General features: G+C 62.3%; 56 protein-coding genes and 1 other RNA gene (2 of these 57 running past the window's edge). 28 read left to right on the top strand and 29 right to left on the bottom strand.

Annotation, left to right across the window (positions count from 1 at the left end; genetic code table 11):
* The 4 genes in view from AAG793_RS00805 to xth are tightly spaced (each overlapping or abutting the next) and all read left to right on the top strand, a layout consistent with a single transcriptional unit that may run on beyond the window.
* Positions 1 to 716: the 3' portion of a thymidylate synthase gene (locus AAG793_RS00805; RefSeq protein WP_341902733.1), read on the top strand. The gene continues 127 nt to the left of window position 1, outside the view; the window shows 716 of its 843 coding nt (coding positions 128–843); its start codon lies off the left edge, out of view; the stop codon is at positions 714 to 716.
* Positions 685 to 1029: a TfoX/Sxy family protein gene (locus AAG793_RS00800; RefSeq protein WP_341902730.1), complete on the top strand. Its 345-nt coding sequence runs from the start codon at positions 685 to 687 to the stop codon at positions 1027 to 1029. The genes AAG793_RS00805 and AAG793_RS00800 overlap by 32 nt, the downstream gene beginning before the upstream one ends.
* Positions 1026 to 1532: a dihydrofolate reductase gene (locus tag AAG793_RS00795; protein ID WP_341902728.1), complete on the top strand. Its 507-nt coding sequence runs from the start codon at positions 1026 to 1028 to the stop codon at positions 1530 to 1532. Before AAG793_RS00800 ends, AAG793_RS00795 begins: the two co-directional genes overlap by 4 nt.
* Positions 1529 to 2305, top strand: coding sequence for an exodeoxyribonuclease III (gene xth / locus AAG793_RS00790; protein ID WP_341902724.1), 777 nt, complete (start codon positions 1529 to 1531; stop codon positions 2303 to 2305). The genes AAG793_RS00795 and xth overlap by 4 nt, the downstream gene beginning before the upstream one ends.
* A 265-nt stretch (positions 2306 to 2570) precedes the next feature.
* Here the strand turns inward: xth and ntrC are convergent, their stop codons facing one another.
* The 9 genes from ntrC to AAG793_RS00745 all read right to left on the bottom strand — a co-directional run bounded on the left by ntrC (position 2571) and on the right by AAG793_RS00745 (position 12448).
* Positions 2571 to 4097, bottom strand: coding sequence for a nitrogen regulation protein NR(I) (gene ntrC / locus AAG793_RS00785; protein WP_341902721.1), 1527 nt, complete (start codon positions 4095 to 4097; stop codon positions 2571 to 2573).
* A gap of 76 nt (positions 4098 to 4173) precedes the next feature.
* Entirely contained in the window at positions 4174 to 5229 is a 1056-nt protein-coding gene (gene glnL / locus AAG793_RS00780; protein WP_341902718.1) for a nitrogen regulation protein NR(II), read from the bottom strand.
* Positions 5230 to 5309: 80 nt separating this feature from the next.
* Positions 5310 to 5822 carry a hypothetical protein gene (locus AAG793_RS00775; RefSeq protein WP_341902716.1) on the bottom strand — a complete coding sequence of 171 codons (513 nt, stop codon included), beginning with the start codon at positions 5820 to 5822 and terminating at the stop codon, positions 5310 to 5312.
* A gap of 174 nt (positions 5823 to 5996) precedes the next feature.
* Positions 5997 to 7412, bottom strand: coding sequence for a type I glutamate--ammonia ligase (gene glnA, locus AAG793_RS00770; protein WP_341902714.1), 1416 nt, complete (start codon positions 7410 to 7412; stop codon positions 5997 to 5999).
* Positions 7413 to 7635: 223 nt separating this feature from the next.
* Positions 7636 to 8484: a molybdopterin-binding protein gene (locus AAG793_RS00765; protein ID WP_341902712.1), complete on the bottom strand. Its 849-nt coding sequence runs from the start codon at positions 8482 to 8484 to the stop codon at positions 7636 to 7638.
* A gap of 51 nt (positions 8485 to 8535) precedes the next feature.
* Entirely contained in the window at positions 8536 to 9438 is a 903-nt protein-coding gene (locus AAG793_RS00760; RefSeq protein WP_341902710.1) for an EI24 domain-containing protein, read from the bottom strand.
* Between the two features lie 49 nt (positions 9439 to 9487).
* Positions 9488 to 10444 carry a sterol desaturase family protein gene (locus AAG793_RS00755; protein WP_341902708.1) on the bottom strand — a complete coding sequence of 319 codons (957 nt, stop codon included), beginning with the start codon at positions 10442 to 10444 and terminating at the stop codon, positions 9488 to 9490.
* A gap of 5 nt (positions 10445 to 10449) precedes the next feature.
* Positions 10450 to 11235: a polysaccharide deacetylase family protein gene (locus AAG793_RS00750; protein WP_341902707.1), complete on the bottom strand. Its 786-nt coding sequence runs from the start codon at positions 11233 to 11235 to the stop codon at positions 10450 to 10452.
* 166 nt (positions 11236 to 11401) lie between these two features.
* Entirely contained in the window at positions 11402 to 12448 is a 1047-nt protein-coding gene (locus AAG793_RS00745) for a YncE family protein (protein WP_341905320.1), read from the bottom strand.
* Between the two features lie 171 nt (positions 12449 to 12619).
* Here AAG793_RS00745 and AAG793_RS00740 point away from each other — a divergent pair, with 171 nt between their 5' ends.
* Positions 12620 to 13438 carry an alpha/beta hydrolase gene (locus tag AAG793_RS00740; RefSeq protein WP_341902705.1) on the top strand — a complete coding sequence of 273 codons (819 nt, stop codon included), beginning with the start codon at positions 12620 to 12622 and terminating at the stop codon, positions 13436 to 13438.
* Between the two features lie 36 nt (positions 13439 to 13474).
* Here AAG793_RS00740 and AAG793_RS00735 read toward each other — a convergent pair whose 3' ends face one another.
* Positions 13475 to 14068 carry a molybdopterin-dependent oxidoreductase gene (locus tag AAG793_RS00735; RefSeq protein WP_341902703.1) on the bottom strand — a complete coding sequence of 198 codons (594 nt, stop codon included), beginning with the start codon at positions 14066 to 14068 and terminating at the stop codon, positions 13475 to 13477.
* Between the two features lie 158 nt (positions 14069 to 14226).
* On the opposite strand from AAG793_RS00735, the gene AAG793_RS00730 reads away from it, so the two are divergent.
* The gene (locus AAG793_RS00730) at positions 14227 to 14973 is read left to right on the top strand and encodes a hypothetical protein (protein ID WP_341902699.1); all 747 of its coding nucleotides are present in this window, start codon (positions 14227 to 14229) and stop codon (positions 14971 to 14973) included.
* Between the two features lie 24 nt (positions 14974 to 14997).
* On the opposite strand, the gene AAG793_RS00725 is transcribed toward AAG793_RS00730, so the two are convergent.
* Positions 14998 to 15726 carry a 16S rRNA pseudouridine(516) synthase gene (locus tag AAG793_RS00725; RefSeq protein ID WP_341902696.1) on the bottom strand — a complete coding sequence of 243 codons (729 nt, stop codon included), beginning with the start codon at positions 15724 to 15726 and terminating at the stop codon, positions 14998 to 15000.
* Between the two features lie 256 nt (positions 15727 to 15982).
* Between AAG793_RS00725 and AAG793_RS00720 the strand changes: the two genes are divergently transcribed.
* Entirely contained in the window at positions 15983 to 16732 is a 750-nt protein-coding gene (locus AAG793_RS00720; protein ID WP_341902694.1) for a hypothetical protein, read from the top strand.
* Between the two features lie 122 nt (positions 16733 to 16854).
* Here AAG793_RS00720 and ssrA read toward each other — a convergent pair.
* From ssrA to ompA, 4 genes are all read right to left on the bottom strand, one after another.
* Positions 16855 to 17241, bottom strand: a transfer-messenger RNA (tmRNA) gene (gene ssrA / locus AAG793_RS00715).
* A gap of 12 nt (positions 17242 to 17253) precedes the next feature.
* Entirely contained in the window at positions 17254 to 17919 is a 666-nt protein-coding gene (gene gph, locus AAG793_RS00710) for a phosphoglycolate phosphatase (protein WP_341902692.1), read from the bottom strand.
* A 13-nt stretch (positions 17920 to 17932) separates the two neighbouring features.
* Complete coding sequence (gene ubiG, locus AAG793_RS00705) at positions 17933 to 18640, bottom strand: bifunctional 2-polyprenyl-6-hydroxyphenol methylase/3-demethylubiquinol 3-O-methyltransferase UbiG (protein ID WP_341902690.1); 708 nt, start codon at positions 18638 to 18640, stop codon at positions 17933 to 17935.
* A 66-nt stretch (positions 18641 to 18706) separates the two neighbouring features.
* Positions 18707 to 19348, bottom strand: a complete 642-nt coding sequence (gene ompA, locus AAG793_RS00700; RefSeq protein WP_341902687.1) for an outer membrane protein OmpA — start codon at positions 19346 to 19348, stop codon at positions 18707 to 18709.
* Positions 19349 to 19606: 258 nt separating this feature from the next.
* Between ompA and gyrA the strand changes: the two genes are divergently transcribed.
* The 13 genes from gyrA (at position 19607) to AAG793_RS00635 (ending at position 34402) form a co-directional block, all read left to right on the top strand.
* On the top strand, positions 19607 to 22255 hold the full coding sequence (gene gyrA / locus AAG793_RS00695; protein ID WP_341902685.1) for a DNA gyrase subunit A: 2649 nt from the start codon (positions 19607 to 19609) through the stop codon (positions 22253 to 22255).
* On the top strand, positions 22255 to 22836 hold the full coding sequence (locus AAG793_RS00690) for a DUF2059 domain-containing protein (RefSeq protein ID WP_341902681.1): 582 nt from the start codon (positions 22255 to 22257) through the stop codon (positions 22834 to 22836). The genes gyrA and AAG793_RS00690 overlap by 1 nt, the downstream gene beginning before the upstream one ends.
* Positions 22833 to 23951, top strand: coding sequence for a 3-phosphoserine/phosphohydroxythreonine transaminase (gene serC / locus AAG793_RS00685; protein ID WP_341902679.1), 1119 nt, complete (start codon positions 22833 to 22835; stop codon positions 23949 to 23951). The genes AAG793_RS00690 and serC overlap by 4 nt, the downstream gene beginning before the upstream one ends.
* An 83-nt stretch (positions 23952 to 24034) precedes the next feature.
* Complete coding sequence (pheA, locus tag AAG793_RS00680) at positions 24035 to 25117, top strand: prephenate dehydratase (RefSeq protein ID WP_341902676.1); 1083 nt, start codon at positions 24035 to 24037, stop codon at positions 25115 to 25117.
* Positions 25118 to 25162: 45 nt separating this feature from the next.
* The gene (locus AAG793_RS00675; RefSeq protein WP_341902674.1) at positions 25163 to 26041 is read left to right on the top strand and encodes a prephenate dehydrogenase/arogenate dehydrogenase family protein; all 879 of its coding nucleotides are present in this window, start codon (positions 25163 to 25165) and stop codon (positions 26039 to 26041) included.
* A gap of 9 nt (positions 26042 to 26050) precedes the next feature.
* Complete coding sequence (locus tag AAG793_RS00670; protein ID WP_341902670.1) at positions 26051 to 28036, top strand: bifunctional 3-phosphoshikimate 1-carboxyvinyltransferase/cytidylate kinase; 1986 nt, start codon at positions 26051 to 26053, stop codon at positions 28034 to 28036.
* A 165-nt stretch (positions 28037 to 28201) separates the two neighbouring features.
* Positions 28202 to 29887 (top strand): 30S ribosomal protein S1, encoded by a 1686-nt coding sequence (gene rpsA, locus AAG793_RS00665; protein ID WP_341902668.1) that lies wholly within the window; start codon positions 28202 to 28204, stop codon positions 29885 to 29887.
* Positions 29888 to 29950: 63 nt separating this feature from the next.
* A complete protein-coding gene (locus AAG793_RS00660) occupies positions 29951 to 30265 on the top strand; it encodes an integration host factor subunit beta (protein WP_341902665.1) in 315 nt (104 codons plus the stop codon).
* A 72-nt stretch (positions 30266 to 30337) separates the two neighbouring features.
* The gene (locus tag AAG793_RS00655) at positions 30338 to 30619 is read left to right on the top strand and encodes a LapA family protein (RefSeq protein WP_341905316.1); all 282 of its coding nucleotides are present in this window, start codon (positions 30338 to 30340) and stop codon (positions 30617 to 30619) included.
* Positions 30609 to 31754, top strand: a complete 1146-nt coding sequence (gene lapB / locus AAG793_RS00650) for a lipopolysaccharide assembly protein LapB (RefSeq protein ID WP_341902663.1) — start codon at positions 30609 to 30611, stop codon at positions 31752 to 31754. The genes AAG793_RS00655 and lapB overlap by 11 nt, the downstream gene beginning before the upstream one ends.
* A 187-nt stretch (positions 31755 to 31941) precedes the next feature.
* On the top strand, positions 31942 to 32889 hold the full coding sequence (rfaE1, locus tag AAG793_RS00645) for a D-glycero-beta-D-manno-heptose-7-phosphate kinase (protein ID WP_341902661.1): 948 nt from the start codon (positions 31942 to 31944) through the stop codon (positions 32887 to 32889).
* A 27-nt stretch (positions 32890 to 32916) separates the two neighbouring features.
* Complete coding sequence (gene rfaD / locus AAG793_RS00640; protein ID WP_341902658.1) at positions 32917 to 33921, top strand: ADP-glyceromanno-heptose 6-epimerase; 1005 nt, start codon at positions 32917 to 32919, stop codon at positions 33919 to 33921.
* A gap of 139 nt (positions 33922 to 34060) precedes the next feature.
* Positions 34061 to 34402 (top strand): helix-hairpin-helix domain-containing protein, encoded by a 342-nt coding sequence (locus tag AAG793_RS00635; protein WP_341902655.1) that lies wholly within the window; start codon positions 34061 to 34063, stop codon positions 34400 to 34402.
* Between the two features lie 108 nt (positions 34403 to 34510).
* Here AAG793_RS00635 and AAG793_RS00630 read toward each other — a convergent pair whose 3' ends face one another.
* From AAG793_RS00630 to AAG793_RS00595, 8 genes are all read right to left on the bottom strand, one after another.
* Positions 34511 to 34885, bottom strand: a complete 375-nt coding sequence (locus AAG793_RS00630) for a hypothetical protein (RefSeq protein WP_341902652.1) — start codon at positions 34883 to 34885, stop codon at positions 34511 to 34513.
* A 17-nt stretch (positions 34886 to 34902) separates the two neighbouring features.
* Positions 34903 to 38556 (bottom strand): hydantoinase B/oxoprolinase family protein, encoded by a 3654-nt coding sequence (locus AAG793_RS00625; RefSeq protein ID WP_341902649.1) that lies wholly within the window; start codon positions 38554 to 38556, stop codon positions 34903 to 34905.
* A gap of 42 nt (positions 38557 to 38598) precedes the next feature.
* Entirely contained in the window at positions 38599 to 39579 is a 981-nt protein-coding gene (locus AAG793_RS00620; RefSeq protein WP_341902647.1) for a TRAP transporter substrate-binding protein, read from the bottom strand.
* A 42-nt stretch (positions 39580 to 39621) separates the two neighbouring features.
* Positions 39622 to 40920 carry a TRAP transporter large permease subunit gene (locus AAG793_RS00615; protein ID WP_341902644.1) on the bottom strand — a complete coding sequence of 433 codons (1299 nt, stop codon included), beginning with the start codon at positions 40918 to 40920 and terminating at the stop codon, positions 39622 to 39624.
* A gap of 15 nt (positions 40921 to 40935) precedes the next feature.
* Complete coding sequence (locus AAG793_RS00610) at positions 40936 to 41445, bottom strand: TRAP transporter small permease (RefSeq protein ID WP_341902641.1); 510 nt, start codon at positions 41443 to 41445, stop codon at positions 40936 to 40938.
* Between the two features lie 92 nt (positions 41446 to 41537).
* On the bottom strand, positions 41538 to 42506 hold the full coding sequence (locus AAG793_RS00605) for a TRAP transporter substrate-binding protein (protein ID WP_341902639.1): 969 nt from the start codon (positions 42504 to 42506) through the stop codon (positions 41538 to 41540).
* A gap of 28 nt (positions 42507 to 42534) precedes the next feature.
* On the bottom strand, positions 42535 to 43323 hold the full coding sequence (locus AAG793_RS00600; protein ID WP_341905313.1) for a putative hydro-lyase: 789 nt from the start codon (positions 43321 to 43323) through the stop codon (positions 42535 to 42537).
* 129 nt (positions 43324 to 43452) lie between these two features.
* On the bottom strand, positions 43453 to 44403 hold the full coding sequence (locus AAG793_RS00595; RefSeq protein ID WP_341902636.1) for a LysR family transcriptional regulator: 951 nt from the start codon (positions 44401 to 44403) through the stop codon (positions 43453 to 43455).
* A 125-nt stretch (positions 44404 to 44528) separates the two neighbouring features.
* On the opposite strand from AAG793_RS00595, the gene AAG793_RS00590 reads away from it, so the two are divergent.
* The 5 genes from AAG793_RS00590 (at position 44529) to AAG793_RS00570 (ending at position 48997) form a co-directional block, all read left to right on the top strand.
* The gene (locus AAG793_RS00590; protein WP_341902634.1) at positions 44529 to 45494 is read left to right on the top strand and encodes a TRAP transporter substrate-binding protein; all 966 of its coding nucleotides are present in this window, start codon (positions 44529 to 44531) and stop codon (positions 45492 to 45494) included.
* 6 nt (positions 45495 to 45500) lie between these two features.
* Positions 45501 to 46010, top strand: a complete 510-nt coding sequence (locus AAG793_RS00585; RefSeq protein WP_341902628.1) for a TRAP transporter small permease — start codon at positions 45501 to 45503, stop codon at positions 46008 to 46010.
* Complete coding sequence (locus AAG793_RS00580) at positions 46003 to 47304, top strand: TRAP transporter large permease subunit (protein ID WP_341902626.1); 1302 nt, start codon at positions 46003 to 46005, stop codon at positions 47302 to 47304. The genes AAG793_RS00585 and AAG793_RS00580 overlap by 8 nt, the downstream gene beginning before the upstream one ends.
* A 13-nt stretch (positions 47305 to 47317) precedes the next feature.
* Positions 47318 to 47704, top strand: coding sequence for a fluoride efflux transporter CrcB (crcB, locus tag AAG793_RS00575; RefSeq protein ID WP_341902623.1), 387 nt, complete (start codon positions 47318 to 47320; stop codon positions 47702 to 47704).
* Between the two features lie 162 nt (positions 47705 to 47866).
* On the top strand, positions 47867 to 48997 hold the full coding sequence (locus AAG793_RS00570; RefSeq protein WP_341902620.1) for a helix-turn-helix domain-containing protein: 1131 nt from the start codon (positions 47867 to 47869) through the stop codon (positions 48995 to 48997).
* A 44-nt stretch (positions 48998 to 49041) separates the two neighbouring features.
* Here the strand turns inward: AAG793_RS00570 and AAG793_RS00565 are convergent, their stop codons facing one another.
* The 5 genes from AAG793_RS00565 to AAG793_RS00545 form a co-directional block, all read right to left on the bottom strand.
* Positions 49042 to 49527, bottom strand: coding sequence for a copper chaperone PCu(A)C (locus AAG793_RS00565; RefSeq protein WP_341902617.1), 486 nt, complete (start codon positions 49525 to 49527; stop codon positions 49042 to 49044).
* Positions 49528 to 49685: 158 nt separating this feature from the next.
* On the bottom strand, positions 49686 to 50432 hold the full coding sequence (locus tag AAG793_RS00560; protein ID WP_341902614.1) for a substrate-binding domain-containing protein: 747 nt from the start codon (positions 50430 to 50432) through the stop codon (positions 49686 to 49688).
* Complete coding sequence (locus tag AAG793_RS00555; protein WP_341905312.1) at positions 50429 to 51196, bottom strand: extracellular solute-binding protein; 768 nt, start codon at positions 51194 to 51196, stop codon at positions 50429 to 50431. The genes AAG793_RS00560 and AAG793_RS00555 overlap by 4 nt, the downstream gene beginning before the upstream one ends.
* A 74-nt stretch (positions 51197 to 51270) precedes the next feature.
* A complete protein-coding gene (locus AAG793_RS00550) occupies positions 51271 to 51966 on the bottom strand; it encodes a phosphate ABC transporter ATP-binding protein (RefSeq protein ID WP_341902612.1) in 696 nt (231 codons plus the stop codon).
* The gene (locus AAG793_RS00545) at positions 51963 to 52715 is read right to left on the bottom strand and encodes an ABC transporter permease (protein ID WP_341902609.1); all 753 of its coding nucleotides are present in this window, start codon (positions 52713 to 52715) and stop codon (positions 51963 to 51965) included. The genes AAG793_RS00550 and AAG793_RS00545 overlap by 4 nt, the downstream gene beginning before the upstream one ends.
* Positions 52716 to 52936: 221 nt before the next feature.
* Here AAG793_RS00545 and AAG793_RS00540 point away from each other — a divergent pair, with 221 nt between their 5' ends.
* Positions 52937 to 54049: a substrate-binding domain-containing protein gene (locus tag AAG793_RS00540; RefSeq protein ID WP_341902606.1), complete on the top strand. Its 1113-nt coding sequence runs from the start codon at positions 52937 to 52939 to the stop codon at positions 54047 to 54049.
* 26 nt (positions 54050 to 54075) lie between these two features.
* Here AAG793_RS00540 and senA read toward each other — a convergent pair whose 3' ends face one another.
* The gene (senA, locus tag AAG793_RS00535; protein WP_341905309.1) at positions 54076 to 55383 is read right to left on the bottom strand and encodes a selenoneine synthase SenA; all 1308 of its coding nucleotides are present in this window, start codon (positions 55381 to 55383) and stop codon (positions 54076 to 54078) included.
* On the opposite strand from senA, the gene senB reads away from it, so the two are divergent.
* Both senB and selD read left to right on the top strand, forming a co-directional pair.
* Positions 55382 to 56371, top strand: a complete 990-nt coding sequence (gene senB / locus AAG793_RS00530) for a selenoneine biosynthesis selenosugar synthase SenB (RefSeq protein ID WP_341902604.1) — start codon at positions 55382 to 55384, stop codon at positions 56369 to 56371. The two genes, senA and senB, sit on opposite strands and share 2 nt — an antisense overlap.
* Positions 56372 to 56444: 73 nt before the next feature.
* Positions 56445 to 56560: the start of a selenide, water dikinase SelD gene (gene selD, locus AAG793_RS00525; RefSeq protein ID WP_341902601.1), read on the top strand. 946 nt of this gene lie beyond the right edge of the window; only the first 116 of its 1062 coding nucleotides appear in the window; it begins with the start codon at positions 56445 to 56447; its stop codon lies off the right edge, out of view.

Genomic DNA, 56560 nt, shown 5'->3' with positions numbered 1-56560 from the left:
TGCGGTTTGACCTGAACGAGGGTTTTCCGCTGGTCACCACCAAGAAAGTGCACCTGAAGTCCATCGTGCTGGAACTGCTCTGGTTTCTGCAGGGCTCCAGCGACAACAACTGGCTCAAGGAGCGCGGCGTCACGATCTGGGACGAGTGGGCCCGCCCCGACGGCGACCTGGGCCCGGTGTATGGCGTGCAGTGGCGCAGCTGGCCCACACCCGATGGGGGTCACATCGACCAGATCGCCGAAGTCATCAAGACCCTGAAGAACAACCCCGATTCGCGCCGCATCATCGTCAGCGCATGGAACGTGGCCGACCTCTCGAAGATGGCACTGATGCCCTGCCATGCCTTCTTCCAGTTCTATGTGGCACCTGCAGCCGCACCCGGCCAGCCCGGCAAGCTCAGTTGCCAGCTCTACCAACGCAGTGCCGACATTTTTCTCGGTGTGCCCTTCAACATCGCCAGCTATGCGCTGCTCACCCACATGGTGGCGCAGCAGTGCGGGCTGGACGTAGGCGACTTCATCTGGACCGGCGGCGACTGCCACATCTACAGCAACCATGCCGAGCAGGTGGCGCTGCAGTTGAGCCGCGCGCCCTTCCCCTACCCCACGCTCCACATCAAGCGCAAGCCCGACTCCATCTTTGACTACGCATTCGAGGACTTCGAGTTTCTGGACTACCAGCACCATGCGCCGATCAAGGCGCCGGTGGCCGTGTGACGCCGTGCAGACCAGACTCCGGAATCTGGGGCCAGCGTCAATGACCATGTTGGAAAAGGCCGGCATTGACTCCGTCACCCGCCTGCGAGAGCTTGGGGCTGTGCGTGCCTATCGCCAGGTGCAGCTGAGCGGCGCCCGGCCATCGCTGAATCTGCTGTGGGCGCTGGAAGGCGCGTTGACCGATCAGCCCTGGCAACAGATCGCGCAGGCGCATCGCCTGTCGCTGTTGGTTGAGCTGGAGAACGCCTCGCAAAACTCGACGACATCAGGCGTCAATCGTCCCGCTGGCCAACGCAGGGCGGTGAAATCATGAGTCGCATCCACCTGATCTGGGCGCAGGCCCGCAATGGCGTGATCGGCAAAGACGGCGTGATGCCCTGGCATCTGCCGGAAGACCTGGCGCATTTCAAACGCCACACACACGGCTGGCCGGTCATCATGGGCCGCAAGACCTGGGACTCGCTGCCACCCCGCTTTCGTCCCTTGCCCGGGCGCCAGAACATCGTGATCACCAGGCAAGCGCAATGGTCGGCGCCGGGCGCCACCACCGCTGCCAGTCTGGACGCTGCACTCGCCAGCTGCGCTGGTTCCGACGAGGTCTGGGTGATCGGTGGTGCGCAGATTTACCGACAGGCCGAACCGCTGGCAGAGCGCATCGAAATGACGCAGATCGAACAGGACTTTGAAGGCGACGCCCACGCACCCGCACTGGGGGCCGACTGGCAGGAGACGGCCCGCGAAGACCACACCTCGACCGGCGGCATGGCGTTCAGCTTCATCACCTACCGAAGACAGCAACCGAAAAGCAGTCCATGAAAATTGCCACCTGGAACGTCAACTCTCTGACTGCGCGGCTCACGCATGTCCTGGACTGGCTCGCCGCCAATCCCGTCGATGTGCTGTGCCTGCAGGAACTGAAGATGACGGATGACAAATTTCCGATGGAGGCGCTCCGGTCCGCGGGCTATGAAGCGGCTTTCTTCGGCCAGAAAACCTACAACGGCGTCGCCATCCTGTCGCGCACGCCGCTGCGGGATGTGGTGAAAAACATCACCGGGTTTAAGGACGAACATTCGCGGGTGATTGCCGCCACGGTGGACGGACCAGCCGGTCCCATCCGCGTGGTGAACGGCTACTTTGTGAACGGCCAGGAACCGGGCAGCGAAAAGTTCACCTACAAGATGCGATGGCTGGATGGCTTGCAGGCTTATGTGCGCGCCGAACTGTCAGCCCATCCACAGCTGGTGCTGCTGGGTGATTTCAACATCGCACCGGAAGACCGGGATTCGTTTGACCCTGACGGGCTGCGCGACACGATTCACCACACCCGGGAAGAGCGCGAGCATTTCCGTCAGTTGCTGGCGCTCGGCCTGACCGACGCCTTCCGGATGTTTGAACAGCCCCCCAAAAGTTTTTCCTGGTGGGACTACCGGATGCTCGGCTATCAGAAAAACCGGGGGCTGCGAATCGACCATATTCTCGTCAGCGAGCCACTGAAGCCGCAGGTCAAAGGGTGCACGATAGACCGGGTCCCACGCAAATGGGAAAAGCCCAGCGACCACGCACCTGTCACCGTAGAGATCGGCTGACCCCCGTCCAGGCTCACTGCGCGTGGCCTATCTCCCTCTCGAGGGATAGCGCCTGCGGGCTGGCGAAGCGAGTCCCACTACACCCGCTGGTTGCGCCCTCCCGTGGAGCACCCTTCGACAAGCTCAGGGCGAGCGGAATTCAACAAGCTTGAAGCAGACAGGCATTTAGACCAGCGGAGCCGTGGAACCGGCTTCGCCGGGCCACAGGCGGACGGCCCCCTCGGGGGGGCAGCGCAGTACACGCAGTGACAAGCGTGGGGGCCAATCACTCCAGATTGAGCTCCTGAATCTTCCGCGTGATGGTGTTACGGCCAATGCCCAGCTTCTGCGCTGCCTCGATGCGTCGGCCACGGGTGTTGATCAATGCCGTCTGGATGAGTTTGGACTCGAAACGGCGGGTCAGCACGTCCCACACATCGCTGCGTCCGGTGGCGAGCAAGGCCAGCGCTTCTGCTTCGAGACCTGTCTCCCAGCTCATCGCCAGACCGATGGTGCTGGAAGCAGAAGGTGAAGAAGTGGATGGCGACGGTGCCAACGCATCCGACACCACAGCTCGCTCAACCGGCATCGCGTGACTGCTCATCTCGGGCTTGTCGGCAGCAACCACCACCTTTGCCACTTCAGTGGTCGAACCCAGCACCTCAGGCGGCAGATCCTTGGGCTCAATCACCTGAGCCGGCGCCATCACGGTCAGCCAGTGGCAGATGTTTTCCAGCTGACGCACATTGCCGGGAAAGCCGAAGTTACTCAGCTGCTGCAAGGCAGCATCGGAAATGCGCTTGGGCTCCACGCCAAGCTGCTTGGCGCTTTGCTGCAAGAAGTGGCGGGCCAGCATGAACACGTCTTCGCGCCGCTCGCGCAGCGCGGGCAGGCGCAAGCGGATCACGTTGAGGCGGTGGAACAGGTCTTCGCGGAATCCGCCCTCTTTCACCCGCTGCTCCAGATCCTGATGGGTCGCAGCGATCACGCGCACATTAGCCTTGACGGCGTTGTGACCACCCACGCGATAGAAATGCCCGTCGCTCAGCACGCGCAGCAGGCGCGTCTGCAAGTCAAAAGGCATGTCGCCGATTTCATCGAGGAACAGCGTGCCGCCCTCGGCCTGCTCGAAGCGGCCGCGGCGCATGGTCTGCGCGCCGGTGAAGGCGCCGCGTTCATGGCCGAACAGTTCGCTCTCCAGCAGGTCCTTGGGGATGGCCGCCGTGTTAATGGCCACAAATGGACCATTGGCCCGCGGTGAATGCTTGTGCAGTGCGCGCGCCACCAGCTCCTTGCCGGAGCCAGATTCGCCGGTGATCATCACTGTGACCATGCTCTGGCTCAGGCGGCCAATCGCGCGGAATACGTCCTGCATCGCGGGCGCCTGCCCGAGCATTTCGGGTGTGGCGGCCATGCGCTCTTCAGCGACTTCCTCACGCTGACTTTCCTCGACGGCGCGCCGGATCAGTTCGACCGCCTTGGGCAGGTCAAAGGGCTTGGGCAGGTATTCGAAGGCGCCGCCCTGAAAGGCGGAAACCGCACTATCGAGGTCCGAGAACGCCGTCATGATGATCACCGGTAAGCCGGGGAGCTTTTCTTTGACTTTCTCCAGCAGATCAAGGCCCGAGCCGCCCGGCATGCGGATGTCGCTGACCAGGATCTGGGGGCCGTCTTCTTCAGTGGCGTTTTCAAGTGCGGCGAGAACTTCGCGCGGGTTGGTGAAGCTGCGGGTCGGCAGGTCTTCGCGGAGCAGGGCCTTTTCCAGAACAAACCGGATGGACTGGTCATCATCAACGATCCAGATCGGTTTCATGTCGTGCAGTCCCTTTCTTGTTGCCAGTGCGGGTGGCACCGGGCATCTTCTGTGTCAAACCATGGCTACAAAGGCCTCAAGGCAGCGGTATCAGCAGCTTGAAGTCTGTAGAACCGGGTCTGCTTTCGCACTCGATCAAACCGTGGTGTTGCTGGACAAAAGTTTGCGCCAATGTCAGCCCCAACCCCGAACCACCCTCTCGCCCTGACACCAGGGGATAGAAGATCCTGTCTTTGATGGAGTCCGGCACACCCGGCCCATTGTCGATAACATGCAATTCCAGTGCCAAGCGATAGCGCTGCTTGCCGAAAGTTACCTGTCGCACCACGCGTGTCCGGAAAGTGATCAGTCCATCACCTGCTGCAATGCGCTCGGCCAGGGCTTGCGCAGCGTTGTGGGCAATGTTCAGTACGGCCTGAATCAGCTGCTCCCGGTCGCCGCGGAACTCGGGAATCGAGGTGTCGTAGTCGCGCATGACGCGCAGGCCGCGCGGGAACTCCGCCACGATCAGCGAACGCACCCGCTCACACACCTCGTGAATATTGACATCGCCGACCAGGTGCGGCCGGCGGTGCGGCGCCAGCAGGCGGTCCACCAGCGTCTGCAAGCGGTCAGCCTCGTGGATGATGACCTGGGTGTACTCGGTCAGGTCCTTGCCAATTTCCATTTGCAGCAGCTGCGCCGCGCCGCGAATACCACCCAGCGGGTTCTTGATTTCATGGGCCAGATTGCGGATCAGCTCCTTGTTGGCCTGGGCCTGGTCGATCAGTCGCTCTTCGCGGTCCTGCTTGGCTTGTTGTTCCAGCGGCAGCAACTCGACAATCGCCTCCCCCGCGGTATCAGTCTGGGCGACCACCACATGGACGGGCAGCGGTTCGTGGTTCAGGCGGCGCAACCAGGCGTCGTAGCGCAGGGCGGCAAACTCGTTGCTGCCCGCGCCTTCCAGGGCGTTCTGCAGGATGACCGGTTCGGTGAAGCACTCGGGCAGCTGCGAGCCCTCAATCGTGCGGCGTGAAATGCCGAGCGCGTCTTCCAGCGCCGCGTTGGCATAGACCACGACCCCGTTGGTCCGCACCACAGCCACCAGGGTGGCGAGCAGATCGAAAGACTGGAAGCGGGAAGCCGCGCCCATAGCGGGAGAGGATGATCGGGAGGTCGGAGAAAAAAGCTTGTTCAAGCTTTCATTTTGGCCCAGAAGCCGGGCCACCGCCTTTAATTCGTGGCGGGCAACCGTGAAATTTCACGCTTGAGGCCGGCGATGTCGCTCTGCTGGCGTGAAATGCTTTCCTTGAGCTCGGCCACACGATCCAGGTAACGCTGGTAGTTGCGTCCCTCGATGCCCTGCTTGTCGGGCTCGCCGTTGTTGTATTCCTTTTGCTGCTCGGCCAGCTTGGCCTCGGCCTTGCGCAGCTCTGCTTCCAGGATCGCGCGGGAGTCGCTGTCGCGCGCTTTCTGTTCGGGACTGCCGTCGGTCCGTGTACCACTGCTGCTGGGCGCGGCAGCCACGCGGACCGGCGCTTTCGGCACTGGCGTGCTTTGCACCACCGTCACGTTGCCGCCAGAGATTTGTTTGCAATTGCGCACCTGCGCGTCTTTGGCGTTGTTGGTGTACTCGGGTGGAGCACCGGCCGCACCGGCACATCGGTACACCTGCTGGGCCCAGCTGGTGCCGGAAACGCAAATCAGCAAAACGGAAAAAATCGAAAGCAGTAACGTATGTTTCATCTGGAACCCCCAATGCCCGCCAAGGCAAGGTCGGTCTGTGAGTATGCGGCAAACACCGGAAATCACAAAGAGAGCCCACCCGCAGGCTGTGGCCAATGAAAAAAGGACGGCAGATGCCGTCCTTTTTTGGCCACAAACCGTAAGAAACGGTAAGCGGCTTGCTGCTGCCGTGGATTACAGCGAGTAGTACATGTCGTACTCGACCGGGTGCGGCGCCATGCGGAAGCGCGTGACTTCGGTCATCTTCAGTTCGATGTAGGCATCGAGCATCGAATCGGTGAAGACGCCGCCTTTGGTCAGGAAGCCGCGGTCCTTGTCCAGGTACTCCAGCGCCTGGTCGAGGCTGTGGCACACGGTTGGCACTTTTGCATCTTCCTCGGGTGGCAGATGGTAGAGGTCCTTGGTGGCGGCTTCGCCCGGATGGATCTTGTTTTCCACGCCGTCGAGACCGGCCATCATCAGCGCCGAGAAGGCGAGGTAAGGGTTGGCCGATGGATCGGGGAAGCGTGCCTCAATGCGGCGGCCTTTGGGGTTGGCCACATAAGGAATGCGGATCGATGCGGAACGGTTGCGCGAGCTGTAGGCCAGTTTCACCGGGGCTTCGAAGCCGGGAACCAGACGCTTGTAGCTGTTGGTGCCGGGGTTGGTGATAGCGTTCAATGCACGGGCGTGCTTGATGATGCCGCCGATGTAGTACAGCGCAAAGTCAGACAGTCCAGCGTAGCCGTCGCCTGCAAACAGGTTCTTGCCATCTTTCCAGATCGACTGGTGCACGTGCATACCGGAGCCGTTGTCGCCAGCGTAGGGCTTGGGCATGAAGGTGGCGGTCTTGCCGTAGGCATTGGCCACGTTCCACACCACGTACTTCAGGTTCTGCGTCCAGTCGGCGCGCTCAACCAGCGTGCTGAACTTGGTGCCGATCTCGTTCTGGCCAGCGCCTGCCACCTCGTGGTGGAACACTTCAACCGGAATGCCCAGCGATTCGAGAATCAGGGACATTTCGGCGCGCATGTCCTGCGTGCTGTCGACCGGTGGCACAGGGAAGTAGCCGCCCTTGGTGGTCGGACGGTGGCCGCGGTTGCCGCCTTCGAGGACTTTGCCGCTGTTCCATGGTGCTTCGTATTCGTCGATGGCGAAATGCACGTTGCCGGGTTCGTTGCTCCAGCGCACGCCGTCGAAGATGAAGAATTCAGGCTCTGGTCCGAAGTAAGCGGTGTCGCCCAGGCCAGAGGCCTTCAGGTAGGCTTCAGCGCGCTTGGCGATGGAACGCGGGTCGCGGTCGTAGGCCTTGCCGTCGCTCGGCTCCACCACATCGCACTGCAGGAACAGCGTGGTCTCTTCGAAGAACGGGTCGATGTTGGCGGTGTTGGGGTCGGGCATGAGCTGCATGTCCGAAGCCTCAATGCCTTTCCAGCCGGCGATTGACGAGCCGTCAAACGCGTGGCCGGAGGTGAATTTGTCTTCGCTGAAGGCAGACACGGGCACGGTCACGTGCTGTTCCTTGCCCCGGGTGTCGGTGAAGCGGAAGTCAACGAACTTGACCTCGTTTTCCTTGACCATTGTCATGACGTCTGCGACGGTCTTTGCCATCAAATTCTCCTGTGTTGGATGGTGGGTGAAAAATTGTCTTCGGAAGGGCTGAATGCACTTTTTATGCCAAAGCTATTCCCTGCTCTGTTTGGAGCTCCAGCTTGGATTGTGCCGTCAACTGACCTCAATTTCGGCCCATCCCCGGCGGGAGGGCCAAAAAGTCAGTTTTTACTCGCGCACAAGTAAAGTGCATCAAAGAATTGCACCATTTCAGTGCAACACCTCAACGCACCAATTCAGGGCCCAGCGTCAAATCGAAGGTGCCCAGTCCGCTCAAAAGTGCCGGATAGGCCTTCTCGACCGCCGCCGGGTGGCCTTTGACGCCCAGTTCGATATGCCGCCCGTGCTGGGGATGGTCCACACTGGGGAGACTGAATACCTTGACCTCCGGATGGGCTGCCTCGATGTCGATCATCAGTGGGGTGAGCATGGCCTCCATGGAACCAAAGACGATCACGGATTTTTCGACGTGAGCTGCCTTTTGGTGCAAATGGGCGTAGTGCGTGTCGAGCACCCAGGCCATCATGGGCCACGCCATCACAGGGAAACCGGGAAGAAAATGAACGCCGGCCCCGGGCGTGCTGGCGGCCGCAGACAGTTCCGCCCCACAGAAAAAGCCGGGGATCTTGTTGTACGGGTTGGGGATGATCTGCGCGCCGACCGGAAACACCCCCATGTTCAGGCGGTGGATGTTGTCGTGGCGGTCCGGCTCGTAGGCGGTGCCCTGCTCCTTCGCCACATCCTTCATGCGCTCGATGATCAGGTCTTTGGCTTGCGGATGCAGGACCAGTTCACGCCCAAGCGCCTTGGCCGCGCACTGGCGGGTGTGATCGTCCGGTGTCGCACCGATGCCGCCACACGAGAACACCACATCGCCATGATCGCGCGCGGCTGCGAATGCACGCTCAAGTGTGGAGGTGATGCGCGCCGGGTCGTCCCCCACGTAGTCGGCGTAGGCCAGCGACAGGCCGCGTTCGGCCAGCAATTCGATGGTTTTGGGCAGGTGCTTGTCAGTGCGTTTGCCGGAGAGGATTTCATCCCCGACGATGATGAGTCCGAAATGGGTGGGCATGCGAGATCAATGAAGAAAAGAGAAAGTAAGAGAGAGGTGGGTACGGTCAGTTCAGGCAGGGCCGACAGTGGCACCCGAAGGCGCTGGCAATGTCGGGGGTGCACCTGATGCCGCCGATTCAATCGTCAGCGGCGTGATGTCTGGAGGTGAAGTCCCGTTGTTCCTGCTGCGAAGCGCCTCGAGCGCTGCCAGCGCGTAATGCGAAAACCACAGCGACGAGAACGCAAACACCAGCGTGTAGATCCAGATCGCCACCGGCACCAGAATTGGCGCCATCGCCACAAACATCGCGCCCGAGGCCCAGATCACGCTGGGTGCCGCGCCCAGATAGCCGCTGAGCACACCAATCCCCAGCAGTGCACCGCGGTGCTCGCGGAAAATCTGGCGCCGCTCGTCACTGCTGGCATGGTCTACCAATGCGTCATAGGACATCACCCGGTAGGTCAGCCAGCCCCAGATCAGCGGCGGCAGGATCAGGATCAGCGGCGGAATCAGCCACAGCGGGATCGATACCACCATGGCAACAATGGCCAGCAATGTCGAGCCCAGCGACCAGAACAGGCTGGCAACCAGCGAGCCCCCCTTCTTGCGCTCCAGCTGTGGAAAACGCCGCTCAGCCACCAAGGCCACCATCGCGGGTGTCATGAAGATGGCCACGAAGAGCAGCGAAACAATCACGATGACGGGGATGGCCATGAAGAGCAGCAAGGCCGGCGCAAGCACCAGACGCAACCCGCTCAGGCCCAGCCCTTCCAGCCATCCGACCATGGTGTTGACCATTTCGTAAGCGCCGAGCTGGCTGCGAATCGCCTCCACTGCGTCACTCCAGAACCAGTAACCCAGCCCGAGCGACAGCGCAGCCATGATCACCAGCGGAAGAACCGACAGCGCAATCACCCGGGGGTGCAGGCAGTACATGGCGGCCCGCCAGAATGAATCAAGAAGCTTGCTCATGCCTGCGAGGATAAACCGAATGGAAATCCGTGCGTGGCCACTCGGCTGTTCAGGCTTTGCCGGCCAGCCGCTTGAGGCCCATCCACTGCTGCGACCAGAAGCCGCGGCCATAGTCGCGCTGCTGCTCGATCTGGTCGCGCACGCCTGTGGCGTCGTACCGCAGCTGGAAATTGGCGGTGCCGAAAAGCATGTCCCACCACGGCAGCAGCACACCGAAATTGTGCCCGCCAAGGGTTTTGGGGCCGTCGCTTTCATGCCCGATACCGACGGCATGGTGCAGCCGGTGAAAGCGCGGGCTGACCCACAGCCGCTCACCGATCTGGCCAAACCAGATGCGGACATTGGCGTGCTGGAAGCTCTCGCTGAGCTGGGTGAAAGCCACAATCGCCACGAACTGCGCCGGCGGCACGCCGATCAGCTGGGCCACCACCACCATGATGGCATCGACCACGATGTCGTCAAGAAGGTGGTTGCGGTTGTCGCTCCACATCGTCATCTGTCGCTGGGCGTGGTGCAGCGAATGCAGACGCCACCACCATTCAAACTGGTGCTGGCCCCGGTGGGTCCAGTAGGCAACAAAATCAAACACCACGAGATACAGAAGGAAGCTGATGACCGCGTGGTCGGTCACGCCCGGCCAGAGCTGGTCGAGATGCCAGGTGCCCACACCGGCGGCGCGCAAGGCACCGAAGCCCTCGTCAAACAGCGGCTCCAGCGTGAAGAACAATGCCAGCCGGAACACGCCAAGCCGGTGGATCAGCGTGTACAGCACGTCGGTGCGGATGGTGGCGCGATCCGTGATCGCCTCCACAGGCCGCCAGCGTTGCAACGGACCGATCACCGCCAGCAGGACAATGATCTGGATCAGGCCCACCAGGAACCACGCAGTTGCCTCGTATCCGTCTTCAAGGAAGTTACCCAAACCCACCGCGAACAGCACCGGTACCACGGCTGACTCGAACAGCGCCTGCTGCACACCAGAGAAAAATTCTGCCAACCAGTCCATGGTGCTTATTTTGCCGGCGCACCGACGGGGCGACTGCCACGCGATTCGATCCACGCCCTGTAGTCGGGATGCTCGCGCAGCGTTTTGAAGCAGAACCCGCGCGACTGCAAGCCGGTGATCAAGGGCTCCAGCACCGCCGGCGCCCACGGGTCCTTGCGCGACCAGATGCCCAGGTGGGCGACGAGTACGTCACCGGCGCGGATGTCGCGCAGCGCTTTTTTCAACAGGTCGTTGTTCGGGTATCTGTCGCTGGGCAACTCATCTCCCAGAAATCCGGCGGGCGACCAGCCCACGTGTGCGTACCCGCAGGACTTGGCCGCAGCCAGCAAGGCCGGTGAGGTTTTCCCGCCTGGCGCCCGAAACAATGGCAGTGCTTTCTTCCCGGTGATGGCTTCCAAATGTCTCGCGGACTTTCCGAGCTCCTCGCAGTACTGATCGGCCGTCCATTGCAGGCTCTTGCCTTCGGACGGGCCGGCGGAGGGCTGCATTCTGAAACCGTCAGGCAGGTCAGCACGCCAATACACGTGGTCCCAGGTGTGGGAAGCGAACTCGTGGCCCTCAGCCGCCCTCACCTTCCACCAAGGGGCCCAGTCACTGCCCAGACTGCCATTGCCCGTCTGCGTGCGCTCATTGGCAGCGAAGAAGGTCACCTTGACCTGATGCCGGTTCAGGATGTCCGCGATCAGCGGCGCCACCGCCATGTGGCCCGTGTCCAGTGTCAGGTAAACGGGTTTGCACGCGGCAACAGTCGACGGCGCCTTGTCCACGTTGGGATCGGCAGCCAAAGCCATATGGCTGAGGATGACAATAGAAAAAATAGCCGGCAAGCGAAAGTACATCTCCCGCCAGCAGGAGCCGCGGGACTGGCTCTGCCAGACCGCAGGCGGAGCGGCCCCCTCGGGGGGCAGGGAACTACACGCAGTGAGTGACCGTGGGGGCCACACCCAGCGTGGGGGCCTATCTCGCGGCGTGATCCAGCGTCCAGACGCCATGGGGGCTCTTTCCAACTTTGACCTGCTGCACGACTTTCCGGCTGGCCACATCGATGACCGTGAGCTTGCGTGCCCACCGCGAGGTCACCAGAATCTGCTTGCCGTCGCGGCTGACATCAATACAGTCCGGCCCACCGGGTGCGGGGTAGTTGTCCACCACCTCCAGGGTCTGCAGATCGAGCCGGCTGATGGTGTTCGCGACCCGGTTGCTGACCAGCACATGCCGCCGGTCGCCGAACGCGCGGAAGGCGTGCGCACCTGCGCCCGTCTTGATGGTCTTGATGCGTTGCGGCTCCTTGCCACTCACGTCATAGACCTCCACCGCATCACCACCCGTGAGCCCGACCAGCAACAGCCGGTCATCCGCAGTGCCATACACATCGGCTGGGATCGAACCGGTCGGTGTGCGCCACTTCACCGACTGGCTTGCGAGGTCAATGGCGATCAACTCGTCGCTGTCCTGCATCGTCGAATACACCACGGTGCTTCTGGAGTCGATCCACAGGTGGCTCGGCGTACGCCCGGTCGGTATGCGCTTGACGAGCGCCAGATTCTTACCGTCCCATTTGTAGATGTCAATGTGGTTGAGTCGGTTGGCCGCCGTCACAAACCATTTCATGTCGGGCGAAAAGCGCAGCTGGTAAGGATCGATGACGCCGCGGACTGTTCGCTGCACCTCCGCCGTTCTCGGGTCGATGAAGGTCAGCGAATCAGACAGCGCATTGGCAACGATCACCGATTTCTCATCCGGCGTGAGGTAGAGGTGGTGGGGCTGCTTGCCAGTGGAAATGCGGCGCGTTTCGGTCCAGCTTGCGGGATTGATGACGCTCACACTGTCGTCAAGCGAATTGAGCACGAACACCGGCGACTGAAGCGCACCCGAGCCAAACGGCTGAGCCACCAACGGCGCCGGGGCGGCTGCGACCGGCGTTGCAACCGGTACTGCGACAGACGCCTTCTGCGCGAAAGCATCAACACCCCACAAACCGCTTGCTGATCCCAGAAAAGCCAGGCAAACGGTCACAAAACGAACTTGAAAATTCACAAACACTGTCTTTCTACACGCAACTGTCTAGTGTACCGGGAGGGGAACAATCTCCCTCTCAAAACTGCACGCTTCAGACCTGCGCTCCAGAGCAACGCGCCAGCACCCGTTGTGGCGGACATCCTTTACGATTCCCGCATGCAGGCCCCCTTCAACACCATCGACGTCCAAGGCATCCGGCTGGAAGTCCAGCGCCTTGAGGGACCTGCTGACCGCGCGCCCCTCGTGTTTCTGCATGAGGGTCTGGGCTCGGTCAGCCTCTGGACCCAGCGCGGCCTGAATTGGCCGCTGGATGTGTGCAGGGCCGCTGGCCGGTCTGGCCTGGTGTATTCGAGGCAGGGTTATGGCCACTCTGATCCGGTTCCGGATGTTCGCGGTGAACCCCGCATGCAGAATGGGCAACGCACGGGCCGCCTGCAGCCGGACTACATGCACCGCGAGGCACTGGAGGTGCTGCCGGCGTTGCTGGAAGCCGTGGGCATGCAACGCCCGGTCTTGATCGGCCACTCTGACGGCGCCACCATCGCCCTGTTGTACGCCAGCGCGCTACCCGTGTCAGGCTGCGTGGCCATGGCGCCGCACGTGCTGGTGGAAGACGTTGCGATTGCGGCCATCACACAGGCCCGCACCGCTTTTGAATCGGGCGGCCTGCGCGAGAGGCTCGCGCGTTACCACGCCGATGTAGATAGCGCCTTCTGGCAATGGAACGATGTGTGGTTGTCTGAAGCCTTCCGCGCCTTCGATATCCGGCCTGAATGTGCGTGCATCTCTGCACCGCTGTTGCTGATTCAGGGGCTGGATGACGAATACGGCACGCTGCGCCAGCTCGATGAAATCGCCGCCGCGGTCCCACATGCGCGGCAACTGCGGCTCGCTGACTGCGGGCATTCACCCCAACGAGATCAGCCCGAACTGCCCCTCGAGGCGATCACCGCATTTCTTGCAGACATCGATTGATGCCTTGAGACCGCCCGCTCCACCGACACAGGCGGATCAGGTGTTCTTGACCTCAATGTGGTACGTGGCCCAAGGGCAGGACGCAAACCGCGCGGTCACGGGCTTGGCGGCCATATCGGCAAACCGGTCGGCATCAAAGACCGCCCACAGCGGGCCGAGACCGCCCAGCGCCATGGGCTGGCCATCAAGATGGGTGGCCACAATGAAGCGGTATTTCGCGGCATCGGTCGCATTGACCTGCGCCGCATAGCCATCCACTGCGCGCAGGAATAGCGCCGTCCTGTCGGTCACTTTCACGCCGCTGGCTTTCATGACGTCCATCAACAGCGGTCCTTTGAGGGTGTGGGCCTGGTTGTCGTACTCCAGCGTCGGCTTGATGGTCACAGCCGGCATGGCAGTGAGCGCCGCAAAGTCGAAGACCTGCGCCTTGTCAAACCGGATCTTCTGCTTGACCATCATCTGGTCCAGTGCGGGGTCCAAAGCACCGCGATTGCCGCCCACCCCAATCAAACCGCTGACCGTCAGCAAGGCCGGACCGCGCAAGGGTCTGGATGCCGCCTGCGCACTAAACGCTGGCGGCAGGACGGCCGCGCCGCATGCTGCAAGGCTGAGAAACTTTCGTTTGTCCATCACAAAACCCTCCATGGTCTGAGTCACGGGTCACTGGCGCAATCGTATTCAATCGGCCGCTCTCAACTGTCGCGCGCCGTGAATGTTACTGAATTGCGCCTGTTTTTGTGTTCTTTTGATTTACATCACGGCGACCGCCCCGCCCGATCAGTAGCCTATTGACCGACCCAACAATAAAGGGGATTCGCATGAATGCCTACCAAGACCTGACAATCCCGGGACTGGCTCTTCTGGCTCTTCTGGCCCTTCTGGTGCTTGTGCTTCTGCTGGCCCTGGGGGCCTGGCTTTACAGGCTCTGGATGTCCCGAAGAAAGCGGCGCATTCCCCGCCACTGGCCCATTCACGCCAGAGAGCTGCTCAGCGAGGAAGAATTGCGCGTCTGGCGATGGCTCAACACCACGTTCGAGGGTTACCACATCATGATCAAGACACCGGTCACCCGGTTCACCAAGCCGAACCCGACAGAAAGCGGCTTGTTCTGGTACGAACTGCTCAAGGGAATTTACTGCACGTTCACGGTCTGCAACGAAATCGGCCAGGTGCTGGGCTGCGTGGATGTGCCCAGGACATTTGGTGCGTCGCGCAAGGTCCGGCTGCTCAAGGAGAACCTGCTGGCGCAATGCGGCATCGGCTACACGGTCGTATCGCCCACCCTGCTGCCGGAGCCCGACGCCATCCTCCAGGAATTCCTCGGTGATGAGGCCGCCAGGATCAGAAGCGCCAAGCGGGAAGAGGCGGTCGTGCGAATGGCAAAAGCCAACTTGCAGCAAACCCTGGTGGTCCAGCGGGGTCGAAGAAAAATCAAGGAGCCCAGCATGTTCGGCCCGGAAACCAGCAGCATGCCGAGCCACTGGAACGACTCGTTTCTGATTCAGGACAACACGCGACCCGCGGAGCTGAGATAGCCGCAGGTGAGGCTGTCCGAAGGTTCACGCTGAAATGCGCTTCAAGTCATCGGCAGTGAGCCAGCGCCACTCCCCAGGCCCCAGATCTGCCGGCAAATCCAGTGACCCGATGCGCGAACGATGCAGCCCGCCCACCTCTTCCACCCGGTTGCCGACCGCCGCAATCATGCGTTTGACCTGGTGGTACTTGCCCTCCGTCAGGGTCAGCCGCAACTGCTGTTCGCCGGTTTTCTCGCACGCCGCAGCGCGAACCGGTTTGGGGTCGTCATCCAGCACCACGCCTGCCAGCAGCTTTTGAATCTGCCTGTCATCCACCGGATGTTTGGCAGTCACGTCATAGACCTTGGGCACATGGTGCTTCGGGGAACTCATCCGGTGAATGAACTTTCCGTCGTCGGACAGCAGCAGCAGGCCCGTCGTGTCCTGATCGAGCCGCCCTACCGCCTGAACGCCAGCCGCCGCCCCGCCGCCGCGCTGCCGGATGGGTGCCGGCAGCAAGGTGTAGATGCTGGGATAGGTGCTGGGCTTTTGCGAACACTCGTAACCGGCTGGCTTGTGCAGCATCAGGTAGGCTTTCTCATGATAGCCCCAGGTCACGCCCTGTACGGAGAACGTCAGACCCGTCGCATCAAATTCCGCCAAAGCATCTGTGCACGGCAAACCCGAGACGGTCACCCACCCCTGTTGCACCAGCCCTGCACAGACGCGGCGCGTGCCGAACCCCTGTGAATAAAGAATGTCATGTAATTGCATGTTGGCCATGCGGCATTGTCGGGCCTCTGCCACGGCCAGCGGGCAGTCCAAGCCGCCACTTTCAGCCCCTTCCCTGCCACCCAGGCCATCACCCGGGGCAGGCCAGCCCATACCCCTAAAACGTGAAAACCATCACGCTACTGGGCAAGCTCACGCGAAATCGCATCAAACAGCAGCAACTTCGTGAACTTGTGCCTTTGATACTTTGTATCTATTTGTTACTTTCGCAACATCTAGCGTTTCACAGGACACAAACATGGCCACAACACTTGGATGGTGGATTGCCGGTTCAGCCTGCGGTGGAATGCTGGCCGGCGCCCTGTTGTGCCTCTGGAAGGTTCGCTACGCGGCCAAAAAGAACAAGCAGATTCCACGGCACTGGCCTTTGAATCCGCGCGGCCTGCTCAACACCGAGGAGCGTCAGGTCTGGCTGTGGCTGAGCCGGGTGTTTTTTGACCATCATGTGATGATCAAGTTGCCTGTGACGCGCTTCACCATCCCGGAAAACCGCAAAACCGGGCAGCACTGGTACAACCTTCTCAGCGGCGTGTACTGCACCTTCACCGTGTGCACCACCGCCGGCATCGTGGTCGGTTGCGTCGATGTTCCCGGCCCCAAGGGCATCTCCCGAAGCAACCGTCAACTCAAAATGACCCTGCTGTCGCAATGCGGTGTGGGCTACCGCGTTGTCAAATCAAGCAATCCACCAACGGTGGCAGAAATCCGGCTGGAGTTCCTGGGCGAATCGGCAGCAGCAGCCCGCGAACTGCAGCGCAAGCGCGATGAAGAACGGGTCGCAGCCGCACGCGCCAAGCTGCACTCAGAGATTGACCGCCAGCGCCACAGCCGCCACAGCGAGTTCTCTGGCAACTCCTCCGGGTTCGGCCCCGAATCCGTGTCCAGCCTGGACAGCCAGATGCGACCAGACAGCGACTTTGCAGGGGTGTGGCAGGAGCACAATTCCTTCATCGCCCCGCTGGACAGCCGCGCAGGTGATTTGCACTGACACTGCTCTGTAACCAACCCGGCGAGCCTGTCCATACAGGCGCCGCAGCCACCAACGCCACCCATGCGCCGATGAAAAAGGCCGTTGACTGAAATTCAGTCAACGGCCTTGGTCTTTTTGGATGGTGGAGCTGGGGGGATTTGAACCCCCGTCCGCAAGCCTTGTTCGGGCAGATCTACATGTTTAGCGGTCTGATTTGAGTCTCGCCACCTGTGCCGCGCAGTCGCACGCTACACAGGACGCCAGCACCCTATTGTCTTGCCCCGGGTTAAGGTACCCAGCCCGGAGCCAGCCGATGAAATTATCTTTACAGCCGGGAGCATTCAGCTTGCGCTAAACACCCCTTGCCCAGCCCATCGGCCTGCTGTTGTAAAGCTCACTGGCAATTAAGCAGCGAGTGCGAAACGTTCGTCGTTTGCAGTTAGTTTGTTTGAATCTGTTTTACGAGCACACTCAGCTCGACATGCACCACACCGCGTCCGAACCCACGTCGAAACCAATGCAGCCCCAAGCGACCTAGTTTAAGGCATTCGCAACAAATTCAAGAGCGCCCCTGGCGTGGAGATGGTGGCGTCGGCTTTCCAGACGTCGGTGTCCGCCGTGGCGCCCAGATAGCCGTAGGCGGCGGCCACTGTCGGCATGCCAGCCGCGCGGCCCGCCACGATGTCACGCTCGTCGTCACCCACATAGACGCAGCGCCCGGGGTCGATGTCCAGTTGCCGCGCGGCCTCCAGCAAAGGGGCCGGGTGCGGTTTGGCGTGCGGCGTGGTGTCGCCGCTGACAATGGTTTGGGCCGTCCCAAAGAGCGGCATGCGCCGCGTCAGCGGCACCGTGAAGCGCTCGGACTTGTTGGTGACCACGCCCCATTTCAGACCGGCGCGGTCCAGCGCTGCAATCAACTCGGCCACACCGTCGAACGCATAGGTGCGCTCGGTCATGCAGGCTTCGTAGTTGACAAAAAACTCTTCCTTGAGCGCCTCGTAGCCCTCGTCCTGGGGAGTGAGCCCAAAGGCGATGCCGATCATGCCTCGCGCGCCGGCACCGGCCATGGGCCGGTATTCAGACAAAGGCAGCGATGCCATGCCCCGGTCGGTACGCATCTTGTCAGCGGCAGCGCCCAGGTCCGGGGCGCTGTCGATCAGTGTGCCGTCCAGATCGAACAGGACCGCTTCAACGGGATGAAACATCGGTAATACCCCTTCAGACTTTGCGGGTCGCCAGCATGTAATTGACGCTGGTGTCGGCGCTCAGCCAGTAATGGCGTGTGAACGGGTTGTATTCCATGCCCCGGGTGTGCTCCAGCGTCAGGCCCGCACTCCGGCAGTGAGCCGCCAGTTCGCTGGGCTTGATCAGCTTCGCATACTCGTGTGTCCCGCGAGGCAGCAGATTCAGCACGTATTCGGCCCCCACAATGGCGAACAGGAAGGACTTCGGGTTGCGGTTGATGGTCGAGAAAAACACCCAGCCGCCAGGTTTGACCAGTTCGGTACAGGCTTTGACAACCTTGGACGGATCGGGGACGTGCTCCAGCATTTCCATGCAGGTCACCACGTCAAAACTCGCAGGCTGCTCTGCAGCGAGGGCCTCTGCGCTGATTTCCCGGTAGGCCACGCCTTGTGTATTCGCCTCCAGCGCATGCAACTGGGCCACCTTCAAAGCCTTGGAAGCAAGATCAATCCCCAGGACATCGGCCCCTTTGCGCGCCATGGCGTCGGCGAGAATCCCACCCCCACAACCCACATCCAGGACACGCTGGCCTTTGAGTGGCACCAGGTTATCTATCCAGTCCAATCGCAGGGGATTGATCTGGTGCAGGGGTCGGAACTCGCTTTCGGTGTCCCACCAGCGGTGGGCCAGGTCGGAAAATTTGGCCAGTTCGGCAGGATCGAAGTTATCGGAAATAGACATCGCCCGATTATCGCCCGGGCATAAAAAAACCGCGCCGGAGCGCGGTTTTCAGTGGATCCGGAAGGATTACTTGTTGGCGCGGGTGCCAACGACTTCGATTTCAACGCGACGGTTCTTCGCGCGGCCTTCGGCGGTCTTGTTGTCAGCAACAGGCTGCTTCTCGCCTTTGCCTTCGGTGTACACGCGGTTCTTCTCGATGCCTTTGGACACGAGATAGGCCTTGACGGCTTCAGAACGACGGACCGACAGTTGCTGGTTGTAACCATCGCTACCGACGGAGTCAGTGTGACCCACGGCAATAATGACTTCCAGGTTGATGTCCTTGATCTTGCCAACCAGATCGTCCAGCTTGGCTTTGCCTTCTGGCTTGATCACCGACTTGTTGAAGTCGAAGAACGCGTCAGCAGCGTAGGTCACCTTGGTGGCGGCAGGAGGTGCAGGAGGTGCAGCGGCTGGGCGAGGAGCGGCAGCAGCAGGTGCTGGCGCAGCAGCGGCAGGAGCAGCGGCCTGAGGAACGATGGCACCGTCGCAACCAGGAGCTGCAGTGGCAGGCGTCCAGTTGGCATCGCGCCAGCACAGTTCGTTGGTGCCGTTTTTCCAGACCAGTTCGTTAGAGCCGTTCTTCCAGTTGTCGATAGTTTGTGCACCGGCGGCGGTAACGAGCGCTGCGGAAGCAAACAACATTGCCACTTTGTTGAGTTTCTTCATGGTTCTCCTCTAGAGAAAAGCCGCAGACTGGCTGCGATTGATAATTTACACGCCGTGAGTGACCATCACTCAAAGCGTTACATTGATTGTGCCACACCTGCCGGGCCCTTCAACCCAGCACTGGAATCCGTCTGACACAGTTTCGCGATTCTCCGGCATTTGTTGCTGCACCGCCACAGCAAGACAAGGCAGCACCACACCGTAAAATGCGCGGTTGCGCTTCCCACTTCCAGAAAAAATACTCCACCCAGGCCTCGCATGACCCAGTTCGCCAAAGAAACCCTGCCCATCAGTCTTGAAGAGGAAATGCGCAGAAGCTATCTGGATTACGCGATGAGCGTGATCGTGGGACGCGCACTGCCGGATGCACGGGATGGCCTCAAGCCCGTCCATCGCCGTGTCTTGTTTGCGATGCACGAGCTGAACAACGACTGGAACCGGCCTTACAAAAAGTCAGCTCGTATCGTGGGTGACGTGATCGGTAAATACCACCCGCACGGCGACCAGTCGGTTTACGACACCATTGTGCGGATGGCCCAGGATTTTTCCCTGCGGCATCTTCTGGTGGACGGCCAGGGCAACTTCGGCTCGGTCGATGGCGACAACGCCGCCGCAATGCGGTACACCGAAATCCGTCTGTCCAAGATCGCCCATGAGTTGCTGGCCGACCTGGACAAGGAAACGGTCGACTTCGGCCCTAACTACGACGGCAGCGAGCAGGAGCCGCTAGTTCTGCCGACCCGGCTTCCCAATCTGCTGGTCAACGGCTCCGGCGGCATTGCCGTCGGCATGGCCACCAACATCCCGCCCCACAACCTCAATGAGGTGGTAGACGCCTGCCTTCACCTGCTGAAGAACCCCGAGGCATCCATCGACGAGCTGATGGAGATCGTGCCGGCGCCCGACTTCCCCACCGGCGGCATTATTTATGGCATCAACGGCGTGAAGGACGGCTACCGCACCGGTCGCGGCAAGGTGGTGATGCGCGCTAAGTGCCATTTTGAGGAGATCGACAAGGGCCAACGCCAATCGATCATCGTCGACGAGCTCCCTTATCAGGTGAACAAGAAGACCCTGCAGGAGCGCATGGCTGAGCTGGTGCACGAGAAGAAGATCGAGGGCATCAGCCACATCCAGGACGAGAGCGACAAGTCCGGCATGCGCCTGGTGATCGAGCTCAAGCGCGGTGAAGTGCCCGAGGTCGTGCTGAACAACCTCTACAAGCAGACGCAGCTCCAGGACACCTTCGGCATCAACATGGTGGCGCTGGTCAACGGCCAGCCCAAACTGTGCAACCTGAAGGACCTGATCCAGGTTTTCCTGTCGCATCGCCGCGAAGTGGTCACCCGCCGCACGGTGTTCAACCTGCGCAAGGCCCGGGAACGCGGCCATGTGCTGGAAGGCCTCGCTGTGGCGCTGGCCAACATTGACGACTTCATCGCCATCATCCGCAATGCCCCGACGCCGCCAGTCGCCAAGGCCGAACTGATGCTCAGGCCATGGGACAGCACTTTGGTGCGCGAAATGCTCACCCGTACCCGCGCCGACGGTGGCGTGGTCAATGCAGACGACTACCGGCCCGACGGCCTCGAAAAAGCCTTTGGCATGGGCAGCGACGGGCTGTACCGACTGTCCGAAACGCAAGCGCAGGAAATCCTGCAGATGCGCCTGCAGCGCCTGACCGGGCTGGAGCAGGACAAGATCGTTGCTGAATACAAAGAGGTCATGGCCGAGATCGACGACCTGCTCGACATCCTGGCCAGGCCCGAGCGCGTCTCCATCATCATTGGCGAAGAGTTGTCGGCCATCAAGGCCGAGTTCGGCCAGACCAAGCTGGGCGCGCGTCGCAGCCAGATCGAGCACAGCTCGTTCGACCTGAGCACCGAAGACCTGATCACCCCGACCGACATGGTGGTCACGCTCTCGCACACCGGCTACATCAAGAGTCAGCCACTGTCTGAATACCGGGCACAAAAGCGCGGCGGTCGCGGCAAGCTGGCCACAGCCACCAAGGAAGACGACTGGGTGGACCAGCTCTTCATTGCCAACACCCACGACTACATCCTGTGCTTCTCCAACCGGGGCCGGCTGTACTGGCTCAAGGTGTGGGAGGTGCCGGCAGGCTCCCGCGGGTCGCGCGGTCGCCCGATCGTCAACATGTTCCCTCTGCAGGAAGGCGAAAAGATCACCGTCGTTCTGCCACTGACTGGCGAGAAGCGCAGCTTCCCTGCCGACCAGTATGTCTTCATGGCCACCTCGATGGGCACCGTGAAGAAAACCGCGCTCGACGAATTCAGCAACCCGCGCAAGGCCGGTATCATCGCCGTCGACCTCGACCCGGGCGATTACCTGATTGGCGCGTCGCTGACCGATGGCAAGCATGACGTGATGCTGTTCAGCGATGGCGGCAAGGCCGTGCGCTTCGATGAAAACGATGTCCGCCCCATGGGCCGCAATGCGCGGGGCGTGCGAGGCATGACGCTGGAAGACGGCCAGGGCGTGATCGCCATGCTGGTCGCCGAGGACGAGCAGCAAAGCGTGCTCACCGCCACCCAGAACGGCTTCGGCAAGCGCACCTCGATCACCGAGTACACCCGCCACGGCCGCGGAACCAAAGGCATGATTGCCATCCAGCAGAGCGAGCGTAACGGCAAGGTCGTTGCCGCAACACTGGTGCACGCCGACGACGAAATCATGCTGATCACCGACAAAGGTGTGCTGGTGCGCACCCGCGTCAGCGAAATCCGCGAAATGGGCAGGGCGACACAGGGTGTTACGCTGATTGGCCTGGATGAAGGCTCACAATTGAGCGGTCTGCAACGCATTGTGGAAAACGATGCGTCCCTGGACGACACCGACACCCCTCCCACCGACGGCAACGACGCCGCCAACCCGGAAACCAACTGATGAAAAAACTGATTGCCACACTCACGCTGGCGACGCTGGCCTGTTCCACCGCTGTTTACGCACAAGCCACCGACAACAAAAACGAGTGGGCGGCCAAAGTGGTCGCACTGCAGCAGGGCCCGGAACTTGACCGACTGGTGAACCAGCTTGCCGGGGGTTCAGCCCAAGAGTTGATCGCCAAATGGGGGCCCAGGCTTCAGGCCAACGTTGCCAAAGACGCACAAGCCAAGACGTCAGAAACACTCAACGCCGAACTGCAGAAGTACGGCAACGATGCCAGCTCCCTGATTTCCAAACAGGTGGCCAAAGTCAGCGCCGATACGCTGGTGCCAGCCTATGCCGAGCGCTTCACCCTTGAAGAGCTCAAGCAGATTGCCGCCTTCTTCGAGTCGCCCGCGATCAAGAAATACCAGGCCGCATCGCCTGAACTGGGCAATGCCTTCGTCCAGAAACTGATCGAGGCTTCGCGCAGCGACATACAGGCACGTGCCCGCGAGTTTGATGTTGTTGCAGAGAAACTCATCGGCACCAAGCCTGCTGCAGCAACCCCACCCAAAGCCGCCCCTCCCGCGAAGAAATGACCCGGCCGTTCAACTTTTCAGCGGGACCGGCCGCACTCCCTGAAGAAGTGCTGCAGCAGGCCGCCGCTGAAATGCTGGACTGGAACGGCAGTGGCATGAGCGTGATGGAGATGAGCCACCGCGGCAAGGAGTTCATCGCGATTCATGACGCCGCAGAAGCAGATTTTCGTGAGCTGATGGCGGTGCCGGATGAATTCCGGATTCTCTTCATGCAGGGCGGCGGTCTGGCCGAGAACGCCATCGCCCCCTTGAACCTCTCGCGCGGCGGCAAGGTCGACTTCGTCCTCACCGGCAGCTGGAGCGAGAAATCGGAAAAAGAGGCGCGCAAGTACTGCACCACGCACGTCGCGGCCACGGCTGCGGACTCCGGGTTCACCCATGCGCCTGCGCCAGCCAGCTGGCGTTTGCAGCGGGATGCAGCCTATGTGCACCTGTGCTCCAACGAAACCATCCACGGCGTGGAGTTCCATGATTTACCAGACCTGAAGGCGCTGGGAAGCGACGCGCCGCTGGTGATCGACTTTTCCTCCCACGTTGCGTCCCGTTCCGTGGACTGGTCGCGCGTCGGATTGGCTTTCGGCGGTGCGCAGAAAAATCTCGGGCCGGCCGGCGTGACGATGGTAGTTGTGCGCGAAGACCTGCTCGGTCATGCCTTGCCCATCTGCCCCAGCGCGTTCGATTACAAAACGGTGGCAGATCACGGCTCGATGTTCAACACACCGCCAACCTATGCCATCTATATTGCTGGCTTGACCTTCCAGTGGCTCAAACGCCAGCGCGAAGGCCAGGCCGGGACCGAAGTCAGCGGCGTTGCCGCCATCGAGCGCCGCAACATGGCAAAAGCCCAGTTGCTCTATGACGCCATCGACAGCTCCAGCCTGTACTTCAACAAGGTGGACCGCGGCTGCCGCTCGCGCATGAACGTGCCTTTCTACCTGCGTGACGAGTCCCGCAACGAGGCCTTCCTGAGTGGCGCCAAGGCCCGAGGACTGCTGCAGCTCAAGGGCCACAAGTCGGTTGGCGGCATGCGGGCCAGCATTTACAACGCCATGCCCATGGCAGGCGTCGAAGCGCTGGTGGCCTACATGCGAGAATTCGAACAAAAACAAGCCTAGGACGACATGTATTCCAGCCCCCTACTCGCTCGGCCCATGCCCTCGGCCGGCATCCCGACCCACCCCGTTCAGCAGGGGTTGCCATGAACGCGAGTCTGGCTGACCTGCGCCTGCAAATCGATGCGCTGGACCGGCAACTGCTGGCGCTGCTGAACCAGCGTGCGCAGGTGGCACAGGAAGTCGGAGAGGTCAAAAAACGCGAAGGCACGCCGTTTTTCAGGCCAGACCGCGTGGCCCAGGTGATCGAGCAGATCCAGAAGGCCAACAAGGGACCGCTCAAGGACGAGCACGTCGAAGCCGTCTGGCGCGAAATCATGTCGGCCTGCCTGGCCTTGGAGGCCCCCATCCGCGTGGCCTATCTCGGACCGGTCGGGACGTTTTCCGAACAGGCCGCCCTGCAGTTCTTCGGCGCCAGCATTGAACATGTGCCTTGCATCAGCATCGATGAAGTGTTCCGGGCCACCGCGGCCGGCAGCGCCAGCTACGGCGTGGTGCCGGTCGAGAACTCGACCGAAGGCGTGGTGTCGCGCTCGCTGGACCTGTTCCTGAACTCACCGCTGCACATCGTCGGCGAAGTCAGCCTGATGGTGCGCCACAACCTGCTGCGCCTGTCCGACTCGCTGGAAAACATTGAGATCGTGCTGGCGCATCCACAGGCGCTGGCCCAGTGTCAGGGCTGGCTGACCACGCACCTGCCGCACGTCGAGCGCCGCGCCGCGTCCAGCAATGCGGAAGGCGCGCGACTTGCCACCACCAACCCGGCATGGGCTGGCATTGCGGGCGACCGCGCCGCCACCCAGTTCGGCCTGCACACCGCAGCGCACGCCATTCAGGATGACGCCTTCAACCGGACCCGCTTTGCCGTGGTCTGCCTGCCGCAAACCCTGCCGCCGCCCCCGCCTTCGGGCAAGGACTGCGTGAGTCTGGTGGTGTCGGTTCCCAACCGGCCGGGCGCGGTGCATGACATTCTGGTGCCGCTGAAGACCCATGGCGTCTCCATGACCCGTTTCGAGTCGCGTCCGGCACGTTCCGGTCAATGGGAATATTATTTTTATATCGACCTGCAGGGTCATCCTTCGCAGCCCGCCGTGCAAGCCGCGCTAGCGGACCTGCAGCAGCTCTGCGCTTTCTACAAAGTTCTTGGCACCTACCCGGTCAGCGATTGATGCAATGTTTCACAGATTTCCCGGTCACTTTTCCGGTCACACGACATGTTTGAACAGCTAGGTCTCATTGGCTGCGGCCTGATGGGCGGCTCTTTCGCGCTGGCCCTCAAGCGTGCAGGACTCGTCAAGCGTGTGGTCGGTTACAGCAAATCGCCGTCAACCACCGAGCGCGCGCGGCAGATGGGCGTGATTGACGTCGAGGCACCGTCCGCCCTGCTGGCCGTGTCGGGCGCCGACATCGTGCTGCTGGCGGTTCCCGTGTCGGCCACCGAAGCCACCTTCAAGGCGATCCGGCATCTGGTGGGGCCCAACACGCTGATCATGGATGTGGGATCGACCAAGCGCGACGTGGTGGACGCCGCCCGGCGTGTACTGCAGGGCAACGTGGGCGCCTTTGTGCCTTGCCACCCGATCACCGGCAAGGAGGTTTCAGGCGTTGAACACGCCGATGTGGACCTGTACGCCGGCAAGCAGGTCATCCTCACGCCGATCGAGCGCACCTTCACGGTTCAGCTCCAGAAGGCCGAAGACCTCTGGACCAGGCTGGGCTGCCATGTGTCAAAAATGTCGCCGCAGGCGCACGATGCCGCGTACGCTGCCGTCAGCCACCTGCCCCACCTGATTGCGTTCGCTCTGATGAACGGCATCGCCGGGCAGGACCACGGCAAGGAATACCTCTCCCTGGCGGGACCGGGTTTCCGCGACTTCACGCGGATCGCTGCCAGCGACCCGAAAGTCTGGCGCGACATCCTGATCGCCAACCGGGAAGAGCTGCTCGCCCAATCGAAAATCTTCCAGCAAACCCTGCAGTCACTCGAACAGCTGATCGCGGCAGGCAGCGGCGACATGCTGGAAGTGCTGATCGAGCAAGCCAGCGAGACGCGCGCCAACTGGCGCATTTCGGCACACAAGCCCCCCAAATAACGCCGGTCCATGTTCGATACCGAGTTTCTGGACATCCCCCCACTGACTGGCGCGGGAGGCACCGTCCGCCTGCCCGGCTCCAAGAGCATTTCCAACCGCGTCCTGTTGCTGTCTGCCCTGTGCACCGGCACCACCACCCTGCACGACCTGCTTGATTCAGACGATACGCGCGTCATGCTGAACGCCCTGCGCGAGCTGGGCTGTGGCGTGCGCCAGATAGGCCTGGGTGGCACCACGGTCGAGATTGACGGCCTGGGCGGTGTCATCCCAAACCCGCAGGCCGACCTGTTCATGGGCAACGCCGGCACCGCCATGCGCCCGCTCACCGCCGCCCTCGCGGTGCTGGGCGGAGATTTCAAATTGCATGGCGTGCCTCGCATGCATGAGCGCCCGATTGGCGATCTGGTTGACGCGCTGCGCCAGCTGGGCTGCCACATTGACTATCTGGGACAGGACGGCTTTCCACCGCTGCGCATTGGTCAGCCCAAGCTGGACCTGAAAGCGCCAATCCTCGTGCGCGGGGATGTCTCCAGCCAGTTTCTGACTGCACTTCTCATGTCGCTGCCACTGGTCGCCAAGGACAGCGACATCGTCATCCAGGTCACGGGCGATCTGATCAGCAAGCCCTACATCGAAATCACGCTCAACCTGCTGGCCCGCTACGGGATTCACGTGCGGCGTGACAACTGGGAACGCTTCACCATCCCCGCTGGCAGCCACTACCAGTCACCCGGCGTGCTGCATGTGGAGGCCGACGCGTCCTCGGCCAGCTATTTCATCGCCCTGGGCGCCATCGCCCCAGGGGCGGGCGTGCGGATTGAAGGCGTGGGCGCCGACTCCATTCAGGGTGACATCAGTTTCATCGACGCTGCCAGGATGATGGGCGCCATCGTTGAAGCCGGCCCCAACCATTTGACCGTGCGGCGTGGGGCATGGCCCCTCAAGGCCATCGAGTCACTCGACTGCAACCACATCCCCGACGCTGCCATGACGCTGGCGGTGATGGCGCTGTATGCCGACGGCACGACAACGCTGCGCAACATCGCCAGCTGGCGCGTCAAGGAAACCGACCGGATTGCGGCCATGGCCTGCGAGCTGCAAAAGTTCGGTGCTGTCGTGGAAGAAGGGGCCGATTACCTGAAGATCAGCCCACCCGCACACTGGACCACAGGCGCCATCCGCACCTACGACGACCACCGCGTGGCGATGTGTTTTTCGCTGGCGGCGTTCAACCCGGCACAGCTGCCGGTGCGCATTCTCGAACCCCACTGCGTGGCCAAAACCTTCCCGGACTACTTCGAAGCCCTGTTTGACGTCACGCAAACCAGCCCGGCCCTGATCCCCGTCATCTGTATTGACGGCCCGACCGCTTCGGGCAAGGGAACGCTGGCGGCCCTGACCGCCCAGAAGCTCGGCTACCACTACCTGGATTCCGGTGCGCTGTACCGGCTCAGCGCGCACGCCGCCACAGCCGTCGGTGTGTCGCTGGACGATGGTGCTGGCGTTGCCCGCGTGGCGCGCACCTTGCCAGTCCGCTTCCGGGGAGACCGCATCTTTCTCGGGCACGACGATGTGTCGGACGCCATCCGCACCGAAGCAGCTGGCATGGCTGCCTCCCGGGTGTCGGTGCACCCTGAAGTTCGCACTGCCCTGCTGGAGCTGCAACACAGTTTTCGCCGCCTGCCGGGGCTGGTAGCCGACGGGCGGGACATGGGCACCGTCATCTTCCCTGATGCGCCGCTAAAGATTTTCCTGACAGCGAGCGCCCTGCACAGGGCGGAACGCAGACATAAGCAATTGATTTCAAAGGGAAATTCGGCTACAATCGCGCAGATTCAGCAAGATTTAGAGGCACGTGATGCGCGCGATTCGTCGCGAAAAGCAGCCCCTCTGAAGCCTGCTGATGACGCCAAACCGCTGGACAACTCTTATCTGTCGATTGAAAAGTCGGTCGATCAGGTGCTTGAATGGTGGCAAGGTACCCGGCCCTTTTGACCCCCGCACATTCATTTGTGGGCACGCCAGTGCTTCGGTCAACAGGTTCATTAACGTAACCCCCGCGGTCACGCCCTTTGGCTGACTGCAAAAAACCGCCGCAAGCAGATCTAAAAACAGCAGCAATGGTGCGGCTGGAACCCTGATTTGTGGATGAGGAAAATCATGTCTGAATCTTTTGCCGACCTGTTCAACGAATCGCTGCAACGCTCTGAAATGCGTACCGGCGAAGTCATCACCGCCGAAGTGGTGCGCATCGATCACAACCATGTGGTTGTGAACGCCGGACTCAAATCCGAGGCTTATGTCCCCCTCGAAGAATTCAAGAACGACCAGGGCGAACTCGAAGTCCAGGTCGGCGACTTTGTCTCCGTGGCCATCGACTCCGTCGAAAACGGTTATGGCGACACCCTGCTGTCCCGCGACAAGGCCAAGCGCCTGGCTTCGTGGATGAGCCTGGAAAAAGCCCTGGAATCCGGCGAATTCGTCACCGGCCAGACCAGCGGCAAGGTCAAGGGCGGCCTGACCGTCCTCGTCAACGGCATCCGCGCCTTCCTGCCCGGTTCGCTCATCGACACCCGCCCCATCAAGGACTTGTCTCCGTACGAGAACAAGACCATGGAATTCAAGGTCATCAAGCTCGACCGCAAGCGCAACAACGTGGTGCTGAGCCGCCGCGCCGTGGTGGAAGCCAGCATGGGCGAAGAGCGCGCCAAGCTGATGGAAACCCTCAAAGAAGGCACTGCCGTCAAGGGCGTGGTCAAGAACATCACCGAGTACGGCGCATTCGTTGACCTCGGCGGCATCGACGGCCTGCTGCACATCACCGACATGGCATGGCGCCGCGTGCGTCACCCAAGCGAAGTGGTGACGGCTGGCCAGGAAATCGTGGCCAAGATCCTGAAGTTCGACACCGAGAAAAACCGTGTCTCGCTGGGTCTGAAGCAGATGGGCGACGACCCGTGGATGGGCGTGAACCGCCGCTACCCACAGGGCACCCGCCTGTTCGGCAAGATCACCAACATCGCCGACTACGGCGCGTTTGTGGAACTCGAACCCGGCATCGAAGGCCTGGTCCACGTGTCCGAAATGGACTGGACCAACAAGAACGTGGCCCCGAGTAAGCTCGTGGCGCTGGGCGACGAAGTCGAAGTCATGGTCCTCGAGATCGACGAAGACAAGCGCCGCATCAGCCTGGGCATGAAGCAGTGCAAGGCCAACCCATGGCAAGAGTTTGCACAGGACACCAAGCGCGGCGACCGCGTCAAGGGCCCGATCAAGTCAATCACCGACTTCGGCGTCTTTGTGGGCTTGGCTGCCGGCATCGACGGCCTCGTGCACCTGTCTGACCTGTCGTGGAACGAACCCGGCGAAGCCGCTGTTCGCAACTACAAAAAGGGTCAGGAAGTCGAAGCGATCGTGCTGGCTGTTGACGTTGACCGCGAGCGCATCTCGCTGGGCATCAAGCAGTTGGATTCCGATCCGTTCACCACGTTCGTGTCGATCAACGACAAGGGCGCGATTGTGACCGGCAAGGTCAAGACGGTTGACGCCAAAGGCGCCGAGATCGATCTGGGCGAAGACATCATTGGCTACCTGCGTGCCAGCGAAATCAGCCGTGACCGCGTTGAAGACGCGCGCAACGTGCTGAAAGAAGGCGACGAAGTGTCCGCAGTCGTGGTGAACGTGGATCGCAAGACCCGCAATATCCAGCTGTCGGTCAAGGCCAAGGACAACGCGGACCAGCAGGAGGCCATGGCCAACCTGAGCCAGCAGTCCTCGCGCGACAACGCCGGTCTGACCAACTTGGGCGCACTGCTGCGCGCCAAGATGGACAACGCAGAGAAGTAATCGGGTACCGATGAACGGAAGCCGCCTCCGGGCGGTTTCCTTCATTCAGACTCCCTTCACGCCATGACCCGCAGCGATCTTGTCGAAGAACTGGCCGCCCGTTTCAGCCAGCTGACGCACCGCGACGCCGAATATGCCGTCAAGACCATTCTTGATGCCATGAGCGACGCACTCGTGCGCGGCCACAGGATTGAAATCAGGGGGTTCGGCAGTTTCTCGATCAACCGTAGGCCGCCCCGGATGGGACGCAATCCCCGCTCCGGCGAGAGCGTGGCCATTCCCGAAAAACGGGTGCCGCATTTCAAGCCCGGCAAGGCATTGCGCGAGGCCGTGGATGCACGCACACAGGTGCTGTTGTCTGCCTCCAAACCGGAGTGATCTCCGGCTGGATGTCAGACTGGCTTGACCCCTGCGCTGGCTACAATGCCAGAGCAACCGGGGGATGACCCAATGAAATACCTCATGTGGCTGCTCAAGGCAGCCATTTTTTTTACCTTGTTCGCGTTTGCGCTGAATAACCAGCAGACGGTGTCGGTGTACTTCTTCTTCGGCACCTTGTGGCAGGCGCCCTTGGTTCTGGTCGTGCTGGCAGCGTTTGCCTGTGGTCTGGCGCTTGGTGTGCTGGTCATGATGCCCCGGTGGTGGAAAAAACGGCAGGCAGCCCGCGACCATTCGCCGGGCCACGCACAATCCGTCACCGACGATCCGTCCACACTTCACCATGGAATTTGATTTCACCTGGGTTCTGCTCGGCTTTCCAGTTGCCTTTACCCTGGGCTGGCTTGCCTCACGCATCGACCTGCGCCAGCTCCGCATCGAGAACCGCCAGGCCCCCAAGGCCTACTTCAAGGGCCTGAACTTCCTGCTCAACGAGCAGCAGGACCAGGCCATCGATGCCTTCATCGAGGCCGTGCAGAACGACCCGGACACATCGGAGCTGCACTTCGCACTGGGCAACCTGTTTCGCCGCCGCGGCGAATACGAGCGCGCCGTGCGGGTTCACGAACACCTGATGTCCCGCGGCGACCTGACCCAGCCCGAGCGCGACCGGGCACAGCATGCGATTGCCCTCGACTACCTGAAGGCGGGCTTGCTGGACCGCGCAGAAACCGCTCTGCGTAAGCTGGAAGGCACACCGTTTGAAGAAGAGGCCAGACTGGCCCTGCTCTCGATTTACGAGCGCTCCCGGGACTGGGTCAATGCCACCGACATTGCAGCCCGGCTGGACAGCGCCAATCACGGGAGTTTCGGCAATCGCCAGGCGCATTACCTGTGTGAGCAGGCCGGCACGATGGCCGCCGCCGGTGACACCAATGGTGCGATGGAAGCCCTGCAGCGCGCAGCCGACATGGCGCCCGCCTCACCACGTCCCCTGCTGGACATGGCCAAGCTGCAGCACCAGATCGGCAAGGCACACGATGCCCTGCAGACGCTTTTCAGACTGGAGAAAACCGCGCCCCAGGGACTGCCGCTTGCCGCAGGTCTGATGGCCAACGTGGCCCAGGCCAGTGGCGAGCAGCAGGCTGCTCTCGCATCGCTCAAGGGCAGCTACGCACAAATGCCCTGCATCGACCTGGTGGAGGCGATTGTCAAACTGGAAAGCGATCCTTCATCCGCCCGGCAGTGGTACATGCGGCATCTTGAGAACCAGCAGTCACTGGTGGCGGCCAGCAAATGGATTGCCGGAGACAGACGGGATGACGAGCATCAGCACGTACTGGTCCAACGCGCGCTGGACCAGGCCACCAAGCCCTTGATGCGCTACCGCTGCGCCGCCTGCGGCTTCGAGGCGACCCAGCATTTCTGGCACTGCCCGGGCTGCCAGGCGTGGGACAGTTATCCTGCGCGCCGGATAGAAGAGCTATGAACACCCCCGTCGGATGCTCACTGCGTGTAAGACTTCCGTGGTGCGGCCAGAGGCCTTCCCCTTCGAGACGTCCAAGCCAGCACTTGCTGGCTTGGAGCCGCGTCTCTCAGCCCCTTGCAAGGGGCGACGCCTGCGGCCCGGCTAAGCCGGTTCCGCGGCGTCCACTGAATTGAAGAAAATCACGCGAATGACAACTGTTTCAACACCTTCCCCTGAACACCTTGCCAAAGCCCGTGTGCTGGTGGTGGGCGATGTGATGCTGGACCGCTACTGGTACGGTGCGGTGGATCGCATTTCGCCAGAGGCGCCAGTGCCTGTGGTGCGGATCACGCGTGAGGAAGAGCGCATGGGCGGTGCGGCCAATGTGGCTTACAACATCGTCACCGTCGGCGCGCGCGCCTCGCTGCTGAGTGTGGTCGGTGACGACGATGCCAGTCACCACCTTGAAGCACTGGTGGCAGCGTCTGGTATCACGCCCTCGTTCGGTCGCGATGCACGGCTCAAGACCACGGTGAAGCTTCGCGTCATCGGCAGGCAGCAGCAACTGCTGCGGCTGGACTTCGAGAACACCCCTGAAAACGAAGTGCTGGCCTCGCAATCTGCCACCTTCGAGCAGTTGTATCCCGCGCACAACGCGGTGCTGTTCTCCGACTACGGCAAGGGCGGCCTTGCGCACATCGTGCTGATGATTGCCGCCGCCCGCAAGGCTGGCAAGGTAGTGCTGATCGACCCCAAGGGCGATGACTACGAGCGCTACCGGAACGCCACCGTGATCACGCCCAACCGGGCCGAACTGGAACACGTCATCGGCTCGTGGTCCAGTGAGTCTGATTTGCGCACCAAAGCCCATAACCTGCGCACCGCGCTGAACCTTGAAGCCCTGCTGCTGACCCGCAGCGAGGAAGGCATGACCCTGTTTGATGCCGAAGGTGAACTGCACGTGCCAGCCGTGGCCCGCGAGGTGTTTGATGTCACGGGCGCTGGCGACACGGTAATTGCCACGCTGGCCGCCATGGCTGCCACCGGCATGACGCTGCGTGAGGCGGTACCGATTGCCAATCGCGCAGGCGGCATTGTGGTGGGCAAGTTTGGTACAGCCACCGTGAGCTACGACGAACTGTTTGCCGCGCACTGAATCGCAGCACAAGTTGAAGGACTTCTCATGAAAATCGTTGTGACCGGCGCCGCAGGCTTTATTGGCAGCAACCTCGTCAGGGGGCTGAATGCCCGTGGCATTGACGACATCATTGCCGTCGATGACCTGAAGGAAGGCGACAAATTCCGCAATCTAGCCGATCTGCAGATTGCCGACTATGTGGACGCCGATGACTTCTACGATCTTTTCGCGGAAGGGGCTTTTGGCGAAGTTGAAGCGGTATTTCATGAAGGTGCCTGCAGCGACACCATGGAGACCGATGGCAAGTACATGATGGACAACAACTACACCCTGTCGTGCGAGTTGTTCGAGTCCTGCCAGGCACAAGGCACGCGTCTGCTCTATGCCTCGTCGGCAGCCACCTATGGTGGCTCCGACACCTTCCGGGAATCGCCCGAATTCGAGAAACCACTGAACGTCTACGGCTACTCCAAGCTGCTGTTCGACCAGCGCATGCGCCGCGAACTGGGACCGCGTTTCGAGAACGCCCAGACGCAGGTTGCAGGCTTTCGTTACTTCAATGTCTATGGCCCCCGCGAGCAGCACAAGGGGCGCATGGCCAGCGTTGCCTTTCACCAGTTCAACCAGTTCCGAAAGGAAGGCAAGGTCAAGCTGTTCGGCGCGTACGGCGGTTATGACGCTGGCGGGCAAATGCGTGATTTTGTGTTCATCGATGACGTGGTCGCGGTCAACCTGTGGTTTCTCGACCACCCGGAAGCATCAGGGATTTTCAATCTCGGTACCGGTCACGCGCAGCCCTTCAATGATGTGGCACTGACGGTCGTCAACACACTCCGCGCGGTCGATGGTGGCAGTGCATTGAGCCTGGAAGACGCGGTACGCGGCGGGCTGATTGATTACATCGACTTCCCCGCTGCGCTGGTCGGCAAGTACCAGAGCTATACCCAGGCCGACCTCAGCCACCTGCGCGCTGCCGGATGCGATCACGCCTTCGCGAATGTGCAGGCGGGCGTGGCGGCCTACATGGCTTCACTGCTCACCAGCGCTTGAGCCTCCTGGTCAACGCATTGGCTTCGTGAATATTCACAGCAGCCAAGGCCATAACACCCCCTACATTGTGTGAGCGGAAGGACAGCCCTCGGGCACCTTCCGCAAGTCTGTTTCACACATCAAATCAGGGAGGAATTTCATGTTCAAAAAAATGATGGTGTTCGCAGTGGCCATGTCTGCCGCGATGGCGTTTGCGGCGGTCGATGTCAACAAGGCCACGCCGGCTGAGCTGGATGGCATCAAGGGCATTGGTCCGACGATGTCCGGCAAGATCCTCGATGAGCGCAAGAAAGGCAACTTCAAGGACTGGGGCGACTTCATCGAACGCGTCAAAGGCATCGGCGACGGCAATGCCGCCAAATTCTCGGCTGAGGGTCTGACGGTCGGTGGGGCCAGCTACAAAGGCTCAGCACCCAGCCCCGCCAAGAAAGACATCAAGTCCGAGGCGATCAAGCCCACTGCAAGCACCGTGAAAAAATAAGCGACAGCAATGTCTCGGGAAACCCGCCTGATGGCGGGTTTTTTGTAGCTGCTGTTTGCAGCGGGCCTGGCCAGCAAGCGACTAAGCAACCGGTGTCACCCAGTGCTGTCAGCGCAGACCCGTAGCCCGGCTGCGATGTCGGATCGTCTGGCGAAGCGAGACCGAAGCAGCAGGGACAAGACCATGGAAACAAGGCAACACCAGTGCGATGCGCTGGGCCGCCTGCATCTCCCCCACATCCTGGGCGAGATAGTCAAAAAGATCGGCCCGCAGCAGCCAGAGCTCCATCGCAGACGAGGCCTGTGTAATTTGCCAGCTCGCTCTGATCCTGTGGTGTTCGGTGCAGGGGGCCACCGCCTCCAGCAACGCCCGCCTGGCCTCTGCCAGCGACGTATCGATAGCACTGGGGGCACGGCTCCCGGCAGCTTCTTCCGCAGGAGGGACCGTGCCAAACCACCGCTGAAGACGTGAGCTTTTTTCCATCGCGGAACTCCTGTGACTCAGGCCGGACCAAACCCCCCACCGCCCGGCGTGTGAATTTCAAACACATCACCGGGCTGCATGTCTGCCTGGCCGATGTGGTCCAGCGTTTCCACGCGGCCATCGGCGCGGACGACCCGGTTTTTCCCCACCTCGCCGGGCTGACCGCCCGCCATACCGAAGGCACCGTGCTTGCGGCCATTGGACAGGATGCTGGCGGTCATGGCTTCCAGGAAGCGCACACGCCGCACCCCGCCATTGCCACCGTGCCAGCGACCGGCACCGCCGGAGTTCTGGCGAATCTCATAGCTCTCCAGACGCACCGGAAACCGAAACTCCAGCACCTCCGGGTCGGTAAGCCGGGAGTTCGTCATGTGGGTCTGAACCACCGAGGTGCCATCAAAGCCCGACACCAGCTTGCCTGTCTCGTCCAGCTTGCCACCGGCGCCCGAGCCACCGGAAATCGTTTCGTAATACTGATGGCGGGCATTGCCGAAAGTGAAGTTGTTCATCGTGCACTGGCTGGCTGCCATCACACCCAGCGCACCGTAAAGCGCATTGGTGATGCAGGTCGAGGTTTCCACATTGCCCGCCACCACCGAAGCGGGTGGGTTCGGGTTGAGCATGGACCCGGGCGGGATGATCACCTTCAGCGGCTTGAGGCAACCCGCATTGAGCGGGATGTCGTCATCCACCAGCGTACGGAAAACATAGAGCACCGCCGCCATGCAGACAGCCGTCGGCGCGTTGAAGTTGTTGGTCTGCTGCGGCGAGGTGCCGGTGAAGTCAATCTCGGCGCTGCGCGCAGCACTGTTGACGCGTATCGCCACCTGGATCTGCGCGCCGTTGTCCAGTGGCAGTGTGAACTGACCATCCTTCAGGCGGGTGATCACCCGCCGCACGGATTCCTCGGCGTTGTCCTGCACATGGCGCATGTAGGCCAGCACCACCTCCAGACTGAACTGCTCCACCATCTTGCGCAGTTCCTGCACGCCCTTCTCGTTGGCGGCAATCTGTGCCTTCAGGTCGGCCATGTTCTGCTGCGGATTGCGGCTGGGGTACTTGCCGCTCTTGAGCAACGCCACCATCTCGGCCTCGCGCAGCACGCCGCGCTCCACCAGCTTGACGTTGTTGATCTGCACGCCCTCTTCTTCGATCAGCGTCGAAAACGGCGGCATGGAGCCCGGCGTGGTGCCACCAATGTCGGCGTGGTGGCCGCGAGAACCCACATAGAACGTCGGCTCGCCCGCTGTGCCCAGATACACCGGGGTGATGACGGTGATGTCCGGCAAATGCGTGCCACCGTGGTACGGGTCATTGAGCACATACACGTCACCCGGCTGCATCTTCCCTGCGTTCTCTCGAATCACCGTCTTGATGCTTTCGCCCATGGAGCCCAGATGCACTGGCATGTGCGGCGCGTTGGCAATCAGGTTGCCCTGGGTGTCGAACAGCGCACAGCTGAAGTCGAGCCGCTCCTTGATGTTGACGGAATAGGCGGTGTTCTGCAGCTGCAGACCCATCTGCTCGGCGATGTTCATGAAGAGGTTGTTGAAGACCTCCAGCAACACCGGGTCTACAGATGTCCCGGCAGCAAACGTCACCGCACGCTCGGCGCGCCTGTCCAGCACCAGATGGTCGAGTGCGGTGAGTGCCGCCTCCCAGCCAGGCTCCACCACGGTGGTGGCATTTTTCTCGGCAATGATGGCCGGGCCGGAAATGATGTCGCCCGGTTGCAGGTCTTCGCGCACCACCAGGGCGGCGTCGTGCCACTGGCCGCCGGAGTACATGCGCACCGTCTCGCGACGCGGCACCTCGCGCGGCTCGTGCGTGGGATGGCGTGGCTCGGCAGGTGCATCGCCTGCCACCACGGCCTCGACCGACACCGCCTCGACCACCAGCCCCTTGCCCTGCATCAGGAACGCAAAGCGGCGGCGGTACGCGTCTTCAAAACCCGCCTCGATCTGGTCCAGCGTACCGAAGGGCACCACGAGTGCCGAATCGCTGCCCTCATAGCGCACATGCACGCGGTGGTGAATCGTGATGCCCCCCTTGCTCACCTGCTGGCGCTGCAATTCGCTCCGCGCGGCAGCCGCCAGCGCGTGCAGCTTGTCGGAGATTTCATCCAAGGCTGCGCTGCTGAGCTTGACTTCCACCGCCTGCTCGCGGATCACGTTCTGGTCGGCCAGGCCCATGCCGTAGGCACTGAGCACACCGGCCAGCGGATGCACGAACACGCGGGTCATGCCCAGCGCATCAGCCACCAGGCAGGCGTGCTGGCCACCAGCGCCACCAAAGCACTGCAGCGTATAGCGCGTCACGTCATAGCCGCGCGCCACCGAAATCTTCTTGATGGCATTGGCCATCTGCTGTACGGCGATATTGATGAAGCCTTCAGCCACCACCTCAGCGCTGCGCCCGGTCTGCCCCGCCAGGTCATTGAACTGGGCCTGCACCGCCTCAAAACTGAGTGGCTCATCGGCATTGGGACCGAACACCTTGGGAAAGTAGCGTGGCTGGATCTTGCCGACCATGACGTTGGCATCGGTCACCGCCAGCCGCCCTCCCCGCCGGTAGCTTGCCGGCCCGGGGTTGGCACCAGCGCTTTGCGGGCCAACGCGAAAACGCTCGCCGTCGAACTTGAGGATGGAGCCACCGCCTGCCGCCACAGTGTGAATGCTCATCATGGGCGCGCGCATGCGCACGCCTGCAACCTGCGTCTCGAACTCGCGCTCAAATTCACCGGCGTAGTGCGACACATCGGTGGACGTCCCGCCCATGTCAAAACCAATCACCTTGGTGTGCCCGGCAATCGCCGCCGTACGCGCCATGCCCACAATGCCCCCTGCGGGACCGCTCAGGATGGCGTCCTTGCCCTGGAACACATGCGCATCCGTCAGCCCGCCAGACGACTGCATGAAGAACAGGCGCACACCGGGCATCTCGCTGGCCACCTGGTCCACATAGCGCCGCAGAATCGGCGACAGGTAGGCGTCCACCACAGTCGTGTCGCCACGGCTGACAAACTTCATCATTGGGCTGGTTTCATGCGAGGTGCTGACCTGCGTGAAGCCCACCGCAGCAGCAATGCGTTTGGCGGCTTTTTCGTGGTCGCTATAGCGGTAGCCGTGCATGAACACCACCGCTACGCTGCGCAGGCCCTTCTGGTAATGCGCCTCCAGTTCCCTTTGCAGCAGCGCTTCGTCCAGCGCCTGCAGCACTTCGCCCTGCGCGCCCACACGCTCCTGCGCCTCGATCACCGCGCTGTAGAGCAACTCGGGCAACACGATGTTCCGGTCGAACAGCCGGGGACGGTTCTGGTAAGCAATGCGCAGCGCATCGCGAAAGCCCCGCGTGGTAACCAGCAGCGTCGGCTCGCCCTTGCGCTCCAGCAGCGCATTGGTGGCCACCGTGGTGCCCATCTTCACGCAGTCCACCACATCGGCGCGGATGGGCTCGCCCACCTTCAGGCCCAGCAGATGTCGGATGCCCGCCACTGCCGCGTCGCGGTACTGCTCCGGGTTCTCGGACAGCAGCTTGTGCGTGACGAGCGAGCCGTCAGGTTTCTTGGCCACGATGTCGGTGAACGTGCCGCCACGGTCAATCCAGAATTGCCAGCGGCCACTGCCCGTCACGCCGTTGGTCGCAGCAGGTTTGATGTCTTGTGAAGTCATTGATTGGAGACTGTTGATGAAAAATTTCTGGTGTGTGCCCTGTCAGGGCATGACGTAGTACGGTACAAAAATACTGTTGGCCTCGTTACCCACAGATCGTACCCACTCTCGTGAAAAGCGTTCGCCCATGCGCTTGATCTCATGCTCCAGATCAGCTGGAATGCGCTCAATCTTGATACCGTTCTGACGCAGCTCCTCGGTGGCACTGGTAGCCAGCGCCTGGCTGGCAGCCCAGCCACGCGTCTCGGCCTCGCTGGCGGCCTTGAGCACGGCCGCACGCACTGGTGGCTTGAGTGAATCAAACGCCTTGGTACTGACAAACACCGCGTTTTTGGGAAACCAGGCATTGATCTCATAGTAGTGCTTGATGGCGCCCCAGACCTTGTTTTCGACTCCCGTGAGGGCCGAGGTGATCATGTTGTCCATGCGGCCATCAGCGAGCGCCTTGCCCACATCGACCATGGGCACATCCACCGGCTTGGCGCCCAGCAATTCGGCAATCCGCTGCGTGGTCTGGTTGTAGGTGCGCATCTGGGTGCCGCGAAAATCGCCGATGCTGCGAATCGGTTTGCTCGAATGCAGGCCTTGCGGTGGCCACGGCACGGTGTAGAGAAGCGTCAGGCCTCGCGCGGCAAAGTGCTTCTCGATGCCTGGGCGCTGCAGCTTCCACAGCCGCTGGGCATCCTTGTAAGACGCGACCACAAAGGGAATCGAGTCGGCACCTGCCAGCGGAATCTCCTTGACCATACTGGTCATGATGGTTTCACCGGCCTGCACCTTGCCCTCTTCCACCGCCTGCCGAATGTCGGCCAGCTTCACCAGGGTGTTGTTGGGATGAAGCTCGATGCGCAGCGCCCCGGCTGACACCTGCTCCACGTCCCGTGCGAACTGGGCGATGTTCTGGGTGTGAAACGACTCGGCGCGGTAGCCTGTCGCCAGTTTCCAGCTGGTCTGGGCATGCGTAACCGGTACCGCCGCAAGCGACACAAAAGACGCGAGTGCGGTAATCAACAGGTGCTTCATGGTGAACTCCTTGCAGAAGGTGTGAAGTGGCTGACAGCTGACTCAACCCTGCATCTGGCGTGGCAGCCACAGAACCACGTCGGGGAAAAAGTAGGTCGCGATCACGGCCGCGATCATGAGGAAGAACAGCGGCATGGCGGTGCGTGCGATCCAGGTCACCTCGCGCTTGGTGAGGCCCTGCAACACGAACAGGTTGAAGCCGACCGGCGGCGTGATCTGCGCCATCTCGACCACCAGAACGATGAAGATACCGAACCAGATCAGGTCAAAGCCTGCAGCCTCCACCGTGGGCAGCAGCACCGCAATGGTCAGCACCACCATGGAGATGCCATCGAGAAAGCAGCCCAGAATGATGAAGAAAACGATCAGCAGCAGCATGAGCGCGAAGGGCGACAGCTGCAGCGCACCGATGAACTCGGCCAGGTGCCGCGGCAGGCCGATGAAGCCCATGGCCAGCGTGAGAAAGGCGGCGCCTGCGAGGATGAGGCCAATCATGCAGTAGACGCGGCAGGCCGCCACCAGCCCCTCTCTGAAACGCGCCCAGTTCAGTGAGCCTTCGATCTTCGCCAGCACGAGGGCACCCGCCACCCCGAGCGCAGCAGCTTCTGTGGCCGTGGCGATCCCACTGTAGATGCCGCCCAGCACCACCACAATCAGCGACACCACGGGAATCAGATGACGTGAGGCGTGAATCTTTTGCCCGAAGCTCATGGCGGCATCGGCGGCGGGCACCTTGTCCTTGTTGAATAGGGCCCAAACCATGATGTAGCCCATGAACAAGGCGGCCAGCAGCAGCCCGGGAATCACGCCCGCCAGAAACAGCTTGGCAATCGATACATTCGCTGCCACCCCGTAAACGATCATGATGATCGAGGGTGGAATCAAGAGGCCCAGCGTGCCCGCCCCTGCAAGGGTGCCGATGGAGATGTCGTCCGGATAGCCGCGTTTCTTGAGCTCGGGCAGGGTGATCTTGCCTATGGTGGCGCAGGTGGCGGCGCTGGAGCCGGAGATGGCCGCGAAGATGGTGCACCCCACCACGTTGGTGTGCAGCAGGCGCCCAGGCAGGCGATTGAGCCAAGGGGCGAGGCCCTTGAACATGTCTTCCGACAGCTTGCTGCGAAACAGGATTTCCCCCATCCACAGGAACAGCGGCAAGGCGGTCAGCGTCCAGCTGGAGGTGGAGCCCCAGATGGTCAGCATCATGCTGTCGCCCACCGGCCGGCTGGTGAACAGCTCCATGCCAATCAGTGCCACCGCCAGCAGCGACAGGCCAATCCACAGCCCCGAGCCCAGCACTGCAAACAGCAGCACGATCAGGGCAAATGCAATCACGACGTCCATGATGGTGTCCTGTTCTTATTCGACGTGGGAGGCTTCGGCAGAGGCGGCAATGAAGCTGCCACCGCGCCAGCGCTCGACAAGCGCGTGGCCAAACGACAGGGCAAAGCCGATGCAGCCCAGCGCCATGCTGATCTGTGGAATCCACAGCGGGGAGGCATCTGCCGCTGGCGAGATGTCGTGCGTTGTGTACGACACCCAGACCAATCGCAGGGCGTACCAGGCGATGTAGAGCGACAGGCTGAACGCCACGGCCAGACACCACCACTCCAGCGCACCGCGCAGCCGTGCAGGTACGCGGTCCAGCAGCAAGGTCACGCGGATGTGATCGCCATGCTTGAGCGTGGCGGGCAGCGCGAGGAACAGCGCCGCGGCAATCGCATAGCCCGCGTAGGCGTCCAGCCCACCGATGTCCCACTGCACTTCACGGGCGATCACCCCGAGCAGGACGGTGCCAAAGGCGGCCACCATGGCCACACACGACAGCGCCATCAGCAGTTTGTAGAAATTGAGGGCGAGTTTGGCCACCGTACGCTCCTGGTTCGGAAAAAAGAGGGAGAAGGAAACTGGCGGGAAGCAGAGAGGGAAGGCAAAGGGCGCTTCCCGCCGGGGGAGGCCGCTTACGGCTTGCGGTAAGCGTCGATCACGGCCTGGCCTTCGGCACCAGCCGTCTTGAGCCATTCGGCGGTCATGGTGTCACCAATGTCGGCCAGGGTTTTCTTGATGGCATCCGACGGTGCAGCAATGGTCATGCCCTTGGCGCCCAGTTCCTTGATGTACTCGCCATCCAGCTTCTCACTGGTGGCCCAGCCGCGTGCTTCGGCGGCCGCGGCGGCCTTGAGCACCGCCTCCTGGGTGGGCTTGTCGAGCGCGTCAAACGCCTTCTGGTTCACCACGGTGGCGTTGCGTGGCAGCCAGGCACTGACGGGGTAGAAGTACTTCACCTGCTCGTGCAGCTTGCTTTCCACACCGCTGGCGCTCGACGTCAGAAAGTTCTGCACGCCACCGGTGGCCAGCGCCTGGCCCAACTCAGCCAGCTGGATGGTCACCGGTTGCGCTTTCAGCAGCTGCGCGATGCGTGTGGTGGCCGGGTTGTAGGCACGCATCTTGGTGCCCGCAAAGTCGGCTGGCGTGTTGACCGGCTTGAGTGAGTACAGCGACTGGCCGGGCCATGGCACGGTGAACAGCAACTTCATGCCCTGAGACGCAAGCAGTTTGTCCTGCGCCGGTTTGGCCGCCTGGTACAGACGTCTGGCGTCGCTGTAGCTGGTGGCGAGAAACGGGATCGAGTCCACGCCGAAAAGCGGATTCTCGTTCGCAGCACCCGAGAGGATGAATTCGGCCGATGGCACCTGGCCGGTCTGCACCGCTCGCTTGATCTCGTTGGCCTTGTAGAGGGAGCCGCCCGGGTGCAGCGTGATCTTGAGTTTGCCGCCAGTGAGCTGATCCACCTCGGTGGCGAACTGCTGCACGTTCTGGGTCTGGAAGCTGTTGGCGCTGTAGCCGGTGGGCAAGTCCCACTTGACGGGCGTCTGTGCCTGGGCGGCACCTGCGCAGGCAACGACCACTCCAAAAATAAATGACTTCATGAATGACTCCTTGGTGGAAGGGAAAAAATCAGGAACTGGCAAGTTCATGGTTGAGCAGGTCCGTGATCAGCATGGCCCCGGGGGCATGTGTGATGCAGAACGCGGGTCGAGCCTGCATCAGCGCCGCTTGCGGCGTCACGCCGCAGGCCCAGAACACAGGTACTTCATCGGGCAGCACCTCGACCGCGTCTCCGTAGTCAGGCGCGCCAATGTCTTTGATTCCAATCAGTGCCGGATCGCCGATGTGAACCGGCGCACCGTGCACATTCGGGAAGCGGGAGGTGATCTGCACGGCGCGTATCGCGGCAGCCGCCTTCATGGGGCGCATCGAGACCACCATCGGCCCGCCATAGATACCGGCTGACTCGGTGGCAATGCCCGTGCGGTACATCGCCACGTTCTTGCCCTGGTCAATGTGCCGCAGGGGCACGCCGGCCTCCATCAGCGCCTGCTCGAACGAGAACGAACAGCCAATCACGAAGGTGACGAGATCGTCGCGCCAGAGCGCTGTGATGTCTGTGGGTTCGTCAACCACCGCGCCGTGGTGCCATACGCGGTAGCGCGGCAGATCAGTGCGGATGTCGATGTCATGACCGAGGGTGGGCAGCGCCGCTTCTCCTGCATTGGAGACGGCCAGCACCGGGCAGGCCTTGGGGTTGCGCTGGCAGTAGAGCAGGAAGTCGCCCGCATCCGACGAAGGGAGAATCACCACATTGCCCTGCACATGCTGGCTGGCCAGACCGCTGGTGTGGCGGGTCCAGCGCCCCTGCCGGATCACCTGGCGAACATGCGTGGCGCGAGCGATGTCGCCACCCATGAAAGCCGTTTCGGCAGATGTTTCAGTCGGAAGGCTCACCAGAAATTCCCCTGCTTCGTATGTCACCGTGATGACGATGGGCGAATTGTGGGAGCGACTCCAGCCGTCGGCAAATTCAAAATATTTCGCTTACATCATCGATTTTTTCGATGTTACAGGTTTACCCGAAATGGCTTTTGAAGGCCGCCGTTTTGGTGCATGGCCCTGCTGCTGCGCGAACCTCATGGCCGAGCGAACCACCGTCTCCACCGTCTTGGTGGCGGGGTCTGTGCGGTAGCTGGCGTGGATGGGCAGGGACTGCAGTTTCACGTCGCACGACAGGGGGCGAAGCGGTGCAAATCCGGTGAGCCGCTCCACCGCAGCGCGCGGCAGCAGCGCGACGCCAAAGCCGCCCTGCACCAGCTGCACCATGGCCGAAATCGACGAGATCGCATGCACCTTTTTGGGTTCCATCTGGTGCTGGCGAAACAGGTCCAGCAGGGTCACATGTGGCTGCGAGCCTTTCTGGAAGGTCAGCAGTTCCATGCTGGCCAGCTCGGAAAGTTTGTAACTGCGTTTGGTGTGAAGCTGTGGATTCCCGACAAACACCATGTCCATGGTCGGAAGCGCCTGGTTGCGCACACCGTCAGCTGAGGCCGGCAGCACGGCAAAGACGAGGTCCAGCGTACCGCGCTGGATCTGGTCCACCAGAATCGGGGTGGTTTCCACCGTCAGTTCCAGCTCCAGACCGGGGTGCTCGGTACGCAGGCTCTCCAGCCACGGAATCAACCACGAGTGAAGCACCGACTCGATGGCGCCGATGCGCATGGACACCGCCATCGCCTCGCCCGAGCCCATTTCCGCCTTGACCTCGCGCTGCAGCTCCAACAGTTTCTCGGCGTACATCAGAAAGCGCACGCCGGCGCCCGTCAGCTTGAACTGCTTGTCGCGCCGGTCCAGCAGCAGCACGCCCAGTTCCTCTTCCAGGGTCGCGATGCGGCTGGACATGGCAGACTGCGTCAGGTAGAGCTTGTCGGCAGCCCGGGAGATGCTCTTGAGGGAAGCCACCCAGTAGAAGGCTTCAACAAAGCGCAGGTTCATGGGGTACTTTCTGCCGGTCGGCTTGCAGGGGGACCCTGATTTTCGGGATAGGCCCGTTGAGTTGGCGCAGCTTTTGCGTCTACCATGGGGATGTGATCTGTCTTGACCATTTTCCAGGAGTCACCATGAAATTCAAACTGATTCTCGGCGGCGCAGCCCTGCTGCTCACCGCCAGTGCGTTCGCCCAGACCAAATGGGATTTGCCTGCCGCCTATCCGGCCACCAATTTTCACAGTGAAAACCTCGTGCAGTTTGCCAACGATGTGGACAAGGCCACCGGCGGCAAACTCAAAATCACGGTGCACCCCAACGCCGCGCTGTTCAAGGCGCCGGAGATCAAGCGCGCCGTGCAGGGTGGCCAGGCCCAGATTGGCGAAATGCTGCTGGTCAACTTCCAGAACGAATGGCAGATTTTTGGCGCGGACGGCATTCCCTTCCTCGCCGACAGCTACGACGATGCCCTCAAGCTCTGGAAGGTGCAAAAGCCGATGCTCGACAAGAAGCTCGCCGCCGACGGCATGATGGCACTGTATGCCGTGCCATGGCCTCCGCAGGGCATCTATGCCAAGCGGCCCCTGGCCTCTGCCGCTGACCTGAAAGGCATGAAGTGGCGCGCCTACAGCCCGGCCACCGCACGCATCGCGGAACTGGTTGGCGCGCAGCCGGTCACCGTGCAGGCGGCAGAACTGTCGCAAGCCATGGCCACCGGCGTGATCGAAAGCTACATGTCGTCCGGTTCCACCGGTTTTGACACCAAGACCTATGAGCACATCAAGTACTGGTACGACACCCAGGCCTGGCTGCCCAAGAACGCCGTCATCGTGAACAAGAAGGCGTTTGACGCACTCGACAAGCCCACGCAGGACGCGCTGCTCAAGGCGGCAGCAGATGCCGAGGTGCGCGGCCTCGCCGCCAGCAAAAAGGCCAACAACGACTCCCTCGACAAACTCAAGGCCAATGGCATGCAGATCCTCCCGCCGTCGGCTGCCCTCAAGGCCGACATGAAAAAGGTCGGTGACACCATGCTCAAGGAATGGCTGGACAAGGCGGGGCCCGAGGGCCAGCAACTGGTGGACGCTTTCCGCAAGTAAGCCCGGATGCGCCGCTTTCTCGACGCGATCTACCTCAGCGCCGCCGCACTGGCGGCGCTTTTCATGGTGGGCCTGCTGGCGATGGTGCTGCTGTCCATCATCAGCCGGCAGTTCCAGTTTCATGTGCCCGGCACCGACGCGTATGCGGGCTACTTCATGGCAGCCAGCGGCTTTCTCGCGCTGGCGCACACGCTCAAGCGCGGGGAACACATCCGCGTCACGCTGGTGATCAACATGCTCAAGGGTCGATGGAAGCGGGGCATTGAAATCTGGGCGCTCGGTGCCGCGACGCTGCTGGCCCTGCTGTTTGCGTTTTACAGCGTACGGCTGTCCTGGCAGTCGTACACCTTCCACGACATTTCCACGGCCAGTGACGCCACGCCGCTGTGGATCCCGCAGATCGCGATGGCCCTGGGCACAGTGGTGCTGGCGATCGCGTTCATTGACGAGCTGGTACTTGAAATCCGCGGCCGCCGCGCGCTTCAGAACCCTGCCGAGGCCCTGCGCAATGAGTGACCTCGCCATCACCGGCCTGCTGGTCCTGTCGTTGTTCCTGATTCTGGGCAGCGGCGTGTGGATCGGGCTCACGCTGTCGGGCGTGGCGTGGATCGGTATGCAATTATTCAGCTCGCGCCCGGCGGGCGACGCGATGGCCGTCACCATCTGGGGCTCGGCCAGCAGCTGGACGCTGACCGCCCTGCCCCTCTTTGTATGGATGGGTGAAATCCTGTTCCGCACCCGGCTGAGCAACGACATGTTCAAGGGCCTGGCGCCGTGGGTGCAAAGTCTGCCGGGCCGGTTGCTGCACACCAACGTGGTGGGCTGCACCATTTTTGCAGCGGTGTCCGGCTCCAGTGCGGCCACCTGCGCCACCATCGGCAAGATGACCCTGCCCGAACTGGCCCGACGTGGATACCCCGAGAACATGGTGATCGGAACGCTCGCGGGGGCCAGCACGCTGGGCCTTCTGATTCCGCCATCCATCATCATGATTGTTTACGGCGTGACGGCCGAGGTGTCGATCTCCCGCCTGTTCATCGCGGGGGTGCTGCCCGGCCTGCTGCTGGCGGTACTGTTCTCCGGCTACATCGCCGCGTGGGCCCTGGCCAACCCGGGCAAGGTACCGGCGGCCGACCGCAGCTTCACCTTCATGGAGAAGCTGGCCGAGTCGCGCAGCCTGATCCCGGTGGTGCTGCTGATCACCGCGGTGCTGGGCTCCATTTATAGCGGCATCGCCACCGCCACCGAAGCCGCCGCCGTGGGCGTGGTGGGCTCGCTCGTGATCTCCGCGGTGCAGGGTTCGATGAGCTGGGCCACCTTCAGGGACTCGCTGATGGGCGCCACCCGCCTCTACTGCATGATCGCGCTGATCCTTGCTGGCGCGGCCTTCCTGACCCTGAGCATGGGCTACATCGGTCTGCCGCGGCACCTCGCCGAATGGATTGCTTCGCTGGGCCTGAGCCAGGCGCAGCTGATCATGGCGCTGGCGGTGTTCTACATCATCCTCGGCTGCTTTCTCGACGGCATCTCGATGGTGGTGCTGACCATGGGCGTCATCATGCCCACGGTGGCCAAGGCTGGCATCGACCCGATCTGGTTTGGCATTTTCGTGGTGCTGGTGGTCGAGATGGCGCAGATCACACCGCCGGTAGGCTTCAACCTGTTTGTGCTGCAAGGCATGACGGGCCGCGAACTGACGTGGATTGCCAAGGTCACGCTGCCGATGTTTTTCCTGATGTGTGTGGCGATCGCACTCATCTACATCTTCCCCGGCATCGTGACCTGGCTGCCGCAGCAAATGATGAAGTAGGCGCCAGCGCAACATGCCTCAGGTCATTGCCATCTGCATCGGCGCCAGCATCGGTGCCCTAGCCCGCTGGGGGTTGAGCCTGTGGCTCACGCCGGGCGGCCTCATTCCCTGGGGCACGCTGGTCGCCAACCTGGTGGGCGGCTACCTGATCGGCATCTGCCTGGGTGTGTTCCAGTCCATGCCGCAAATCGACCCGGTCTGGCGCCTGCTGCTGGTCACAGGTTTTCTCGGCGGGCTGACCACCTTCTCCTCGTTTTCTGCCGAGGTGGTGATTTACCTGACCGAGGAGCGCTACGGCCTCGCGGCATTGACCGCGCTGCTGCATGTGGCAGGGTCGCTGCTGATGACCGTGGCCGGCCTGAAAACCGCGCTCTTTGTCATGGCGCAAGGCGCGCGCTGAGGGGTGCCGGGCGCCAACTTGCCGCACTGGGCCGCTCAGGCAAAAAGCAAGGGCAGCAGCCCAGCCCGGAAATGGCCACAATGACGCATGGCGCAGCAGTCCTCTCCTCTGTCCTCCCCGTCTTCCCTCGCCGCTTCGGCGCAGAGCTCATCTGCGGCCCCGATGCTTGCCCACAACCGGCTGGCACAGATCGGACAGGCCAGGCAGACGCTGCTCTACGGTGATCGTCCTGCGCATGCCCTTTCCGCCAGCGTAGACGGCTGGATTGAACGCTCCTGGCAACGCTGCCTCTCGCAAGGCCACCGGCCAGACCGCGCACCCGTCTTCAACCAGGTCTCGGTGCCGCTGTTGCGCCGTACGCTGGAGGAAAACCACCAGCTCGTGCAAGCCGCTCGCCCCGTGCTGCAGCGACTGGGCCGGGCCATTGAAGACACCCGCTACTTCGCCATCCTGACCAACCACCGCGGTGTGGTGATTGATGTGAACGGCCCCATCGACCGCAGCGACCGCCGGGCCGACCTGCTGACGCGCATCGGCACCGATCTCTCGGAGCAGGAAGTGGGCACCACCGCGATTGGCGCTGCACTCACCGAGCTGCAGCCGGTGTGGCTACATCGCGGCGAACATTTTTTCGAGGCCACCTCCGACTACAGCTGCGCCGGCGCACCACTGTTCGCGCCCGATGGTCGGTGCATGGGCATGCTGGACCTGACCGGCATTGAGGTGGCGGAGCGGCCCGAGCTCAAGCACCTTGTCAGCCAGTCGGCCCGCAGCATCGAGAACGCGCTGCTGCTGGGCCAGCCGCACGCGCTGATGGTGCGCTTGAGCTGGCCGGGCCGCACCCTGGGCGATGAATCCGACGGCCTGCTGTGTCTGGATGCCGATGGCTGCATCACCGGGGCCAACCAGATCGCGCGTGAGCTGCTGCCATCGCTGGCTGCCTTCAGCACGCGCATGCCCCATTGCAGCGAGCTGTTTGCCCTGCCGTTTGAAATGCTGTTTGATGCGGCGCGACGCAGCCAGGTGTCTGCGCGCGTCGTCGAGGTGCCGCTGTGGAGCGGTCTGCGCCTGCAGGCACTGCCGCTGCTGCCGGGGCAAACCGCACCCACGCTGGCGGCGCGCCTGCCGCAGCCTGCGCTGCCCGCCCAGCCCTTGAAAGAGCTGGAGACAGCGTTGATCCGCAAGGCCGTGGACGACGCCCGGGGCAATGTGGTGCAAGCGGCGCGCGCGCTGGGGGTGAGCCGCGCCACGGTGTACCGGCGCCTCAACCCGGCCAAGCGGCGCGCGGGCTGACTGCGCAGACCAGAGGGAACCTCTGGCGATGTTCAGTGCTAGTTTCAGTGCTTGTGAGCGGCGCCTGCAGGCGCTGCAGAGCCCACGGCCACTTTCAGGTCCAGGTGGCTTGCCACCCCTTTGGTATCGCGGAAGTGCAGAGTCACCGGCACGGTGCTGCCTTTGGCAAACGGCTGCTTCAGGTCCATCAGCATCAGGTGGTAACCGCCGGGCTTGAGCTCCACGGTCTTGCCGGCAGGCAGCTCCAGCGCTTTCACCGCGCGCATCTTCATGATGTCGCCTTCCATCTTCATCTCATGCACCTCGGCCACGCCAGCAGCAGGCGTAGAGACAGCAACCAGTTGCAAGGTCGTTCTGGCAGTGAGGTGCATGAAGCCGCCGGTGGCCATCTGGCCGGGGCCGGTCGCACGCACCCATGCCTGGCTCACATCGACGGCGGCTGTGGTCTGCGCATGTGTTGCAGCACACCCCAGCAGGAAAGTGGCGCAGGAAACAAGCGTGCGAACGGATGGAAGGAGTTTGAGTGTCATGAAAGTCGAGAGGGCATCTCTTGGGGATGCACCCGGCAGGTTGGCGGCTTGAAAACCGGAGGAAAACACGGAAAACCGTACACACCAGCAGTGGTCTGCCAGCGCGTTCCGAAGACCCGGATTATAGAAACAGCCCTCCAGCACGCTCGCAGAAGCGTTCAGGGTGCAGCAAACCCGAAACGCAGAAAAACCTGCTGCGCCTGAGCGGACAGAAGATGGCGCTCAAACCGATGTGCGCCTTCATGCCCCTGCCGCGAGATCACGCCGTAGGCCGCACTGACCTGCAGGGCTGCAGGCACCTCTGCCACCCGCAGCTGTGGCGACTCGCAGCACGCAGCAAAGGCGTTGGTGCAGTAGGTGAGAAAGATGTCCGCGCGGCCCGCGTCCATGTTCCAAGCATAGGTGCTTCGTCCCGCCGGTGGCGCGGGGGTGCCTGCCGACCCGGTCAGTTTCAGTGCCTTCGCATCCAGGACGGCGTAAGCGCCGCTGTGCAGCCGCTCTGCCTTTCGGAAGAGTTCCCACGCATAGTCGCCCGACGGGTCCGCACCGGGCGTTGACGTACCCAATTTGACCGATGGATCCAGCATGCGGACGAGCAGCGTTTCGGTCGTGACCTCCACCGACGGTCCCACCAGGGCACACAAACTGTTGCGCACAACAACACGGGGCATGTTCCAGTCGCCCATGGCAGAGGCCAATGTCCTGGGATGCTGTGTGTCGGCCGAAGCGAACACATGCGCCGTCTCGCCCTTTTCGATGCGCTCGCGCAGCAGACCTGATGCGCCGAAGGTCAGCTGCGGTCGTTCGCCTGTTTCAGCGGCATAAGACGCTGCAATTTCGGTCAGTGGCCCGCGAAGACTGCCGGCCGCATACACCTTGAGTGTTGGCGGCCGCTGCCCGATCACGGCTTGGCGTTGGCGAAGAAGAGTTGCTCGCCGTTGATCTTGTAGCCGGCAATCACTGCCTGGCCAGCGGGTGAAATGATCCAGTCGACAAACTTCTGCGCCAGATCGGCCTTGACTTGCGGATGCTTGGCCGGATTCACCACCATCACGCCGTACTGGTTGAAGAGCTTCACGTCGCCTTCGACCAGCACTGCCAGGTCCGCACGGTTCTTGAACGACAGCCAGGTACCTCGGTCGGTCAACGCGTAGCCGCCGGTGCTGGCGGCAATGTTCAGTGCAGGCCCCATGCCGCAGCCGCATGCCTTGTAACCGGCGAACGCGGGCGCATCCACACCGGCGGCCTTCCAGTAGCGCAGCTCGGCTGCGTGCGTGCCGCTCTTGTCACCGCGGGAGACAAAGTTGGCATTGGTGGCATTGAGCTTCTTCAGTGCCTCCGTGATGTCCTTGCCGCGGGTCTTCGCAGGGTCGCTTGCCGGACCGACCAGCACGAAATCGTTGTACATGACCGGAAAACGTTTGATGGCAAAGCCCTCGGCCACCACTTTCTCCTCTGCCACCTGGTCGTGCACAAACAGGATGTCGGCATCACCCCGACGCCCCATGTCAATCGCCTGACCGGTGCCGACAGCCACCACCTTGACGTCGATGCCAGTGACTTTCTTGAACTCGGGCAACAGGTAGGTGAACAGGCCCGACTGCTCGGTGGAGGTGGTGGACGCCATCACCATCGACGGCGCTTGTGCAAAGCTCACCGTCGCAGCCATCGCAAGCGTGGCGATACCGGTAGCGGCCAGCGATCGTGCGATCGCAGACAGCGATGAGATCAAGGTGGTACGGTTCATACAAGGTCTCCTTTAAGAAAGTTATCTGCGGTGGGCGTCAGTGGCCCGTTGAAAAAATCATCTGTGGGCAAATCCGCCACCAGCGCTCCGTGCTCCAGACAGATCACGCGTGTGGCCAGACGCTTGACCTGCCCGAGGTTGTGACTGGCGAAAATCAGGGTCATGCCGGTGGCCGCAAACTCCGCCATCAGCCGTTCGACCTCGCGCTTGGCACTCGGGTCAAGACTGGCGGTGGGCTCGTCCAGCAACAACACCTCGGGCTGCAGGGCCCAGGCGCGGGCCAGTGCCACGCGCTGCTGCTGGCCGCCGGACAGCGCCCGCGCATTGCGTCCGGCCAGCGCTCGCAGCCCCACGCGCTCCAGGGCCTCCAGCGCCCGCACGCGCGCCTGTCGCCACCCGGCGCCGCGCAACCACAGCCCCAAAGCCACGTTGTTCTGCACACTGGCGCGCAGCATGTGGGGCCGCTGGAACAGCATTGCCTGCCGCACCGGCTGGCTGGCGCCGCACAGAAGTCGGCCGCTGGAAGGCGGCACCAGCCCGTGCAGGGTTCGCAGCAGCGTGCTTTTGCCGCTGCCGTTGGCACCCACCAGCGCAACGCGTTCGCCGCGCGTGATGGACAGGCGAAGACCGTGCAGCGCGGTGATGTGCCCGAGCTGCACGCTCACGTCCTGCAGATCAAACAGCGCGGTCACGAGGTCGCCCCCTGGGCAGTCAGCCCCGCAGCCACGTCGGCGGAGGGCCCGTCGCGCCGCTCCCGCCAGCGCCGGATCAGGGCAATCGCCAGATTGAGCAGCAGCACGATGGCCAGCAGCACCATGCCCAGCGCCAGCGCCAGCGGCAGGTCACCCTTGCTGGTTTCCAGCGCGATGGCGGTGGTCATCACACGGGTAAAGCCGTCGATGTTGCCGCCCACAATCATCACCGCACCCACCTCGGAAATGGCGCGACCAAACGCAGCGATCAGGACGGTAAGTAAGGCGTAACGCTCGTCCCACAGAAGCAGCAGGCTGCGTGTGAGGCGACCAGCGCCGAGTGAGCGAAGCTGCTCACCGTGCAGGCGATCAGCGTCCTCAATCAATTGCCGCACCAGGGCAGTCACCACGGGCAAAACGAGGACCGCCTGCGCCAACACCATGGCCTTGAACGAAAAAAGCCAACCCAAGAACCCGAGCGGCCCGCTGCGCGACAGCAGCAGGTAGACCACCAGCCCGACCACCACCGAAGGCAGGGCCAGCGCGGTGTTGAGCAGGGCCAGCACCAGACCACGCCCCCGGAATCTCGCCACGCCCAGCCACGCGCCCAGCAGCAGGCCCAGACTGCACGCGATCACACACGCCACGGCGCTGACCGCCAGGGACCGCAGTGCAATGGCGCCCAGCACCGGGTCGAAGGACAGGATCAACTGGGCGGCGGTCGCAATGCTTTCGGAGAAGGTGTTCACAGGAGATGGAGTGACGGGTCGGGTCGGTCAGCGAGATCTCACGCGACTGATGCCGGGTGGTGAAAGCCGCCTTGATTTTTTAAGCTGCGCGGAATGTAGCGTAGGCCGATGGCCTTCGCCCGTCATCGGGATTGATCGCTATGAATCGATTTGCATAGGCTGCAGCCTGCCTGCATCGGTTCAATCGGCAAGGCCGATAATTGAGGCAGCCCACCCATCCCATGCACAAAGTCGAACTGTCTTACCTGCTGTCGCCCACGCGCAGCAAGCACACGCTGATCCGCAATCCGCTGATGGACATGCTGCACGCCGTGCGCGAGCAGGGCTCCATCTCCAAGGCCTCGCGGGCGCTCGACCTGTCTTACCGCCATGTGTGGGGCGCGCTCAAGGACTGGGAGCAGGCGCTAGGCAGGACCCTCATCGTCTGGGACAAGGGGCAACGTGCACGCCTGACCGAATTCGGCGAGAAGCTGCTGTGGGCCGAACGCCAGGCGCAGGCGCGGCTGGCGCCGCAGATCGAGTCGCTGCGCGGCGACATCGAACGGGCTTTTTCCACCGCGTTTGACGACGACACCCATGTGCTGACGATCTACGCCAGCCATGACGCAGCGCTCTCGGCACTGCGCGATCAGGCCGCCGGTCGTGGGCTGCATCTGGACATCCGCTTCATGGGCAGTGTGGATGCGATTGCGGCCCTCAACGCCGGGCGATGCATGATGGCGGGCTTCCACACGCTGGATGCACCTGCCGTGCGTTCCGTGTCGGCACAAACGTACCGCAGCCTGCTCAAGCCGGGCATTCACAAGCTGATTGGCTTTGCGCACCGCATGCAAGGGCTGATGGTGGCCAAGGGCAACCCCAAGCGCATCAAGACTTTGCAGGACCTCACTGCGCCGGGGCTGCGCTACGTCAACCGGGCACAGGGCACGGGCACCCGTGTGCTGCTGGATGAACTGCTGGAGACCGCAGGCATTGCCCCGGCAACCATCAGCGGCTACGACACACTGGAACCCTCACACACCGCGGTGGCGCAAACGATTGCCAGCGGCGCTGCCGATGCCGGCCTGGGCATTGAAGCCGCGGCCCGGGAACGCGGGCTGGGCTTTGTGCCACTGGTGCGGGAGCGCTACCACCTGGTGTGCCTGAAGTCGGAGCTGCCCACCCCACCGGTGCAGGGATTGCTGCAGGAACTGCTCAGCCCGGGCTGGTCGGAAACATTGGAGAACCTGCCGGGCTACAGCGCCGACGACGCGCAGCCAGGCAAGGTGCTGTCGATGCGCGCCACCTTGCCATGGTGGAACTACCGCAAGACCAAGCCGGTACGAACCACCTGACGGGATGACACCATCGCAGTCTGGAGCTATAGCGCGCAGGAGCGAAAGCCGCTGAAGATGTCGTCCCGCTCCGGCAGGTAGAAATTGCGATAGCGCACGTGCTTCATGCGTGCGCGGGTGGCAAACGAGCCGCCCTTGAGCACCTTGTGCGTGCCAAACCAGGGGGCGGAATAGTTTTCGTACGGATGAGGCGTGAAGCCAGGATAAGGCCGGAAGGTGGTTCCCATCCACTCCCAGACCTGTCCCCACGCAAAGCCACGCCGCGCTGCCGTGTGCGCGGCCAGTTCCCATTCCACTTCGGCGGGCAGGCGTCGGCCTGCCCAACGGCACCACGCGTCGGCCTCCCACCAGCTCACATGGGTCGCAGCCTGATTGCCCTGCATACGCGTGGGCTGGCCAAAGCGTGTCTGCGTGACAGCACCACTGGCCACGCCGATCTGCTCGACATAACGCGGGCCACGCCGCCCTTCACCTCGCGCCAGCGCCTGCAGCCACTGCCAGCCTTGCGGGTGCCAGAGGTCCTCACGGTCGTAGCCACCGTCGTCCACAAACTCCACATACTGCGCCCAGCTGACGGGTTGGGCGTCAATCTCGAACTCGGGCACGCTGACCTGATGCGAGGGTAATTCGTTGTCGAATGAGAACCCGGCTTCATCGGCTGGCGGGCTTCCCGTGCGCCAGACGGCGGCAGGAATCACCAGTGGCTCACGGATCGTCATCGGCCCCGGAGTCAGGGCAGTGCGCAGCGGCGGATCGAGCGCAATCCCCAGCGTCTGGGCCATGTAGGCAAACGCTTCACCGTGCATGTCTTCGTGAAACAGCGCGAGCCGGAAGAAATACAGGGCGTCGTCGCGGCCGGGTCCGTCGTCGGTCCGGTCCAGCAGCTCCAGCGTGGTCTCCAGCGTGTTCAGCAGATAGGCCCGGCAGTCGCTGGCACCAGGCAGGTCCAGCGACCACCGGCTGTCATGCGCCACCTCGTCTGAGTTCCACCAGCGGTCGGCGTGTGGCTCAATAGACGCCAGCCGCGCATGTGCCGGCTCGCAGCGCGTGCCCATGCCGCGTTGCATGTTGCGCGCAATCCACCACTCCTGAAACCAGCCAATGTGTCCGAGCTCCCACAGGGGCGGGTTGACTGTGGCCAGCAGGGGCACTGCAAAATTCGCCGCCTCCAGCGCCCGCTGGTACTGCCCCATCAGGTGCAGCGTATGATTTCGGGAATCCATCAGCGCGAGCGACAGCACATCGCGGCCCGCCTGACGAATCAGGGGTGAATCAATCAGATCGGGGTGTCCGTCAGCGGCCGAACCCGGCAAGCGGCGTGACGAATCGGGCATGAAATCTGAAGCCACAACGGCAGTCCTGGTAAGCCCGGCGATGGCCGAATCCAACAACGGCAACTGGCACACGGCGCAACGCTGGGCGCGTTTTCTTTCCGGGCATTGTGACATCGCCGTGGTGCCACGATGGTCTGGATCGGCGCCAGACGCACCGCAAGCCATGGTAGCCCTGCACGCGCGGCGCTCGGCCGATTCCATCCACGCCTGGGCCAAGGCATTTCCAGACCGTCCCCTGATCGTGGTGCTGACCGGCACCGACCTCTACCGCGACATTCACCACGACGCTACGGCACAACAGTCGCTCGCACTGGCCACCCATCTGGTGGTGTTGCAGGACGATGGCCTTGATGCCCTGCCAGCGCAGTGGCGCAAGAAGACGCGTGTGATCTACCAATCGGCACCGCGCCTGAAGCCGGCGGCGCAGCGCAACCGGCTGTTCAGTGTGCTCAACGTGGGGCACCTGCGTGATGAAAAAGACCCGCTGACCTTCATGCGCGCAGCTGGCCGCCATGCCCACGCGCGGTGGCTGCATATTGGCCGGGCGCTGACGACCCCACTGGCCGATGCCGCGCGGGCCACCGAAGCAGCCACAGCTGCCTACCGCTGGCTGGGCGAGCTGCCGCGTGCCGCCACACGCCAGCGCATGAAACGCGCCCATTTGCTGGTGAACACCTCCATCATGGAGGGCGGTGCGCAGGTGATTCTGGAGGCCATTCAGTGCGACACCCCCGTGCTGGCCACCCGTGTGGGGGGCAATGTCGGGATGCTGGACGCCGACTATGCCGGCTATTTCGAGGTCGGCGACGACGCCGGGTTGGCCGCCCTGGTGCAGCGTTGCGCCAGCGATCCGGCTTTTTATGCTCATTTACAGCGGCAATGCCGGGGACGCGCTTTCCTGTTTGCTCCTGAACGGGAACGGGCGCTTGTCATAAACTTGCTTGAAACGGCGATTCATCCAGCGCGCCAAGACCTCGAGCGAAGCTGAAGCAGCGCCGAAGCTGCTGCGCCAGCCGCACTGACCACACTCTCACCGAAACACACCCTCACCGAAAGTCCGCATGACCGCACCCGCTACATCCCTCCCCGCCTCGCCCCGGCTGACCAGCCTGTCCCATGGTGGGGGCTGTGGCTGCAAGATTGCCCCCGGCGTGCTGAGCGAGATTCTGAAGAACTC

This window comes from Polaromonas sp. YR568, from assembly GCF_943372955.1.
Taxonomy (GTDB): Bacteria; Pseudomonadota; Gammaproteobacteria; order Burkholderiales; family Burkholderiaceae_C; genus Polaromonas.
Note: the sequence above shows the minus strand (reverse complement) of the source record. Positions and strands in the feature narration are given on the sequence as shown.

Coding starts and splice junctions, on each gene's coding strand:
- AAG793_RS00800 (WP_341902730.1), top strand. CDS start 685: ATGCGCCGATCAAGGCGCCGGTGGCCGTGTGACGCCGTGCAGACCAGA.
- AAG793_RS00795 (WP_341902728.1), top strand. CDS start 1,026: ATGAGTCGCATCCACCTGATCTGGGCGCAGGCCCGCAATGGCGTGATC.
- xth (WP_341902724.1), top strand. CDS start 1,529: ATGAAAATTGCCACCTGGAACGTCAACTCTCTGACTGCGCGGCTCACG.
- ntrC (WP_341902721.1), bottom strand. CDS start 4,097: ATGAAACCGATCTGGATCGTTGATGATGACCAGTCCATCCGGTTTGTT.
- glnL (WP_341902718.1), bottom strand. CDS start 5,229: ATGGGCGCGGCTTCCCGCTTCCAGTCTTTCGATCTGCTCGCCACCCTG.
- AAG793_RS00775 (WP_341902716.1), bottom strand. CDS start 5,822: ATGAAACATACGTTACTGCTTTCGATTTTTTCCGTTTTGCTGATTTGC.
- glnA (WP_341902714.1), bottom strand. CDS start 7,412: ATGGCAAAGACCGTCGCAGACGTCATGACAATGGTCAAGGAAAACGAG.
- AAG793_RS00765 (WP_341902712.1), bottom strand. CDS start 8,484: ATGCCCACCCATTTCGGACTCATCATCGTCGGGGATGAAATCCTCTCC.
- AAG793_RS00760 (WP_341902710.1), bottom strand. CDS start 9,438: ATGAGCAAGCTTCTTGATTCATTCTGGCGGGCCGCCATGTACTGCCTG.
- AAG793_RS00755 (WP_341902708.1), bottom strand. CDS start 10,444: ATGGACTGGTTGGCAGAATTTTTCTCTGGTGTGCAGCAGGCGCTGTTC.
- AAG793_RS00750 (WP_341902707.1), bottom strand. CDS start 11,235: ATGGCTTTGGCTGCCGATCCCAACGTGGACAAGGCGCCGTCGACTGTT.
- AAG793_RS00740 (WP_341902705.1), top strand. CDS start 12,620: ATGCAGGCCCCCTTCAACACCATCGACGTCCAAGGCATCCGGCTGGAA.
- AAG793_RS00735 (WP_341902703.1), bottom strand. CDS start 14,068: ATGGACAAACGAAAGTTTCTCAGCCTTGCAGCATGCGGCGCGGCCGTC.
- AAG793_RS00725 (WP_341902696.1), bottom strand. CDS start 15,726: ATGCAATTACATGACATTCTTTATTCACAGGGGTTCGGCACGCGCCGC.
- AAG793_RS00720 (WP_341902694.1), top strand. CDS start 15,983: ATGGCCACAACACTTGGATGGTGGATTGCCGGTTCAGCCTGCGGTGGA.
- gph (WP_341902692.1), bottom strand. CDS start 17,919: ATGTTTCATCCCGTTGAAGCGGTCCTGTTCGATCTGGACGGCACACTG.
- ubiG (WP_341902690.1), bottom strand. CDS start 18,640: ATGTCTATTTCCGATAACTTCGATCCTGCCGAACTGGCCAAATTTTCC.
- ompA (WP_341902687.1), bottom strand. CDS start 19,348: ATGAAGAAACTCAACAAAGTGGCAATGTTGTTTGCTTCCGCAGCGCTC.
- gyrA (WP_341902685.1), top strand. CDS start 19,607: ATGACCCAGTTCGCCAAAGAAACCCTGCCCATCAGTCTTGAAGAGGAA.
- AAG793_RS00690 (WP_341902681.1), top strand. CDS start 22,255: ATGAAAAAACTGATTGCCACACTCACGCTGGCGACGCTGGCCTGTTCC.
- serC (WP_341902679.1), top strand. CDS start 22,833: ATGACCCGGCCGTTCAACTTTTCAGCGGGACCGGCCGCACTCCCTGAA.
- pheA (WP_341902676.1), top strand. CDS start 24,035: ATGAACGCGAGTCTGGCTGACCTGCGCCTGCAAATCGATGCGCTGGAC.
- AAG793_RS00675 (WP_341902674.1), top strand. CDS start 25,163: ATGTTTGAACAGCTAGGTCTCATTGGCTGCGGCCTGATGGGCGGCTCT.
- AAG793_RS00670 (WP_341902670.1), top strand. CDS start 26,051: ATGTTCGATACCGAGTTTCTGGACATCCCCCCACTGACTGGCGCGGGA.
- rpsA (WP_341902668.1), top strand. CDS start 28,202: ATGTCTGAATCTTTTGCCGACCTGTTCAACGAATCGCTGCAACGCTCT.
- AAG793_RS00660 (WP_341902665.1), top strand. CDS start 29,951: ATGACCCGCAGCGATCTTGTCGAAGAACTGGCCGCCCGTTTCAGCCAG.
- AAG793_RS00655 (WP_341905316.1), top strand. CDS start 30,338: ATGAAATACCTCATGTGGCTGCTCAAGGCAGCCATTTTTTTTACCTTG.
- lapB (WP_341902663.1), top strand. CDS start 30,609: ATGGAATTTGATTTCACCTGGGTTCTGCTCGGCTTTCCAGTTGCCTTT.
- rfaE1 (WP_341902661.1), top strand. CDS start 31,942: ATGACAACTGTTTCAACACCTTCCCCTGAACACCTTGCCAAAGCCCGT.
- rfaD (WP_341902658.1), top strand. CDS start 32,917: ATGAAAATCGTTGTGACCGGCGCCGCAGGCTTTATTGGCAGCAACCTC.
- AAG793_RS00635 (WP_341902655.1), top strand. CDS start 34,061: ATGTTCAAAAAAATGATGGTGTTCGCAGTGGCCATGTCTGCCGCGATG.
- AAG793_RS00630 (WP_341902652.1), bottom strand. CDS start 34,885: ATGGAAAAAAGCTCACGTCTTCAGCGGTGGTTTGGCACGGTCCCTCCT.
- AAG793_RS00625 (WP_341902649.1), bottom strand. CDS start 38,556: ATGACTTCACAAGACATCAAACCTGCTGCGACCAACGGCGTGACGGGC.
- AAG793_RS00620 (WP_341902647.1), bottom strand. CDS start 39,579: ATGAAGCACCTGTTGATTACCGCACTCGCGTCTTTTGTGTCGCTTGCG.
- AAG793_RS00615 (WP_341902644.1), bottom strand. CDS start 40,920: ATGGACGTCGTGATTGCATTTGCCCTGATCGTGCTGCTGTTTGCAGTG.
- AAG793_RS00605 (WP_341902639.1), bottom strand. CDS start 42,506: ATGAAGTCATTTATTTTTGGAGTGGTCGTTGCCTGCGCAGGTGCCGCC.
- AAG793_RS00600 (WP_341905313.1), bottom strand. CDS start 43,323: ATGGGTGGCGACATCGCTCGCGCCACGCATGTTCGCCAGGTGATCCGG.
- AAG793_RS00595 (WP_341902636.1), bottom strand. CDS start 44,403: ATGAACCTGCGCTTTGTTGAAGCCTTCTACTGGGTGGCTTCCCTCAAG.
- AAG793_RS00590 (WP_341902634.1), top strand. CDS start 44,529: ATGAAATTCAAACTGATTCTCGGCGGCGCAGCCCTGCTGCTCACCGCC.
- AAG793_RS00585 (WP_341902628.1), top strand. CDS start 45,501: ATGCGCCGCTTTCTCGACGCGATCTACCTCAGCGCCGCCGCACTGGCG.
- AAG793_RS00580 (WP_341902626.1), top strand. CDS start 46,003: ATGAGTGACCTCGCCATCACCGGCCTGCTGGTCCTGTCGTTGTTCCTG.
- crcB (WP_341902623.1), top strand. CDS start 47,318: ATGCCTCAGGTCATTGCCATCTGCATCGGCGCCAGCATCGGTGCCCTA.
- AAG793_RS00570 (WP_341902620.1), top strand. CDS start 47,867: ATGCTTGCCCACAACCGGCTGGCACAGATCGGACAGGCCAGGCAGACG.
- AAG793_RS00565 (WP_341902617.1), bottom strand. CDS start 49,527: ATGACACTCAAACTCCTTCCATCCGTTCGCACGCTTGTTTCCTGCGCC.
- AAG793_RS00555 (WP_341905312.1), bottom strand. CDS start 51,196: ATGGCTGCGACGGTGAGCTTTGCACAAGCGCCGTCGATGGTGATGGCG.
- AAG793_RS00540 (WP_341902606.1), top strand. CDS start 52,937: ATGCACAAAGTCGAACTGTCTTACCTGCTGTCGCCCACGCGCAGCAAG.
- senB (WP_341902604.1), top strand. CDS start 55,382: ATGAAATCTGAAGCCACAACGGCAGTCCTGGTAAGCCCGGCGATGGCC.
- senA (WP_341905309.1), bottom strand. CDS start 55,383: ATGCCCGATTCGTCACGCCGCTTGCCGGGTTCGGCCGCTGACGGACAC.